47 protein-coding genes, 1 tRNA gene, 1 pseudogene and 1 CRISPR repeat array (1 of these 50 cut by a window edge) are annotated in these 57,671 nt (G+C 59.5%); of the genes and pseudogenes, 36 read left to right on the top strand and 13 right to left on the bottom strand.

Annotated elements, in window-relative coordinates:
• Positions 1–1,676, top strand: the 3' portion of a protein-coding gene (locus NW862_RS01825; RefSeq protein ID WP_414426860.1) for a M61 family metallopeptidase. The gene continues 187 nt to the left of window position 1, outside the view; only the last 1,676 of its 1,863 coding nucleotides appear in the window; its start codon lies beyond the left edge, outside the window; its stop codon occupies positions 1,674–1,676.
• A 49-nt stretch (positions 1,677–1,725) separates the two neighbouring features.
• Positions 1,726–3,030 carry a hypothetical protein gene (locus tag NW862_RS01820; protein ID WP_414333129.1) on the top strand — a complete coding sequence of 435 codons (1,305 nt, stop codon included), beginning with the start codon at positions 1,726–1,728 and terminating at the stop codon, positions 3,028–3,030.
• A 30-nt stretch (positions 3,031–3,060) separates the two neighbouring features.
• On the opposite strand, the gene NW862_RS01815 is transcribed toward NW862_RS01820, so the two are convergent.
• The gene (locus NW862_RS01815) at positions 3,061–3,948 is read right to left on the bottom strand and encodes a hypothetical protein (RefSeq protein WP_414333128.1); all 888 of its coding nucleotides are present in this window, start codon (positions 3,946–3,948) and stop codon (positions 3,061–3,063) included.
• Between the two features lie 306 nt (positions 3,949–4,254).
• Here NW862_RS01815 and psbV point away from each other — a divergent pair, with 306 nt between their 5' ends.
• From psbV to NW862_RS01775, 8 genes are all read left to right on the top strand, one after another.
• Positions 4,255–4,797, top strand: coding sequence for a photosystem II cytochrome c-550 (psbV, locus tag NW862_RS01810; protein ID WP_414333127.1), 543 nt, complete (start codon positions 4,255–4,257; stop codon positions 4,795–4,797).
• Positions 4,797–5,321, top strand: a complete 525-nt coding sequence (gene psbV2, locus NW862_RS01805) for a photosystem II cytochrome PsbV2 (RefSeq protein WP_414333126.1) — start codon at positions 4,797–4,799, stop codon at positions 5,319–5,321. Before psbV ends, psbV2 begins: the two co-directional genes overlap by 1 nt.
• A 145-nt stretch (positions 5,322–5,466) precedes the next feature.
• Entirely contained in the window at positions 5,467–6,594 is a 1,128-nt protein-coding gene (locus NW862_RS01800; RefSeq protein ID WP_414333124.1) for an HD-GYP domain-containing protein, read from the top strand.
• 43 nt (positions 6,595–6,637) lie between these two features.
• A complete protein-coding gene (locus NW862_RS01795; protein WP_414333122.1) occupies positions 6,638–6,955 on the top strand; it encodes a YlxR family protein in 318 nt (105 codons plus the stop codon).
• 384 nt (positions 6,956–7,339) lie between these two features.
• The gene (gene infB / locus NW862_RS01790) at positions 7,340–10,492 is read left to right on the top strand and encodes a translation initiation factor IF-2 (protein ID WP_414426859.1); all 3,153 of its coding nucleotides are present in this window, start codon (positions 7,340–7,342) and stop codon (positions 10,490–10,492) included.
• 108 nt (positions 10,493–10,600) lie between these two features.
• Positions 10,601–12,430 (top strand): proline--tRNA ligase, encoded by a 1,830-nt coding sequence (locus NW862_RS01785; protein WP_414333119.1) that lies wholly within the window; start codon positions 10,601–10,603, stop codon positions 12,428–12,430.
• A gap of 9 nt (positions 12,431–12,439) precedes the next feature.
• Positions 12,440–12,757 carry a hypothetical protein gene (locus NW862_RS01780; protein WP_414365483.1) on the top strand — a complete coding sequence of 106 codons (318 nt, stop codon included), beginning with the start codon at positions 12,440–12,442 and terminating at the stop codon, positions 12,755–12,757.
• Entirely contained in the window at positions 12,754–13,020 is a 267-nt protein-coding gene (locus NW862_RS01775; RefSeq protein WP_414333116.1) for a hypothetical protein, read from the top strand. Before NW862_RS01780 ends, NW862_RS01775 begins: the two co-directional genes overlap by 4 nt.
• Before the next feature lie 128 nt (positions 13,021–13,148).
• On the opposite strand, the gene NW862_RS01770 is transcribed toward NW862_RS01775, so the two are convergent.
• Both NW862_RS01770 and NW862_RS01765 read right to left on the bottom strand, forming a co-directional pair.
• Positions 13,149–14,195 (bottom strand): hypothetical protein, encoded by a 1,047-nt coding sequence (locus NW862_RS01770; protein WP_414365480.1) that lies wholly within the window; start codon positions 14,193–14,195, stop codon positions 13,149–13,151.
• Between the two features lie 258 nt (positions 14,196–14,453).
• On the bottom strand, positions 14,454–14,879 hold the full coding sequence (locus tag NW862_RS01765) for a hypothetical protein (protein ID WP_414333112.1): 426 nt from the start codon (positions 14,877–14,879) through the stop codon (positions 14,454–14,456).
• 237 nt (positions 14,880–15,116) lie between these two features.
• Here NW862_RS01765 and NW862_RS01760 point away from each other — a divergent pair, with 237 nt between their 5' ends.
• Positions 15,117–15,251 (top strand): hypothetical protein, encoded by a 135-nt coding sequence (locus NW862_RS01760; protein ID WP_414347122.1) that lies wholly within the window; start codon positions 15,117–15,119, stop codon positions 15,249–15,251.
• A gap of 289 nt (positions 15,252–15,540) precedes the next feature.
• Here the strand turns inward: NW862_RS01760 and tkt are convergent, their stop codons facing one another.
• Positions 15,541–17,541: a transketolase gene (tkt, locus tag NW862_RS01755; protein ID WP_414333110.1), complete on the bottom strand. Its 2,001-nt coding sequence runs from the start codon at positions 17,539–17,541 to the stop codon at positions 15,541–15,543.
• A gap of 174 nt (positions 17,542–17,715) precedes the next feature.
• Here tkt and lipA point away from each other — a divergent pair, with 174 nt between their 5' ends.
• A complete protein-coding gene (lipA, locus tag NW862_RS01750) occupies positions 17,716–18,606 on the top strand; it encodes a lipoyl synthase (protein ID WP_414333108.1) in 891 nt (296 codons plus the stop codon).
• A 77-nt stretch (positions 18,607–18,683) separates the two neighbouring features.
• A complete protein-coding gene (locus tag NW862_RS01745) occupies positions 18,684–19,796 on the top strand; it encodes a DUF389 domain-containing protein (protein ID WP_414333106.1) in 1,113 nt (370 codons plus the stop codon).
• Positions 19,797–19,826: 30 nt separating this feature from the next.
• Here the strand turns inward: NW862_RS01745 and NW862_RS01740 are convergent, their stop codons facing one another.
• Positions 19,827–21,095 (bottom strand): dihydrolipoamide acetyltransferase family protein, encoded by a 1,269-nt coding sequence (locus tag NW862_RS01740; protein ID WP_414347125.1) that lies wholly within the window; start codon positions 21,093–21,095, stop codon positions 19,827–19,829.
• A 63-nt stretch (positions 21,096–21,158) separates the two neighbouring features.
• Positions 21,159–23,624, bottom strand: a complete 2,466-nt coding sequence (gene ppsA / locus NW862_RS01735) for a phosphoenolpyruvate synthase (RefSeq protein WP_414426858.1) — start codon at positions 23,622–23,624, stop codon at positions 21,159–21,161.
• A 312-nt stretch (positions 23,625–23,936) separates the two neighbouring features.
• On the opposite strand from ppsA, the gene NW862_RS01730 reads away from it, so the two are divergent.
• The 15 genes and pseudogenes from NW862_RS01730 to NW862_RS01660 all read left to right on the top strand — a co-directional run bounded on the left by NW862_RS01730 (position 23,937) and on the right by NW862_RS01660 (position 39,972).
• On the top strand, positions 23,937–24,890 hold the full coding sequence (locus tag NW862_RS01730; RefSeq protein ID WP_414365864.1) for an RluA family pseudouridine synthase: 954 nt from the start codon (positions 23,937–23,939) through the stop codon (positions 24,888–24,890).
• Between the two features lie 164 nt (positions 24,891–25,054).
• Positions 25,055–26,041 (top strand): helix-turn-helix transcriptional regulator, encoded by a 987-nt coding sequence (locus NW862_RS01725; protein WP_414335455.1) that lies wholly within the window; start codon positions 25,055–25,057, stop codon positions 26,039–26,041.
• On the top strand, positions 26,038–28,713 hold the full coding sequence (gene cas3 / locus NW862_RS01720) for a CRISPR-associated helicase Cas3' (protein ID WP_414426857.1): 2,676 nt from the start codon (positions 26,038–26,040) through the stop codon (positions 28,711–28,713). The genes NW862_RS01725 and cas3 overlap by 4 nt, the downstream gene beginning before the upstream one ends.
• Before the next feature lie 16 nt (positions 28,714–28,729).
• Entirely contained in the window at positions 28,730–30,316 is a 1,587-nt protein-coding gene (gene casA, locus NW862_RS01715; RefSeq protein ID WP_414335461.1) for a type I-E CRISPR-associated protein Cse1/CasA, read from the top strand.
• Positions 30,317–30,327: 11 nt separating this feature from the next.
• Complete coding sequence (gene casB / locus NW862_RS01710; protein ID WP_414335462.1) at positions 30,328–30,927, top strand: type I-E CRISPR-associated protein Cse2/CasB; 600 nt, start codon at positions 30,328–30,330, stop codon at positions 30,925–30,927.
• Between the two features lie 72 nt (positions 30,928–30,999).
• Positions 31,000–32,145, top strand: a complete 1,146-nt coding sequence (gene cas7e, locus NW862_RS01705) for a type I-E CRISPR-associated protein Cas7/Cse4/CasC (protein ID WP_414335463.1) — start codon at positions 31,000–31,002, stop codon at positions 32,143–32,145.
• Between the two features lie 3 nt (positions 32,146–32,148).
• Positions 32,149–32,796, top strand: a complete 648-nt coding sequence (gene cas5e, locus NW862_RS01700) for a type I-E CRISPR-associated protein Cas5/CasD (RefSeq protein ID WP_414386206.1) — start codon at positions 32,149–32,151, stop codon at positions 32,794–32,796.
• Positions 32,778–33,410 carry a type I-E CRISPR-associated protein Cas6/Cse3/CasE gene (cas6e, locus tag NW862_RS01695; RefSeq protein ID WP_414335465.1) on the top strand — a complete coding sequence of 211 codons (633 nt, stop codon included), beginning with the start codon at positions 32,778–32,780 and terminating at the stop codon, positions 33,408–33,410. Before cas5e ends, cas6e begins: the two co-directional genes overlap by 19 nt.
• A 26-nt stretch (positions 33,411–33,436) precedes the next feature.
• Positions 33,437–34,384, top strand: coding sequence for a type I-E CRISPR-associated endonuclease Cas1e (gene cas1e / locus NW862_RS01690; RefSeq protein ID WP_414335466.1), 948 nt, complete (start codon positions 33,437–33,439; stop codon positions 34,382–34,384).
• The gene (gene cas2e / locus NW862_RS01685) at positions 34,384–34,656 is read left to right on the top strand and encodes a type I-E CRISPR-associated endoribonuclease Cas2e (RefSeq protein WP_414335467.1); all 273 of its coding nucleotides are present in this window, start codon (positions 34,384–34,386) and stop codon (positions 34,654–34,656) included. Before cas1e ends, cas2e begins: the two co-directional genes overlap by 1 nt.
• A 19-nt stretch (positions 34,657–34,675) precedes the next feature.
• Positions 34,676–35,776: direct repeats of the CRISPR family, unit length 29 nt; unit sequence GTTGTCCCCACACCCGTGGGGGTGAACCG.
• Between the two features lie 151 nt (positions 35,777–35,927).
• Positions 35,928–37,106, top strand: coding sequence for a transaldolase (locus NW862_RS01680; protein ID WP_414368812.1), 1,179 nt, complete (start codon positions 35,928–35,930; stop codon positions 37,104–37,106).
• Positions 37,107–37,133: 27 nt separating this feature from the next.
• Positions 37,134–38,618: pseudogene (locus tag NW862_RS01675) on the top strand (cobaltochelatase subunit CobN); the annotation flags it as partial.
• A 48-nt stretch (positions 38,619–38,666) separates the two neighbouring features.
• The gene (locus tag NW862_RS01670; RefSeq protein ID WP_414341527.1) at positions 38,667–38,987 is read left to right on the top strand and encodes a DUF2605 domain-containing protein; all 321 of its coding nucleotides are present in this window, start codon (positions 38,667–38,669) and stop codon (positions 38,985–38,987) included.
• Positions 38,987–39,250, top strand: a complete 264-nt coding sequence (locus NW862_RS01665; protein WP_414333816.1) for a DUF2973 domain-containing protein — start codon at positions 38,987–38,989, stop codon at positions 39,248–39,250. Before NW862_RS01670 ends, NW862_RS01665 begins: the two co-directional genes overlap by 1 nt.
• A 293-nt stretch (positions 39,251–39,543) precedes the next feature.
• The gene (locus NW862_RS01660; protein ID WP_414337951.1) at positions 39,544–39,972 is read left to right on the top strand and encodes a GerW family sporulation protein; all 429 of its coding nucleotides are present in this window, start codon (positions 39,544–39,546) and stop codon (positions 39,970–39,972) included.
• Here NW862_RS01660 and NW862_RS01655 read toward each other — a convergent pair.
• The 3 genes from NW862_RS01655 to NW862_RS01645 all read right to left on the bottom strand — a co-directional run bounded on the left by NW862_RS01655 (position 39,969) and on the right by NW862_RS01645 (position 45,922).
• The gene (locus tag NW862_RS01655) at positions 39,969–43,244 is read right to left on the bottom strand and encodes an AAA family ATPase (protein ID WP_414426856.1); all 3,276 of its coding nucleotides are present in this window, start codon (positions 43,242–43,244) and stop codon (positions 39,969–39,971) included. The genes NW862_RS01660 and NW862_RS01655 overlap by 4 nt on opposite strands.
• A 136-nt stretch (positions 43,245–43,380) precedes the next feature.
• The gene (gene recJ, locus NW862_RS01650; protein ID WP_414426855.1) at positions 43,381–45,621 is read right to left on the bottom strand and encodes a single-stranded-DNA-specific exonuclease RecJ; all 2,241 of its coding nucleotides are present in this window, start codon (positions 45,619–45,621) and stop codon (positions 43,381–43,383) included.
• 133 nt (positions 45,622–45,754) lie between these two features.
• Positions 45,755–45,922, bottom strand: coding sequence for a hypothetical protein (locus NW862_RS01645; protein WP_414337946.1), 168 nt, complete (start codon positions 45,920–45,922; stop codon positions 45,755–45,757).
• 259 nt (positions 45,923–46,181) lie between these two features.
• Between NW862_RS01645 and NW862_RS01640 the strand changes: the two genes are divergently transcribed.
• The 4 genes from NW862_RS01640 to NW862_RS01625 all read left to right on the top strand — a co-directional run bounded on the left by NW862_RS01640 (position 46,182) and on the right by NW862_RS01625 (position 48,465).
• Positions 46,182–47,111, top strand: coding sequence for a metallophosphoesterase family protein (locus NW862_RS01640; RefSeq protein ID WP_414333822.1), 930 nt, complete (start codon positions 46,182–46,184; stop codon positions 47,109–47,111).
• Positions 47,112–47,188: 77 nt separating this feature from the next.
• A complete protein-coding gene (locus NW862_RS01635) occupies positions 47,189–47,938 on the top strand; it encodes a phosphoadenylyl-sulfate reductase (RefSeq protein WP_414333824.1) in 750 nt (249 codons plus the stop codon).
• A 3-nt stretch (positions 47,939–47,941) separates the two neighbouring features.
• Positions 47,942–48,280, top strand: a complete 339-nt coding sequence (locus NW862_RS01630) for an antibiotic biosynthesis monooxygenase family protein (RefSeq protein WP_414333826.1) — start codon at positions 47,942–47,944, stop codon at positions 48,278–48,280.
• Positions 48,281–48,393: 113 nt separating this feature from the next.
• Positions 48,394–48,465: transfer RNA gene (locus tag NW862_RS01625), tRNA-Val, on the top strand.
• 255 nt (positions 48,466–48,720) lie between these two features.
• On the opposite strand, the gene NW862_RS01620 is transcribed toward NW862_RS01625, so the two are convergent.
• Positions 48,721–49,143, bottom strand: a complete 423-nt coding sequence (locus NW862_RS01620; protein WP_414347960.1) for a DUF1818 family protein — start codon at positions 49,141–49,143, stop codon at positions 48,721–48,723.
• A 77-nt stretch (positions 49,144–49,220) separates the two neighbouring features.
• Here NW862_RS01620 and NW862_RS01615 point away from each other — a divergent pair, with 77 nt between their 5' ends.
• From NW862_RS01615 to NW862_RS01605, 3 genes are all read left to right on the top strand, one after another.
• Complete coding sequence (locus NW862_RS01615) at positions 49,221–50,930, top strand: SpoIID/LytB domain-containing protein (protein WP_414333829.1); 1,710 nt, start codon at positions 49,221–49,223, stop codon at positions 50,928–50,930.
• 21 nt (positions 50,931–50,951) lie between these two features.
• Positions 50,952–51,962 (top strand): GTPase Era, encoded by a 1,011-nt coding sequence (gene era / locus NW862_RS01610; protein ID WP_414368677.1) that lies wholly within the window; start codon positions 50,952–50,954, stop codon positions 51,960–51,962.
• A 217-nt stretch (positions 51,963–52,179) separates the two neighbouring features.
• On the top strand, positions 52,180–52,782 hold the full coding sequence (locus NW862_RS01605; RefSeq protein ID WP_414426854.1) for a glutathione S-transferase family protein: 603 nt from the start codon (positions 52,180–52,182) through the stop codon (positions 52,780–52,782).
• Between the two features lie 212 nt (positions 52,783–52,994).
• On the opposite strand, the gene smpB is transcribed toward NW862_RS01605, so the two are convergent.
• Both smpB and der read right to left on the bottom strand, forming a co-directional pair.
• Complete coding sequence (smpB, locus tag NW862_RS01600; protein WP_414333835.1) at positions 52,995–53,459, bottom strand: SsrA-binding protein SmpB; 465 nt, start codon at positions 53,457–53,459, stop codon at positions 52,995–52,997.
• 35 nt (positions 53,460–53,494) lie between these two features.
• Positions 53,495–54,871, bottom strand: a complete 1,377-nt coding sequence (gene der / locus NW862_RS01595; RefSeq protein WP_414337928.1) for a ribosome biogenesis GTPase Der — start codon at positions 54,869–54,871, stop codon at positions 53,495–53,497.
• A gap of 163 nt (positions 54,872–55,034) precedes the next feature.
• Here der and NW862_RS01590 point away from each other — a divergent pair, with 163 nt between their 5' ends.
• Complete coding sequence (locus NW862_RS01590) at positions 55,035–56,231, top strand: aspartate aminotransferase (protein WP_414333839.1); 1,197 nt, start codon at positions 55,035–55,037, stop codon at positions 56,229–56,231.
• A 191-nt stretch (positions 56,232–56,422) separates the two neighbouring features.
• On the opposite strand, the gene NW862_RS01585 is transcribed toward NW862_RS01590, so the two are convergent.
• A complete protein-coding gene (locus NW862_RS01585; RefSeq protein WP_414333841.1) occupies positions 56,423–57,631 on the bottom strand; it encodes a Coenzyme F420 hydrogenase/dehydrogenase, beta subunit C-terminal domain in 1,209 nt (402 codons plus the stop codon).
• Positions 57,632–57,671: the final 40 nt, after the last annotated feature.

Raw genomic sequence — 57,671 nt, 5'->3', positions numbered from 1 at the left:
ATGCCCGCCATGTGCAAGAGTTTCAGGCGGCAACGGAGCAAGGGATCCCTTTGGCCTGGCGGAAGGTAGATAAGAACACTTGGGAGATCGAGCCGCCGGGCTGTTCGGCTGTGAAGGTTCGCTATCGGGTCTATGCCTATGAGCTGACGGTGCGCACCAACCATTTGGATCTCACCCACGCCTACTTCAACGGGGCGGCGCTCTTTTTCTATGTGCCCGGTCGCGAGCGGGAACCCTACACCTTGACGGTGATCCCTCCCAAGCCTGATTGGCGCATCGCCACCAGTTTGCGACCTTTGATTTCTTCTTCTGAGGATCCTGCTTCCGGCCAGTCTTTTGTGGCGGCAGACTACGACGAGCTGGTGGATAGTCCGGTGGAGGTGGGCCTGCACCAGTTGCGGTCGTTTGCAGTGGAAGGGATCCCGCATTACTTCGTGGTCTGGGGAGCAGGCACCCTGGATTTGGAGCAAGCGGTGGCCGATGCCGAGAAAATTGTCCGGGCCACTGCGGCGTTTTTTGGCGGGCTGCCCTACGACCGCTACTGGTTTATTGTGCATTTGTCGGCAGGGGGATTTGGCGGCCTAGAGCACAAGTACAGCACCACCCTCAACTATTCTGGCCTGGAGCTGCGTCGGCCCCAGTCCTATCGCCGCTTTTTGGCTCTGCTGGCCCACGAGCTTTTCCATGCTTGGAACGTCAAGCGGCTGCGCCCTCTGGCTTTGGAGAAAATTGACTACAACCAAGAAAATTACGTGGACTGCCTCTGGTTTTGCGAGGGGGCAACCAGCTACTACGAAAATGTCATCTTGCTGCGGGCAGGGATCCTCAGCGCCAAAGATTTTTTGCAGATCCTGGCCGAGCAAATTGGCCGGCTGCAGCGTACTCCGGGTCGGGCCGTGCAATCGCTGCGGGAATCCAGTTTCGACACCTGGATCAAACTCTACCGTCCCCACGAAAATAGCCTCAACAGCCAGGTTTCCTATTACCTCAAGGGCGCTTTGGTCTGCTGGCTGCTGGATCTGCACATTCGCCACCTTTCGGGGGGCCAGGGATCCCTGGACACGGCCATGCAGGATTTGTGGCAGCGCTTTGGCCGGTTTGAGAAAGGCTACACCCACCAAGACTTGCGGGAGGCCTTTGAGCGGGCAGCCGGCGCCGATCTTGGCCGCTTTTTCGCCGCCTATGTGGAAGGTACGGAAGAGCTGGACTACAACGCTCACCTACACCCTTTTGGCCTCACCCTCAAGGCCCACTTCAGCCGCCCTGACCCTTCCCCCTATCTGGGCCTGAACTTCAACGGCGAAGGCAACCGCATCAGCACAGTGGAGATGGGATCCCCGGCCCAAAAAGCAGGCATCTGGGCCGGCGACGAGCTGGTGGCCTTGGATGGCTTCCGGGTAAGCGCTGCCAACTTGCCAGAACGCTTGGCGGCCTACCAGCCCCACCAGGTCATCTGCCTGAGCGTCTTCCAAGGCGATCAGTTGAAACACTTCTGGATCCCCTTGGATCCACCCCGCCCGGATGTTTACACCCTCGAAGCGTTGCCGCAACTCACTCCCACCCAGAAAGCGCTCCAGCAGGGCTGGCTGGGATCCCTGCTCGGCTCTTCGGGACAAGATACGCCTCTTCTTGAAAATTCGCTCACCTCGCCTGAGAATCTTGAAACAAGCGAGTAACCTAGTTAACTTAAACGAGAAGTAACAACAGGGGTCAGGAGCGAATCTAATGGACTTCGTTTTGGTTTTATTAATTGGGGTGGCTGTTGGTTTCTCATTGGGTGTTTACGTTGCTCGCCATTACAAGGTCAGTCCTAGACCGGAAATCTGGAAACAAGAGATCATTAGAGAGATATCTTCACACTTAAGGCAACACAGCCAAGAACTCAACAACGCCAACAAAACCTTAACCAAACTGGTCGAAGGATTGGCAGACGAGATTTCTCGGAAGTTACAGGCTACTCAAGCCGATCTCAAAGGGCTTAGATCTCGTCTTGTAGATAGTCACCAAGATTTGCTGCAAAGTTGGAGTAGAGATCTTCTGCAGGCTATATCTGTAAAGTTTTCCGAACATAATGAGCAGCTAAACGATCAGCGAGCCATCCTGGAAAACTTAGTGAAAGAAACTAAAGATATTTATCAGCGACTACAGATTGCTATCCAAAGTTCTCCCAGATTAGAGATATCTCAAACTACAGATCAGAGCTCTCAGAATGAGCAGGTTGCCAGTCATGAAACACCAGAGCCTAGGCTAACAGACGATGTACCGAGAGATAAAGAGGAGATCGCTGCCGCCGGTATATTAGAGGTCGACGTATCAAAGATAGAATCATTCTTAAGCTCAAAAAACATAAAAATCAAAAGCATAGATGTGAAAGAAAAAGAGGAAAAATTAGATCAAATAGCTGCCTTTATGGGCAATCGATATTCTTTGATTAAAAGATTCTATGGAATGATTAAATCAAATATGAATAGCGGAAACTCTTTCTCAATAAACCTTAAAGACGAGCCTCAACAAGTAATCAGCTCAACTTGCCAGGTTGCCAAAGAGTTACATGGAATCGCATTTTTAGAAGAGTACAGATACTTTAAGGCACCCAGGTATCTGTTGGTAGCAAGACCCAGTAGGTCGTCCCAAGCACTAAATTTTCTCTCAGGAAAATGGCTAGAGAGATACGTTAGGGATAAGCTGATCTGCCTTGCCGCAAGTCAAGCTGAAAAGATTGATTTCTCTTACATAACAAATGCTCAAGTTACTTTGCCGAATGGAGCTGATTTTGAAATGGATCTTTTCTTTCATATTAACGATCAATTCTACTGGGTGGAATCAAAGACAGGCGAGTACCAAGACAAAGTACAGAAGTACTCCAAGATTGCTTCTGACCTCGGTCTCCAGAAAAACCAAGTTTTCATGGTTTTAACCGATGTTAGCCAAGATGTAAAAACCAGTCTATCTTCCCTCTATCATTTATCAGTCATCAGCGTTGATGAGGTTGAGGCTACCTTTGAGGGGATCCTAAAAAGTCATCTTTGAGAAATCTGAAAGGCACCCAAGCGCATTAGCTCAAGCCACAATTTTGACAGCCTGCTCCACACACCACCAGGGATCCTCGGCAAAAGCCGGCATGGGCGTGCTGCCCGCCTTGCCCAAAATGGCCAGCCGAACTTCCCGATCCAGCCGGGATCCGGCCCCATAGGGATCCTCAGAGGGGGGTTCCAGTCTTTGTCCTAGGGGGGGCATCGCCATGATGCCCGGCTGCATACTGGTACTGCTGACCCAGATTTTGAAGCGATCCACCGCCATATCTGCGCCTTCGGGCAGTTGCATCTGGAGCAGGTAGCGGGGCCCAGAGCCGATCAGCAGGCTCTCGCTGGGGCGCAAACGAGCGGGCAGATCCGGTTGATAGGGGTAAACCAAATCCACGCTGTAGCGCCGCTCGTCAAAGACCACCACATAGACGTGCACGGGGGTGGGGGCTCTGTTGCGCAGGGCGATGGCGAGGTTGCGGCCTGCCTGGATTTGCACCTGTCCCTGGGGATCCCGCGGCAGGGGGCTCACTTCGGCAGGGGCAGAGCTGCTTGCCGGCGTTTCCAGTTGGAGAAACTCCACCTCTAGGACGCTGCTCAAAGCATCGGTGGCAGGTTGCAGGTTGAGGAGGTTGCCAAAAGCAGCCACGTGCTCCAGCAGCCGCACCAGCTTGCGGGGCAGGGCCTGTGGCTTTTTTACCGGGATCCGAAAGGCGGCCAGAGCCACTTCTTCCCCCCGCCGATAGAAGTGGTAGATGGCATCGGGCAGCATCTCTACCCGCAAGTCCGCTGCTTCCGGGTCAGTGTAGGTCAGAAGCGGCGAGGCCGGCAACGCTGCCAGCAACTCGGCAACGGGCATTTGGACTTGGCTGGGATCCGCACAGGTGAAAGCCACCCGCAACGGCTGAAATCGGACAGAGGACATGGGGGCAATCCTGCGAAAACCTGGGACGGAGTCTGGCGAGATCTCCTGCTCTAAGCTGCCGGGCAAGCAAGCCAAGCTCTATATTACCCGCTCAGCTCCCCACCCCTCGACCAGGCTGCAACACAGTCAGCTCCAACAGGCCCTAGCTCCGCGATCAAGCTTAACAGCCAGGGCAAGCGGAACCGATGCGGATCCCGGATCTCGTCTGCAAATGATCTCTCAATGGTCTATTCTTGATCCTGTTGTCGGGTTTGTGGCTGGAGTGGAGCCGACCTCTCCTCTTGACTAGCTGATCTAAGGAGAACCATGTTTAGCAAAGCTTTTTCTTTTCAGAAGGTGCTGCTGCCAGGGCGTCATCGGTTGTTTGTCCTGTTCTTGGCTGCCTTGATGGCTGGGCTGAGCTGGGGACTGGCTCCAGCGTTCGCGGCCAAGGATATTCCTGCGGTGGCTCTGTCGCCCACTGAGTCCATTACCTTTACCGAAGCACAGTTAGCCCGAGGCAAGCAACTTTTTAACAAAGCCTGTGCCCAGTGCCATGTGGGGGGCCAGACCTATCCCAACCCAGATGTGAGCCTGAAGCTTTCGGATCTGGAGGGGGCAACTCCTCCACGGGATAATGTGCTGGCGATTGTGGATTACATCAAAAACCCGGTCACCTATGACGGGGCCGAATCCCTGGTTGAGTATCATCCCAACACTCAGCTTCTGAGCGAGTATCCTCGCCTGCGCAACCTCACCGATGAGGATCTGAAGTTGATTGCCGGCTATATTTTGGTGCAAGCCAAAACCTCCCCCGGCTGGGGCGGCACCAAAAGCGAAAGCCACAGCGACCTGTCGGCCTACCTCTGATGCTGCGTCTGGTTCGGAAGTTGCTTATGGGTTGTCGGATCCCGTCCCGCCTCTGGATCTGGGTCGGGATCCTGGCTGTGCTGGGGCTGGCCAGCCCGGTGGCGGCCCGCATTGACCCCTACGTGAACCAGTATTTGCGGGTGAGCGGCCCGGTGGAATTACCTCTAGACGCCACAGGGCGCACCCTCACCTTCACTCCAGAGCAGCTCACGGATGGCAAAAATCGTTTTCAGTCCGCCTGCTTGAACTGCCATGTGGGCGGCTCCACCCTGCCAGCTCCCAACATTTCCCTCTCCTTGAAGGACTTGCGCGGTGCCACCCCACCCCGAGATACGATTCAAGCTTTGGTGGAGTATCAGAGGGATCCCCGCAGCTACGATGGCTCGGATTTCAGCTATGGATGCCGCCCCGTGCCCCCTTCCTGGATGGACGACGAAGCCCTGAAAAATCTGGCTGCCTTTATTCTCAGAGCGGCTCAGGTTGCCCCCGGCTGGGGATCCCATGAGTTGATCGATGTCGGTTGAGGGTTGCCAACTGAGCTGATCCCGGCTCTTTTTCCCCAGACCACCATGCCCAGAGGACACGCGCGCCCTGGGCCGTTTGTACCCAGAAGCGGATTGCCGGGATATCTGGGTGGACCCTGTACGACGCCCCCAGAGCCTTGGATCGATGAGAGCTCAGTACAAAGACCGATGTTCTGCCTTTGGCAGTGGGATTAGCCTAGAGGTGTTGCAACTGCGATGTATGGTGAGCAGCTTTTCCCCTGCCCAATCGACCGAACTCAAGATGCCGGTAACGGTTGGCATCCCCGTTACACCTGCTGCGGATCAGGCTGAGGCTGGCCACCTACTGATCGTGGATGACCAGCCCTACAGTCGCCTGTTGCTGGGGGATCTGTTGGAGAGCATTGGCTATCGGGTCAGCGAGGCCGAAAGTGGCCATCAAGCCCTGCAGATGTTGCAAACCTTCCAGCCGGATCTGATCTTGCTGGATGTGATGATGCCGGGGTTGGATGGGTTCGAGGTCTGTCGCCGCATCAAAGCTGATGAGGAGACGCGCCTGATCCCGGTGGTGTTGATCACGGCGGCCAGCGACCGCACAAATCGCGTGCGCGGCATCGAGGCTGGAGCCGATGATTTCTTGAGCAAGCCCTTTGACGAGTCGGAATTGTTGGCGCGGGTGCGTTCCCTCGTTCGCCAAAAGCACCTCAATGAAGACTTGGATCATGCTGCCCAGGTTTTGTTCGCCATTGCCCGCAGCGTAGAAAGTCGGGATCCCACCACTGGGGATCACTGTGAGCGCCTGGCACAACTGGCCAAGAGCTTCGGCGAGTTTCTCCAGCTACCCCGTCCCCTGATCAAGGTGCTGACCTGGGGAGGCTACCTGCACGACATCGGCAAAGTGGGCATACCCGATGCCATCTTGGGTAAAACGGGCAAACATACGCCGGCAGAGTGGGAAGTGATGAAATCCCACGTCTTGATCGGAGAGGAAATCTGCCGCCCGCTGCGCACCATGAAGGATGTGCTGCCCCTCATCCGTCACCACCACGAGCGTTGGGACGGCAGCGGCTATCCCGACGGCCTCAAGGGAGAAGAGATTCCACTCGTGGCCCGCATCTTCCAGATTGCCGATATCTACGACGCCCTTACCTCGGAGCGACCCTACAAGCGAGCCTTCACCGTTCAAGAGGCCATGGGCATCCTGCGGGAAGAGACGGCAAGGGGATGGCGGGATCCCTACTTGGTGGAGCGTTTCTTTGAGTTTCTGCAATCGCGCCTGCCGGATCTGAAGTAGGCTGGAGAGGGTTATTTGTGTTGTGTTGGCAGGATAGAGCCTTTTGCTGGGTGCCGATCCGTTGCGTCGTTGCGTAGGCTGTCGCCAGTTGTTTCCTCGCTCGCAATTGTGGCGGCTGGTTCGACAATTTGACTCCCACCAAGTGCTTTTGGATCAGGGTATGGGGCGTTCTGCCTATGTCTGTCGCCGGCTAGAATGTTTGCAGGCAGCCCGACGCAAGCAACAGATGAGCAGAGCCCTCAAAGCACCTGTGCCCGATTCGGTGTTTCAACGGCTGGAGCAGCAACTGCTGCGCGATTCTGAGGCCCAAGGCCCCTGGGAAACATCACCTCCGGAGGCCAGTGCTTCAGACAAAACCTAGGCAGCTCCAGAATTGGCCAAGGTAAGATATTGAGACACCTTTTTAGGTTCATCCAGTTGTGAACTACACGGCAGCCCCTCTCAACTGTCAGAATGGGGGTTGGCTGGGTCAGCCGAGGCTGGTCTGTATGAGCCGCAGAAAGGTTATTCTAAAAGCGCTGTTGATGTTGGTTCCTTCCCCGGTTGTCTTAACTTTATGTCCTCTGCGGATGTTTCCAAAGCAGCTTCGGACTTAGATTCCCTCCAGTCTGCGTCCTTGAAGGATCGCCGAGACGCTGTCGATGTACCGGAGGAAGCGCCCACACACCCAACAGGTTCAGTCCTACTCACTAATTATTTGGATAGTAAAACTGACAAGTAGAAAGGAGCAGAGGCTAGCAGACGAATGACCGATAAAGTTCGACTTTATGACATTGCCCGGGAAATGGGGCGCGACAGTCGGGATGTGTTGGAGGTTTGTGAGCAACTGGGGATCCCTTTCAAAACCCACAGCAGCACCATTTCTCCGGAGCAAGCCGAGTTGGTGCGCAGCAAGCTGGGCGCCCCCCGCATTGTGAAACCTTCTCAGCCCCGGCCCAAACCCCAATGGGACAACCCGCCGCCGGAGCCTCCTGCTGAAGCCAAAGCCAGTGAGCGCCCTCCCCAGAAAGGGCCCGGCACCGCCAGCGCGATCGTCGGCATTCGCCGCCCTGCACCTGCTCAGCAGCAAGCCCCAGTTGGCGAGGCCAACCCCGCTGCCGCTCCGCCGGCTGCCAAACCTTCCCTGTCTCGACCTGAGCGAGTCTCCGCCGGTGGCGCTCAGCTCATCGGCCCGCCGCGGCGACAAGTCAGCTCCCCTGCCCCTTCATCTGAGGCCGCCCAAAAGCCGGATAGCCTGCCTCAACCGGCAGCTCCTCCCGTTCGCCCTGAGCCTACAACGGCCAAAGCCAGCAGCTCGGAACCCAGTCCTGTGCCCAAGCGCCCAACTGTGCTCACGCCCCCTCGACGAGCTGCCACCGAGACGGAACCACCGGCAGAGCGTCCTGGATCTCCGCAACAGGTTTCTGAGCTCCCTCGCCCCCCGGAAGCCCCATCCCTCAGCCGTGCCCCTCGGCCTGGAGAAGAGAAAGCGCCTTCTCATCAGCCTGCACAGCGCCCGCGTCCACAACTGGTGGGCGCACCCGTTCGTCCCAGCAGTCGCCCTGAGCCGCGCCCGCCGGCAGTCAAGAAGGAAGAGAGCTCCGGCAGCAGCAAAGCCGGTGAAGCTCCTCGTCCACAGCGGCGGATAGAACTGGTGGGGCCTCCTACCCGTCCTGTGGCCAAGCCAGCCCCCCTCGACCCGGATGCCGCCACTCCCTTGCCAGAAAGGATCCCTGAGGAACGCCCCACCCCGGTGTTGGCTGAAGCTCCCGTGCGGCCTGCTGCGCCCAAAATCAAGCGCAAGACGGTAGAAGAAGAGGACGAGGAACTGCAAGCCCTCGAACGACGGGCCAGCCGCACTCAGGCCAAGCGCAAACGCAGCCGCAGACGAGGGGAAGGAGACGGGGATGGCTTGGATTTGGATCCCATGGCCGTCATTTCGGCGGTCAAGCAGGCTGAGCTGAACGCCCTCAAGCCCTTGGCCCGCCCTACTGCCAAGCCTCCTTCCTATCGTCCACCTGCGGCAACGGCTGCTCCCACTACCCGTCCCCGTCCCGCTGCCCGCTCGCAGCAGCCATCTACCTCCGCCGAAGCCAACACTGCTGTTCGTGTCGGCGAGACGGAGTCCTTGCCGGCAGAGAAGGTGTTGCTCTTGGAGGGCAGCCTCACCGTTCAGGAATTGGCCCACCGCCTGCGTGTGGCCGAAACTGAGATCATCAAAACCCTCTTTTTCAAGGGGGTGATGGTGACCATCAATCAGGTTTTGGACGAGTCGCTGGCCGAGTCGGTAGCCACAGAGTTTGGGTACGAGGTTCGCCGGCCAAAGGCAGAATCCGAAGTCAAAAAAACCGAGATGCTGGACGTGGAGGACATCGACCATCTGGTCTTGCGTCCGCCAGTGGTGACCATCATGGGCCACGTAGACCACGGCAAAACCACCCTGCTCGATGCCATCCGCGACACCAAGGTGGCCCAGGGCGAGGCGGGCGGGATCACCCAGCGCATCGGCGCCTACCACGTGGATGTGGACTTTGAAGGCCAGAAGCGGCGCATAGTTTTCCTAGATACTCCCGGCCACCAGGCTTTTACCGCCATGCGCGCCCGCGGCGCCCGCGTCACCGACATTGCCGTTTTGGTGGTGGCTGCCGACGATGGGGTGCAGCCGCAGACGCTGGAGGCGATCAGCCATGCTCGGGCGGCCCAGGTGCCGATCATCGTGGCCATCAACAAGATCGACAAGCCCGGCAGCCAGCCGGAGCGCATCAAGCAGCAGTTGGCGGAACACGGGCTGTTGCCAGAGGAGTGGGGTGGGGATACACCCATGGTAGAGGTGAGCGCCCTCACCCGCCGCAACCTGGACGCCCTGCTGGAGATGATCCTGTTGGTGGCCGATGTGGCGGAGCTGCAGGCCAACCCCAACCGTCCTGCCCGCGGCACGGTGATCGAAGCCCACCTGGACAAGGCCCGCGGCCCGGTGGCCACTCTGTTGGTGCAGAACGGCACCCTGCGGGTGGGGGATACGCTGGTGGCCGGTGCCGTCTTGGGCCGGGTCAAGGCGATGATGGACGATCGCGGTCAGCGATTGCAAGAGGCCGGGCCATCTTCGGCGGTGCAACTGCTGGGTATGGATGAGGTTCCAGCAGCCGGTGACGAGTTTCAGGTTTACACCGACGAAAAAGAAGCCCGTCGCATTGCCCAAGAGCGGGCGGAGGCGCTGCGGCAAACCCGTTTGCAACAGGCGCTGCTGTCTCGTCGCGTCAGCTTGGGCAGCATTTCTGCCAAGGCCCAAGAAGGCCAGCTCAAGGAGTTGAACCTCATTATCAAGACGGATGTGCAGGGATCCGCCGAGGCCATCCAGACAGCGCTGCGGGATTTGCCCCAAGAGGAAGTGCAGTTGCGGGTGCTGCTGGCGGCCCCCGGGGAGATCACAGAGACCGACGTGGATTTGGCGGCGGCCAGCGACGCGATCATCCTGGGTTTCAACACCACCCTGGCTCCCGGCGCGCGGCAGGCTGCCGACGACAAGGGCGTGGATGTGCGCGAATACGACATCATCTACAACCTGCTGGACGATCTGCGAGCGGCCATGGAGGGCCTGCTGGAGCCGGAGGAGGTGGAAGAGCCCTTGGGCCAAGCGGAAGTGCGCATGGTGATCCCCATCAGCCGCGGTGCGGTTGCCGGCAGCTACGTGCTCTCCGGCAAGGTGCAGCGCAATGCTCTGGTGCGGGTTCGCCGCAAAGGGGAGGTGGTCTACCAGGGCCGTCTCGATTCTCTGAAGCGCTTCAAAGACGACGTGCGGGAGGTGGCCGCCGGTTTCGAGTGCGGGATCGGCATCGAGAAGTTCCACGCTTGGCAAGAGGGGGACATCATCGAGGTCTACCAGATGGTCACCAAGCGGCGGACGTTGGCTCCTGCCTAGTCGCAGCCGGTGGTAGAGTTTCAGGGATCCCAGCCCCAAGGGATCCCTGGGGAGAGTTTCCCCCCAAAGCAATGGAGAAAATCTTAAGTGGCCAGAGGGAGGAAATGGATGCAACAGAGCCAGAGACTGAGCCAGATGTTGTTTGTGACGCTGCGGGAGGATCCCGCCGAAGCAGAACTGCCCAGCCACAAGTTGCTGCTGCGGGGCTGCTTTATCCGGCGGCTCTCCCCGGGGATCTACACCTATTTGCCGCTCCTCTGGCGGGTGCTGCAGAAGATCTCGGACATTGTCCGGGAAGAGATGAACGCCATTGGCGCTCAGGAGTGTCTGCTGCCCCAGTTGCAGCCGGCGGAGATCTGGCGGGAATCGGGCCGCTGGGACGTGTACACCCAAGCCGAAGGGATCATGTTTGCCCTCAAAGATCGGCAGGGACGCGAGCAGGCCCTGGGCCCCACCCATGAAGAGGTGATCACCCTGCTGGCGCGGGATCTGATCCGCTCCTATCGCCAGTTGCCGCAGACCCTCTATCAAATCCAGACCAAGTTCCGCGACGAGATCCGGCCCCGCTTTGGCCTGATGCGTGGGCGGGAATTCATCATGAAAGACGCCTACTCCTTCCACGCCAACGAAGAGAGCCTGCGCCAGACCTACCAGGACATGTACCGGGCCTACAGCCGCATCCTGCGCCGCTGCGGGCTGGAGTTTCGCGTGGTGGATGCCGACGCCGGAGCCATTGGCGGGCCATCCGCGGCTTCTCAGGAGTTTATGGTGTTGGCCTCTGCCGGCGAAGACGAGATCCTCTACACCCCCGATGGCTCTTATGCCGCCAATGTGGAGAAGGCCGTCTCCCTTCCGCCACCGGCAGCAGACTCCCCCTACACCACCTTCCAGGTTCTGGACACGCCGGGAACCGAAACCATCGAGAAGCTGGCCGATTTCTTGAAGATCTCCCCCACTCTGATTGTCAAAAACGTCCTCTACCAAGCCCTTTACGACAACGGCCTGCGGGTGGTGGTGCTGCTGAGCATTCGCGGCGATCAAGAGGTGAATGAGGTAAAACTGGCCAACCACCTCAGCCGTCTGGCGGAGCGTTACCAGGCCCACAAATTGCTCACCCTCACCCTGGCGGACGCGGAGATCCAGAAAAGCTGGCAAGGGGATCCGATCCCGGTGGGCTACATCGCCCCCGACCTACCGGATAGCTGCCTGGGCCGGCAGAAACACTTTGCCCCTCAGATCTTGCGCCTAGTTGACCAGACGGCAGCCCTGCTGAAAAACTTTGTAACCGGCAGCAACCAGGTGGGGCGGCACGTGGTGGGGGCCAACTGGGGCGAGCAGTACCCTCTGCCGGAGGTGGTGGACGTGCGCAAAGCCCAGGCGGGGGATCGCTGTCTGCTCAACCCCGACCAGATTCTGGAAACCGCCCGTGGCATCGAGATTGGGCACATCTTCCAGTTGGGCCTCAAGTTTTCGCTGCCGATGCGGGCCACCTTTACCGACGAGCAGGGCGTCGAGCAGCCGCTGTGGATGGGCTGCTACGGCATTGGGGTATCGCGCCTGGCCCAGGCGGCGGTGGAACAATCCCACGATGCCCATGGGATCATCTGGCCGGTGGCCATTGCCCCCTATCACGTGGTGGTGGTGGTGCCTAACGTCTCCGACCCGGAGCAGATGCAGGTGGCGGAAAAGTTGGTGCAGGAACTGGCTGCTGCCGGCATCGAGACCCTCTGGGACGACCGGGACGAGCGGGCCGGCGTCAAGTTCAAAGATGCGGATCTCATCGGGATCCCTTACCGCCTTACCACCGGGCGCAGTCTTAAGCAGGGCAAGGTGGAATTGGCCGAGCGGGCCACCGGCCAAGCGGTAGAAATTCCCATTGAGGAAGTGGTGGCTACCCTGAAAGAGCGGATTGCTGCTGCCCTAGCCGTGCCAGATTGAGTAGGGCTTTTGTCGTCACCAATGCTGAAAGGCAGCCTCGATTATCTATTGCGCGGCAAGAACATCCTGCTGGTGGTGGAAGCCAAAAAGGACGATCTGACGCGGGCTTTTGTCCAAATGGCGGTGGAGATGATCGCCCTGGCCCAGGTGGAGCCGCAAACGCAGATCTACGGCGCCGTCACCATCGGATCTACCTGGCAATTCGGACAGATCCTTGGGGATCCACAGACAATCCGACAAGACTTGACCTTGTACCGAGTACCGGAAGATCTGGAGAGCGTTGCCGGCATCCTCACGGCCATGGTAGGGGATCCCAGCCAACCATGAAACCCAAAACCCTCTGGTTTGCCCTGCAATTGATGGTGGCCGCTGCGGTTATCAGCGCGGCGATCAAATACGGTGGCCCCTATCTGGCCTTGCCGGAGACCCTGCCGGTGATCCTCGCCATGATCGTCTCGCCCACCTTGGTCATGGCCGGGATCCTGTGGCGCTGGCAACAGCGGTCTTCTCTTTCCCCAACCCGCGTCCAAGAGGCCCTGCCAACTGCAAACTCTGAGAACCCAAAAGTCTCTCAGCCGCCTTCCGATTGACCCTCACCCCCAACCCCTCTCCCAGAGGTGAGCCCTCACCCCCAGCCCCTCTCCCAGAGGGAGAGGGGAGCTTGGCCGCCACTGCCAGACCGGCAGGCCGACAACCTCAGTCCAACTAAGTGGACAGCCTACTGCTGGGTGAGGCGCAAGGTCACCGTCGGGCTGGTTTGGTTGCCAGAGGTGGCCGTGAGATTGATCTGATACACGGTGCCGGAGGCCGGAATGGGCGGCCGCACCGTAACGGTGAAGCGGCCTTGGGCATCGGCTTGCACGGTTTGGTTGGTCACCGTCTGTTGGGCGCTGATGATGCCCCCCAGCGAGGTCGAAGCCGTTACATTCACCCGCACGGAAGCATTGGGAGCCGTGGTGCCCTGCAGCGTAAAGGAAGAGCCGGCAACCCGATCCCCATCGCGCAAGTTGGTGATCTGGGGCAGCAGGCTGGAGGGGCTGATCGTCGCGGAAACCTCTTGGGTGGTGAGCCGCTGGACGCCCCCAGTAGCCCCCTCGATCAGGCGGGCCGGCTGCTCTGCAGTCATAAAGCGCACCTGGCCGTTGTTTTCTAAGCGAGCGATGACGATCCCCTCACGGGTAGTATCCTTCGGCTCAATCAAGGCATTGACCACATAGGTGCCGCTGGAAACTTCCTGAGCTGGCAGAGTTTGCACCTGCCGTCCGTCCTGGACAAGGTAAACGGTAACTCGGCTGGAGGGAGTGCCCTTGACAGTTACCAGCAGGATCTCGCCCGCGGCCAAGGGGCGATTGCCGGCGTTGTGATCCACCAGGTCGATAGAGGCGCGGACGGGGCTACCCACGGTGAAGCTCCAGGTAACACGGCGGGTCACCCCCTGGGTGTTGGTGAACTCCAGCAGGACTTCCCGCCGTCCCGGCGGCAAGGGCTGGGCAGGACGGTAGGTGAAGAAATCCCGGGTAATCACCGACTCAGCAGTAACATCTTTGCCGTCCAGAAAAACCCGCACCGTCTCCGGGCGCACGCTGACCCCATCTTGGCTACGAAAAGAAGCCGAGATCGGCGAGGTGGGCTCCACATTAGTGGCCGCTTGAGCCGGGTTGGGATCCGTAATTTGCTGAGCCCTTGCCGGCGGGCCCGACAACCCCACAACAGCAGCGCCGATCAGCAAGGCACGGGGAAACCAAGAATACAAGTTATCGCTCATGAGACCGTCCAAAATAAGGTTAAGTTGGCCTATAGGTGAGTAGCCCAGAGGCAGAGCAAAGTCAACCTAGACCTCCTGTTTGCATCCTGTCACAGGGGTCGATTGCTGTCGATACGCCTACACCTCCGCCTGGCTCTCCCCTAGACCCAACCCCAGTGTCAGATTTAAGTAAGGTTAACTGCCATCTAACGCCTAGGGCAAGGATGAGAAAGCAGCCGCGAAAGCCCAGAGGCTACATTTTGCCCGCTCAAGCTGGCATCAATTCACGAAAATAGCGCCTGTCTCTTGTAAATCGAGACAATGGTCGCCGGACACATCGTTGACCAGGCGCACTTCTACGGTGATGACATTCAAGGGATCCACGCTCACCCGGTAGCCCACGGGGGACAACATCGGCGTGTTGATGGCCATACAATTGGGGATGGGCAGGTTGCTCAGGCGCAAGGTTTCTCCGGCAGCCAGTTCCGATACGTTCTGGCGCGGATCGGTAAAGCCGTATTCCAGAGGCAGGCCGGTGCGATTGCGGATCACCAGCTCGGCAGGCAGGTTGGGGTTGAAGCGGGCCACCGGGCGATCGAAAACCGATTGATCCACACCCACCGGCAGGCGCGGCAGCGGCACCGTCTGAAAGGCAGGCTGAGCGACAGCACGGTGTCCACCCACCCAGGCTGACAAAGCGGCCATGATCAAGCCAATTCTTTTGCTTCGTTTCGCGTACCTCATGCTTCTGCCTCAGAATACGCCTTGTACAGAATTGAGATGCCCTTCCTCGTCTGCTTGTATTGTTCCCAAAAAGGGCTGGCCGGGCCAGATGGCCGCTGTTTTTTCAAGGCTAGGCCCCAACAAGGGCCATCGCCGCGCCGCCCAGCTTAAAATCCCATGGGAGGAAGTTAAATTGGAGTTAACGCTGCAAAGGGAGGCATGGCTGTGCCAGAAGAACCGGAAAAACCAGAGAAAAGCTATTCCTGGAAGGGCAGTGCCAACGCGGGCCGGGTACTGACGATTTTGGCCGTCGTGGGGGGAGTGGTCATTCTACTGGCGGGCTTCCTGCAGTAGGCCGAGCTGTCAGACCCAAAGTTGGCGCAAGAACATCCGCCTATCGCTGGAAGCCAACGTTTTCCCTGCTATGAAACTATGAAACAACTTTCTCGCTCCCTTCTCCCACAAGGGGAAAAGGGTTGGGGGAGCAAGTGTCTCAACCTTGCTTGAAACAACCGCAATGTTTTGCAAGTCCTGCTAACAAGTTGTCAGCCTTCGCTAAGTCTTGTCAAGTTGTGCCACCATCGGGCAGCAAAAAAGACCCAGCAGGGATCCCTGCTGGGCTCAGGCCGGAGGAGCAAAAATCCTAGCCTAGGAGCTGACGAGCGGTATTGAGCACATTCTCCACCGTAAAGCCGAACTTCTCCATGCAGACAGGGCCGGGGGCGGAGGCGCCGAAGCGGTCGATGCCGATGGCCACCCCCTCAAAGCCCAGGTACTTGTGCCAGCCAAAGGTGGATCCCGCCTCGACGGAGATGCGCTTGGTAACATTGGGGGGCAAGACGGAGTCGCGGTAGCTCTGAGGCTGGGCCTCGAACAGCTCCATGCAGGGCATGGAAACCACCCGTACCGCTCGGCCTTCCTGCTGCAGTTGAGCAGCAGCCTTCACCGCCAGCTCCAGCTCTGAGCCAGTGGCAATCAAGATAAGCTCCGGGTTGGGAGCATCCACCACCACATAGGCCCCCTTGGCTACCCCCTCAATGGAGGTGCCTTCTACGGGGTTGACCGCCTGCCGGGTAAACACCAGCACCGACGGGGTGGACATGGCCTCGAGGGCCACCTGGTAGGCTCCCACCGTCTCGCGGGCGTCCGCCGGGCGGATGACGTAGAGGTTGGGGATGGCCCGCAGAGAGGCCAGCGTCTCAATGGGCTGGTGGGTGGGGCCGTCTTCTCCTAGGGCCACTGAGTCGTGGGTCATGACGTGCAACACCCGCGCCCGCGAGAGGGCCGACAGGCGGATGGCAGGCCGCATGTAGTCGGTGAAGATCAAGAAGGTGGCGTCGTAGGGAATGAGGCCGCCGTGCAGAGCCATGCCATTGGCGATGGCTCCCATGCCGTGTTCCCGTACCCCGAAGCGGAAGTTGCGCCCGTGGTAGGAGCCGGCCTGAAACTCCGGGATCCCCTTCAAGTAGGTCATGTTGGAATGGGCCAGATCGGCGGATCCCCCCAGCAGCTCTGGCACCGCCTTGGCCAGGGCGTTGAGACAAAACTTGGAGAGGTTGCGGGTGGATTCTTTGCCAGTTTCGGCAATGGGAGCCAACGCTTCTTTCCAGCCCGCAGGCAGCTCCCCGGCCATGATGCGCTTGAACTCGGCGGCCTCTTCCGGGTAGGCCTTCTCGTAGGCGGCAAAGCGCTCGTTCCACTCCGCCTCGGCTTTGGCCCCTTTATCGATGGCCTGGCGGAAGTGGGCCAGCACCTCGTCGGGGATGTAGAACTCCGGCTCCAGCGGCCAGCCGAGGTTTTGTTTGGTGAGCTTGACCTCTTCCGGCCCCAGGGGCGCCCCGTGGACGCTCTCGCTGCCGGCTTTGTTGGGGGATCCGTAGCCGATGGTGGTCTCGACGATGATCAAAGAAGGCTTGTCGGTGACCTCCTTGGCTTTTTGGATGGCTTCGGCGATCCCCTTCAGGTCGTGGTTGCCATCCTCCACTTTTTGCACGTGCCAGCCGTAGGCCTCGTAGCGCTTGCCCACATCTTCGGTGAAGGCAATTTCCGTGCTGCCGTCGATGGAGATGTGGTTGCTGTCGTAGAGCATGATCAGCTTGCCCAGTTTGAGGTGGCCGGCCAGCGAGGCCGCTTCCGAGGCCACCCCCTCCATGTTGCAGCCGTCACCCAAGATCACGTAGGTGTAGTGATCCACAATCGTGTGGCCGGGCTTGTTGAAGCGGGCCGCCAGGTGGGCCTCAGCAATCGCCAGCCCTACCGCATTGCCCACCCCCTGTCCCAGCGGGCCGGTGGTCACCTCCACGCCGGGGGTTTCAAAGTTTTCCGGGTGGCCGGGGGTTTTGGATCCCCACTGGCGAAACTGCTTGATGTCCTCCAGACTGACATCAAAGCCCGTCAGGTGCAGCAGGGCATATTGCAGCATGCAGCCGTGGCCCGCCGAGAGGACAAAGCGATCCCGATCCACCCATTTGGGGTTGCGGGGATTGAACTTCAAAAACTGCTGCCAAAGCACATAGGCCATGGGTGCTGCCCCCATCGGCAGGCCGGGGTGGCCGGAGTTGGCTTTCTGAACAGCATCCACCGCCAAAAAACGAATCGTGTTGATGGCAAGTTGTTCCAGGGAGGGAGGAGCAGCAACAACCATGTGGGATCCCTATCGCTCGACATTCGCTTTCCAGTATGCCGTGTTTTGGGTCTCGCTTCCGAACCAGTGGGGATCCATCGAGCTGGGAATTGGCCTGGGCCGGTCTCGGCTGGGCAAAATGACAGGCTAAGCTGAGAGATACGCTTGCCGCCATTTCTGGTTGGAGGGTTTTCATTGAGCGCTGTTTCTTCGCCTAGCGGTAAACCGCCCTGGCTGCGGGCCAAAGCCCCCCAACGGGCCGGGTCTGTCCAGCAACTGCTGCGGGACTTGGGCCTGAACACGGTTTGCGAAGAGGCTTCCTGTCCCAACTTAGGGGAATGCTTTGCCAACGGCACCGCCACCTTCTTGATCATGGGCCCGGCCTGTACCCGCGCCTGCCCCTACTGTGATATCGACTTCACCAAACGGCCTTTGCCCTTGGATCCCACTGAGCCGCTGCGGGTGGCAGAAGCGGTGGAACGCTTGGGGTTGCGCCACGCGGTCATCACCTCGGTGAATCGGGACGACCTGCCGGATGGCGGAGCCAGCCAGTTTGTTGCTTGCATCACGGAAATCCGCCGCCGCAGGCCCCAGACGACCATCGAGGTCTTGATCCCGGATCTGTGCGGCAACTGGCAGGCCTTGGAGCAAATTCTCGCCGCCCGCCCAACGGTGCTCAACCACAACACGGAAACCGTGCCCCGCCTCTACCGGCGGGTGCGCCCCCAGGGGAACTACGAGCGCTCCCTGCGGCTTTTGGAACTGGCGCGGCAATGGGATCCCGGCCTCTACACCAAGTCGGGGGTGATGCTGGGCTTGGGAGAAGCCGCCGCGGAGATTTTGCAGGTGATGCGGGATCTGCGCCGGGTGGGCTGCGACATCCTCACTCTTGGCCAATACCTGGCGCCCAGCCCCAAACACCTGCCGGTGGAGCGTTATGTCGCCCCCGAAGAGTTCGACCACTGGCGGCAAGTGGGGGAAGAGCTGGGCTTTTTGCAGGTGGTGTCTTCGCCTCTAACCCGCAGCTCCTACCATGCTGAAGCCGTGCAAGACCTGATGCGGCGCTTTCCCAAAGGAGGATCGTGAGCCCCGATTCTCTGCCAAGCTAGACTGCTGAAAGCCCAAGGCTGGTCTGTTCTTGACACCGCCAAGGGAACCCAATCATGGACATGAACAGGATCCGTCGTTTTACTGGCAGCAGCTCAGAAAATGGCTTGGTTCCTTCACCTCAGGGTTGGCTACAGCCCTTCCGCTGGCGGCTGCCCCTGGTCAGTGCAGAAGAGTATGCCGAGTTGGTGCTGGAGCTAATGCGGGAGTCTCGCCTCAGCCTCAACTACTTGATGTTGGTGCTTGGCTCCTGTGTCATTGCCACGTTGGGCTTGCTGGCCAATAGCCCGGCTGTGATCATTGGGGCGATGATCGTGGCTCCTTTGATGTTGCCGATTCGCGGCATGGCCATGGGGGCTTTGGACGGGAATGTAGTCTTGTTTCGGACAGGTATCCTATCTCTGACCGTGGGAACCGGAATTGGGTTGGGAGTATCTTTCCTGCTGGGGCGATGGGTAGGTCTTCCCAACTGGGGCAGCGAAATTTTGGCCCGCACTCAACCCAACCTATTGGATCTGGGAGTGGCGCTAGCGGCAGGGGGAATCGGCGCTTTTGCCAGGGTGCGCAAAGAGATCGCCGACAGTTTGGCAGGGGTGGCGATTGCTGTGGCGTTGATGCCGCCGGTGTGTGTGATTGGCTTAGGGTTGGCCCATGGAGACTGGGAGATCAGCCTGGGGGCGGCGCTCCTCTATTCCACGAACCTGTTGGGAATTGCCTTGGCCTGTATGCTCACCTTTTTGGTGATGGGCTACGCCCCTTTGCACAAGGCCCGTTCTGGATTGGCTTGGGTGTTTGGCCTGGTGATGCTGTTGCTGGTGCCGCTGGCAGCCAGTATGACCCAACTGCTGTATCAATCTCGGCTGGAATTGGCGCTACGAACCGCTCTGCTCAACAGAACCATTACATTCCAACGGGTAACCCTCTTGCGCAGCGAGTTTAACTGGGTAGCCGATCCGCCGGAGGTGGTGCTGTCGGTGCGAGCGGACGAGCCCGTCACACCGAGACAGGTGGCACTACTAGAAGAGTTTGTGGAAGCTGAGGTGGGTCGCCCTTTCACCCTGATTTTTCAGGTGGTACAAGACCAGGAGGTGCGCCGAGAAACGCTTGCCCCAGAGGAGCCTGAGGTGAACTCTCCAGAAACAACTTTCCCCCCCGATCAAAGGGAATAACTCTTGCCTACTAATTGGCGGATGGGCTGGTTACAGCGTCAGGGATCCCACCTTTTGTTCTAACAACTGGGCTAGATCTTGCAAGAAAGCTGCGGCGTGGGCACCGTAGATGACGCGGTGGTCGCAGGTGAGGTTAACCTGCATCTGGGAGCGGATGGCGATGGCTTTTTCCGGCGTGGCCACCACGGTGGGGCGAGCAGCACCAATGGCCAAGATGGATCCCTGGTTGGGAGGCAGGATGGCGTCGAAGCGATCCACCCCAAACATGCCCAGGTTGGAGAGGGTAAAGGTGCCGCTGGTGTACTCCTCCGGCTGCAGTTGCTTGCGCCGCGCCCGCTCCACCAGATCCTTCCAGCGGCGGGAGATCTCGTAGAGATCGATCCGGTTGGCCTGCCTGAGCACAGGGGTAATTAGGCCCCCATCTTCCATGGCCACCGCCACGGCGATGTTGATGTCGGCTTTGTAATGGATCCCGTTTTCGGTGTAGCTGGCGTTGAGGAGGGGGTGCTTTTCTAGAGTCACGGCCACAGCCTTGACCAAAAGGGCCGTCAAGGTTACCCCTTTGGGTTTTACCTGTTGGTAAAGCTGATCCAGGCTGTCAGTGGTGATGGTGTAGCCGACGTGGAACACCGGCACGCCCAAGCTGGCGTTCATGTTGCGCACCACCGCCGCCTGCAGGGTGCTCAGGGGAACCACTTCTCCCAGGGGCACAGAGACGGGGGGAGGAGTGACCGAGGAAGGAGCTGCCGCCGGGGCAGAGGCGGGCTGAGCTGCGGCCCGCTCCACATCTTCGGCTACGATGCGCCCACCAGGGCCGGAGCCGCGCACCGTGCGCAGGTCAACCCCCAGGCTTTCTGCCAATTTTTTCGCCCGTGGGGAAGCCAGGATGCGCTGGGATCCAGCTCCGTCGGAGCCACTTGGGGGCGTGGAGGGGGGGCTTGCTGCAGGCGCAGGGGTTGGCCGTTGAACGGTGGGGACAGAGGCCGCGCTAGGGGTAGCCGCCGGCGCAGCACCCTTAGAGAGGGCCTTGGCTCTCTCCTGGGCCTCGGCCAGCTCCGCTTCGGTTTCAGCAATGAGGGCGATGGGGGCGCCCACCGGCGCCGATTCCCCGGCTGGGATGAGGATGCTGGCCAGAATGCCGCTGTGGAAGGACTCCACATCCATGTCTGCTTTGTCCGACTCCACCACCAGGATGTTTTCCCCTTTCTCCACCCGGTCGCCGGGGTTCTTCAGCCAGGCAACGATCTTGCCCGTTTCCATGGTGGAGCTGAGGGCCGGCATGGAGAGTTCGTGGATCATGGCGGGGGTGGCAACACAGCAGAGAAGATTGTAACCCAGCAGACGGGATCCCGGCGCAGTCCCCTAGTGGGCGCCGGCAGCTTCCGCCTCGGCCACCACCAACAGGGTTTTCAGCAGGGAATCGGGGTTGAGGCTGATGGAGTCGATCCCCTGCTGCACCAGGAAGCGGGCAAAGTCAGGGTAGTCGCTGGGGGCTTGTCCACAGATGCCAATCTTGCGCCCGTGGCTTTTCACCGTCTGGATCACCTGGGCAATCATCCGCTTGACGGCCTCGTGGCGCTCGTCAAAAAGGTGGGCCACCAGGGCCGAGTCGCGGTCCAACCCCAGGGTGAGCTGGGTGAGGTCGTTGGAGCCGATGGAGAAGCCGTCGAAGATCTGGCAGAACTCGTCGGCCAGGATGACGTTGCTGGGCAGCTCGCACATGACGTACACCTGCAGGCTGTTTTCCCCCCGCACTAGGCCGTGGCGGGCCATCTCCTCCAGCACCTTGTGCCCCTCTTCCGGGGTGCGGCAGAAGGGGATCATCAAGATGACGTTGGTCAGGCCCATCTCGTCCCGCACCCGTTTCATGGCCCGGCACTCCAGCGCAAAGCCATCGCGGTAGCGGGGATCCGTGTAGCGGGAGGCCCCCCGCCAGCCGATCATCGGGTTTTCCTCGTGGGGCTCATAGCGGGATCCGCCCAGCAGGTGGGCGTATTCGTTGCTCTTGAAGTCCGACAGGCGCACAATCACCGGCTTGGGGTAGAAGGCAGCGGCGATGGTGGCCACCCCCTGGGCCAGCTTGTCTACAAAGTACTCCGGCTTGTCGGCATACTGGGCGGTGAGCTCCGCCAGGCTCGGCTCTTCCTTGACCGCCTCGTTGTAGTGGATCAAGGCCAGAGGGTGGATCTGGATGTGGTTGGCGATGATGAACTCCAGCCGCGCCAGACCCACGCCGTCGCAAGGGATCTCGCTCAGGCCAAAGGCTTTTTCCGGGTTGCCCACGTTCATCATCAGTTGGGTGCGGGGGCGGGGCAGCTCCTCTAGCGGGATCTCCGTCACCTCATAGGGCAATAGACCAGGATAGACGCGCCCTTCCTCCCCTTCGGCGCAGGAGACGGTGATGGGATCGCCGGAGCGGAGCACCTGCGTGGCGTTGCCGCAGCCAACAATGGCCGGGATCCCCAGCTCGCGGGCAATGATGGCCGCATGGCAGGTTCTGCCCCCCTGGTTGGTGACGATGGCGCTGGCCTTTTTCATAATCGGCTCCCAGTCGGGATCGGTTTTCTCCGTCACCAGCACCTCGCCAGCCTGGAACTGATCCGAGCGGCGCACATCCAAAATGACGCGGGCTGTGCCCTGGCCGATGGCCTCTCCCACCGCCCGTCCCCGCACCAGGGGGTCTGGGCGCGCCTCCGTCTGCGTAAAGCGGTAGGTCTTGAGGCGGTTGGTGGCCTTTTGGGATTGCACCGTCTCGGGGCGGGCCTGGACGATGAACAGCTCGCCCGTGATCCCGTCTTTGGCCCACTCGATGTCCATGGGGGTGAAGCGGCCCCGCAGCGCCGAGTAGTGCTCCTCGATGAGGCAGGCCCAGCGAGCCAGCTCTAGGATCTCGTCGTCCTGCAGGGCATATTGGCGGCGCAGGCTCTCGGGGACGGGTACGTTTTTGGTGGAACGGGATCCCTCCTCGTCGTAGACCAGCTTCAGGGCTTTGCTGCCCAGCTTGCGGGAGAGGATGGGGCGCAGCCCCTGCTTTAGGGTAGGTTTGAAGACCACGTATTCGTCGGGGTTGACGATGCCTTGCACCACGTTTTCCCCCAGCCCATAGGCAGCGGTGATCAACACCGCGTCTTTAAAGCCCGTTTCTGGGTCGATGGAGAACATCACCCCCGAACAGGCCAGGTCGGAGCGCACCATCTTCTGCACCCCCACCGAGAGGGCCACCTGGAAGTGGTCAAAGCCCTTGATCTGGCGGTAGGAGATGGCCCGGTCGGTAAACAGGCTGGCAAAGCAGCGGTGGCAGGCATTCAGCACTGCCTGGATCCCGTGCACGTTGAGGTAGGTCTCCTGCTGGCCGGCAAAGCTGGCATCCGGCAGGTCTTCTGCTGTGGCGCTGGAGCGCACCGCCACATCGGTATCGGGGCCGTAGCGCTCGCACAGCTTCTGGTAGGCTTCGCTGATGGCCTGCTCCAACTCTGGGGGGAAAGGCGTCTGCAGGATCAAGGTGCGGGCGGCTTTGCCCCGCTCGCGCAGGTTCCGCACATCCTCGATATCGAGGTCTTTGAGGATCTCCCGCAGCTTCTCCTCGAGGCCAGCAGCGGCGATGAACTGGCGATAGGCATGGGCGGTGGTGGCAAACCCCAGGGGCACGCGGATTCCTTTGGGGGTCAACTGCTGCAGCATTTCCCCTAGAGAGGCGTTTTTCCCACCCACCTGGGCCACGTCCCGCAGCCCCACCTCTATGAGGGGCACAACCAAGGGTGGCTCTGAGCCAAGCTGGCGGTGAGGGGATTGTTGAAGCTGGGATCCCAGCGTTGCTCCATCCGACATGCTTTGTCTCCTTATGCCCATCAGAGCAAGCGTGAATAAGTGTTGTGATAGTTGTGTGTAGCAAAAAACTTCCCCTGGCCAGGACCTGGCCTAGCTTTGAGGGTCTATACCCCCACTGTACTGAGGGTTTTCCTGGGGCTAGAATCCCGGCACAACGCCCCCAGAGACGGCTGAGATGGGGAGGAGACAAAGGCAATCTCGCCAGGATCCAGCTGAAAGAGCTGCCACAAATCTTCGCCCTTTTTTACCTAATGCAAAAGTAACCGCTCTGCCACAATGTTTTCAAAGCAGCAGTTTGCGGAAACAGGGCAAATGGAAGGCCCCAGGGATCCGGTGGCAGCAATTCGCCAGGTAAGAGTGACGGAAAAACAGCAGGGCTTGCGGCTGGATCGCGGGTTGGCGGAACAACTGCCGGAGCTGTCGCGCTCGCGCCTGCAGCAGCTCATTCGCCAGGGCCAGGTTTGGCTCAATGGGCGGCCCTGCCTGGATAAGGATCGCCCCCTGCAAGCCGGGGATGAGATTGAGGTGCGGATCCCGCCAGCCACCCCTACAACTTTGGAGCCGGAGCGGATCCTCTTAGACATTCTCTACGAAGATGAGGATCTGCTGGTCATCAACAAGCCGCGCGGTCTGGTGGTGCATCCTGCTCCTGGGCATGCCAGCGGCACGCTGGTGCATGCATTGCTGGCCCACTGTCCTCGCCTTTCCGGGATCAACGGCGAGCTGCGCCCAGGGATCGTCCATCGCCTCGACAAGGACACCACCGGCGCCCTGGTGATTGCCAAACACGATCAGGCCCACCAGCATCTGCAGGCCCAGATCCAGGCCAAGACGGCTCGGCGCATCTACCTAGGGGTGGTGTTTGGCCGGCCAGCCCAGAGCCAAGGCACGATCTCTGCCCCCATTGGCCGCCACCCGGTGGAGCGGCAGAAGATGGCGGTTTTGCCCTCTGGCCAAGGGCGAGCGGCGGTAACCCACTGGCAGGTGCTGGAGCGCCTGGGCAACTACACCCTGATGCAGTTTGAACTGGAGACCGGCCGCACCCATCAAATTCGGGTGCATGCCGCCCACCTGCGCCTGCCCATTGTCGGGGATCCCCTCTATACCCAGAGCAAAACCAGCCCCGTCAAACTCAGCGGCCAAGCTCTCCACGCCTGGAAGCTCTCCTTTGTCCACCCGCGCACCGGCCAGCCGCTGCAGTTTACTGCCCCTCTGCCGGAAGAGTTCGAGCGGCTGCTGCGGCAGTTGCGCAGCCAGGCCGGATAGGCAGCTTCTAGGGTCGCTCTCGGCCCTGTCTGGCCTGTCCAATCAGGGTTCATGCTGATCCCCGTGAGCAGGAAGTTTCAACCTTCAGCAAATCTTTAGAGAAGTCGGAAGTGTTTTTGCCGGGTGAGTTGTTTAGAATGCGCTCATCCTTGCTGAGGTATGCAATGCTACGCCAGTTAGAGCGGATCCTGAAGCTGGACGTGCTGCTGCGCTCTGAGCAGCGGCAGACAGCCGCTTCGCTGGCTGAGGCTTTGGAGGTGAGCGAACGGACTGTTCGAGCAGACATCAGCTTCTTGAAGGATCGCTTTCAAGCCCCCATCAAAGTCAGCCGCGAAAAGGGATATCACTACACCGATCGGGAATGGCGCCTGCCGACGATACCCCTCACCAAGGGGGAACTGTTTGCCCTGACTTTGGGAGCGAGAATGCTGGAAGCCTACGCAGGATCGGCCTATGCCCCGCAGTTGCGCTCGGCGATTGGGCGGTTGGCGCAACGGCTTCCGGAGCAGGAGTGGCTGGATCTCCAGCAGCTAGCCGATGAGCGTCTCATCTTTCGGGCGGGGGCGGAAACCCATCTGGACTGGGAGATTTGGCAACAGTTGGAGGACGCCTGTCGGGAAAAAAGACGAGTGTGGATGCGCTATCGCACCGCCAGTCGAGGCGATCAGGTGTCGGAACGGAAGTTGGATCCCTATCTCTTGCACATCTACCGCGGCACCAATCCCTACGTGATTGGCTGGTGTCACAAAAGACAAGAGGTGCGCTGGTTCCGAGTGGACAGGATTCTGGCTCTCAAAACCTTGGCGGACACTTTTGAGATAGATCCCAACTTCGATGCTAAAGCCTATCTGGCAATGATTTTTCAGCATGAGGCGGGCGGGATCCCTCGCCAGGTGGGGATTTGGTTTGATGCCCAAACGGCACCCTTCATTCGGGAGCGGCGCTGGCATCCAACCCAAGTCATCGAAGAAAACCCAGACGGATCCCTGGTTCTGCGCATAACCGTGCAGGGGATGAATGACGTCAAGCGCTGGGTGTTGGGCTATGGCAGAGGAGCCAGAGTGCTGGAGCCCCCGGAGTTGGTGGACATGATGCGGCAAGAGATCTGCGAAATGAGTCAGCGCTACACCGACAAGGAGCCGTCGCCATGAATAAGTTTTGGGCCAAGACCGGACAGGGACAGTTGCGAGAAGATGGCCGACCTCTATACCATCCCGTCCTCTGCCACCTAGCCGATACGGCAGCCGTGGCCATCGAGATCGTGCAAACCTACCTCAGCCCCCTTGCCCGTCAGCAGCTCTCGGCAGGGTTGGGGCTGGAAGGGGATCCCTTAGCTCGCTTTTGCGGGTTCATGGCAGGCTGCCACGACCTGGGCAAGGTCAGTCCTGCCTTTCAGTTTCAAGTTGGCGAAGTGGGAAAAGCCCTGGTGGGATCCCGTCTCTACGATCTGTGGCGCAGCTATCCCAACACCGGCCAACCAACTCCTCACGGAACAGTGACCGCCGCAACCCTGCCCAGCTTTCTGGAAGAGCTGGAACTGCCAAAGAAACTGGCCCAAAAATTGTCAGCTATTGTCGGCGGTCATCATGGCTTTTTCCCGGGACTTCAGGATATTCAAAGTCTCTCCCCCGACGATGTCGGTCGAGGGGAGTGGATCCCATTTCGTCGAGAGATTTTCCAGCAACTACAAAGTTTTGTTGGGCTGAAAAGAGAAGGGATCCCCACCCGCTGCAACAATGCCGCCGCCATGATCTTGGCCGGCCTGACAACCGTTGCGGACTGGATTGCCTCGAATGCGGAGAGTTTTCCCTACGCCAACGACGAGCCCTTTGAGACCTACGCTCAGGGGATACCTGAAAAAGCCCGGCAAGCCCTGAAGGTCCAAGGCTGGGTTGCGCCCCCCACAGGCAGCCCTCTTACTTTTGAGGCTCTCTTTGACTTCATCAGCGAACCGCGACCGCTGCAATCGGCAGCCATTGCCCTGAAGGACAGGCTGGCTCCACCCTGCTTGGTCATTGTCGAGGCCGCCATGGGGGAGGGCAAAACCGAGGCGGCGCTCTACCTGGCCGACCACCTGCAGCACCAAAGCGGAGCCGGCGGCTTCTACATCGGCTTGCCTACCCAGGCAACCAGCAACGCCATGTTCGAGCGCGTCAAGTCATTTTTGCAAAAGCGCTATCCCGATACCATCGTGAACCTAACCCTCAGCCATGGGGCAGCAGCTCTCAAAGAAGATTACCTAGAGACTGTCTGCCGCCTAGATCAGGTTTACGACCAGGAGGGCAAGGGGGTTTTTGCCAGCGAGTGGCACACTGCCCGCAAGCGAACGCTGCTCAGTCCCTACGGGGTGGGCACCCTTGATCAAGCCCTAATGGGTGCAGTACGGGCTCGCCACCAGTTTGTCCGGCTGTTTGGTCTGGCAGGCCGCACCATCATCCTGGACGAGATCCACGCCTACGACCTCTACACCAGCACTCTGCTAGAGCGGTTCCTGGAATGGGCAGCCGTTTTGGGATCCCCCGTGATCGCCCTCTCGGCCACCCTGCCCGCCGGTACCCGCCAGCGATTGCTGGCTGCCTATGCCAGGGGCTGTGGACAGCCCCCGCCCGAACTGCCTGCCGCCCCTTACCCTCGCATCACTGCTTTAGCTTCTGGAGCCGCCCTAGCTCAGCCTTTTGCTCCTTCCGAGCACGTGCGCCGTCAACTAGGGATCCGCTGGGTTCAGGATGACCAATGGCCCGCAGAACTCCGGCAAGTGCTTTCCAAAGGGGGTGGGTGCGTTGCTGTTATCTGCTCAACGGTTGATCGCGCCCAGCAAGTGTTTAAGCATCTCCAAAATGATTTTCCGCCGGAAGAATTGGGTTTATTTCACGGGCGCTTTTTGTTCAAAGATCGAGAGCAGATTGAGAAAGAATGCTTAGAGAAATTTGGCAAAAAAGGACATCGACGTCCCTCTCACTTTGTTTTGATAGCAACTCAGGTCATTGAGCAAAGCCTAGATGTTGACTTTGACTTAATGATTAGCGACCTAGCTCCCATTGATCTTCTTCTACAACGCTCTGGGCGACTCCACCGCCATCGGCGGGATAAGCGACCACCTGAGCTGTCTGCTCCCTACTTGTGGATAGTGAAACCAGAGCTGGACGCTGAGGGCAGAGCTAATTTTCGGGAGAGTAGCTCTATCTACGATCAGCACATTCTCCTACGCAGTTGGTTGACTCTGAGACAGCGCCAAAACGTGCAACTACCTGAAGAAATTGACGACTTAATTGAATCAGTATATGACCTGGAGAGACCTACCCCCGAAAACTTAGAGCCAGTTCATTCCAAAGATTGGAACGACTCTTTGGAAAAGTACAAAGTTGAAGAAGAGGATGCTAAAAGATCTCGAGCTAATGAAGTAAAGATCCCACCGCCACATGCCGATGTGAGGCCCGAACAGTTTACCTACCTAAAAAAAGAGGATGACGAAAGCACTATCGCTGCCGTTACCAGACTTGGGCAGCCTTCAGTAGTAACAATTTTCTTGCAACAAGGGAAGAGCAGTTTAGTCTTTCCCGGCTCTCACGATCCAGTGGATCTAGAAACTGAGCCCAGCTTGCCGATGATTCGTAAGTTACTGGCCCACAGTGTTCGCATTGCTTCCCGCCAGGAGCTTGTAAAGGAGCTGCTGAGGCGGGAGAACCCCAAAACTTGGACATCTGCTCTGCTGCGTAACTGTCGCTACGTTGTCTTGAACGCCGAAGGGTGGGCCCAGATTGGCAACTGGCGGCTACGGTTGGATCCTAACTTAGGGATCGTGATCGAGAAGGTTGACAGCTAACGTTGGGGAGGAGCTCATGGAGAGCCAATCCTTTAATCTCACCAGAGAAAAGTGGATCCCTGTACTCGATCCCGATTTTCGGATCCAAGAGTTGTCTTTAGTTGAGTTGTTTAGAGAGTGGGAAAGCCTAAAAGAGATTCGAGGAGATAATCCGCCTACCACTTTAGCCCTCTACCGTTTTCTACTGGCAATTATGCACCGAGCCTATCTTGGGCCGACAGATACAGATCACTGGAAGGAAATCTTTCAAGACAATGGAAAGAGAGTTGTTGAGTACTTGCAGGGTAGTCAAAATTGTTTTGACCTATTCCATCCCACTCACCCCTTCATGCAGGATCCAGCTTTACCTATAGAAAGAGCCGTGCCTGTCTACGCCATCCATACCATGAGCACCTCTGAAGTATTCTCTCATGAACACGAATGGAGCGGCTACAGCATCTCCTTGCCGGAAGCTGCTCGACTATTGGTGCGTCTACAGGGAGTCGATATCACTAGCCTAAGGGCATTTTATGTCGGGCAAGACAGTGGCAATCGCTCTGCTGTAAACACTCCGACTATGAATGTTGCCAATGTCCTTTTAAAAGGAAGAACCTTAAAAGAGACGCTGATGCTGAACTTGATGCAGTATAGCCCAGAGAATGAGATACCGAGTGTGGTAGCTGGAGAAGATGTACCCACCTGGGAAACCGAAGTTGGCTACACTGGCCAACCGAAAAAAGAAATCCCTGCGGGATACATCCACTACTTAACCTTTCCCTGGCGGCGGCTGCGGCTGTTTTCAGAAGCTGGGCGAGTGCAGCAATTGGCTATCACTATGGGCAACTCCCTACCCGAGGGTGTAGAGGCCCGGCAGTGGGAATGTAGCGTTGCCTATAAAGAAGGTAAACCAGTGCGTCTATCTTTACACAGACAGTTGTGGCGGGATGCGGACAGTTTTCTCTTGACGGCTGGCAAGCAAACCCGTCCTCGGATTGTGGACTGGCTAGCTGAGCTCAAGTCAGAAGAATTGGTCAATAATTTGGTTGTATTTGAAGTGTTGGGTATGAGCGCTGACCAGGCTAAACCTTTAGGATGGAGTTCGGCTCGATTTTCAGTTCCAATACAGTTTGTTACAGATTTGGAGTTGGCGCAGAGCTTAAAAAGCGCTATTGGAATTGCCGAGAACCATCAACAAATCTTTCGATCTTTTAAAGGCAGCCCCTACTTTTCTCTGGCAGAGGTTCTCAAAAACGAAGAGACTGAGAATCTATCCAAGAAGCTATCCAAAGCTTTAGATGGAGAGTCTCGCTACTGGACAATTCTAGACCAAGCTTTCTCAAGGCTACTTCATGATTTACCCCAAGATAACCAAACTGGAGCTGATGGCATTACCCGCTATGGACTTACCACTCTACCTGCCTGGATTAAGACTGTACAAGATGCCGCTCGGAGAGCCTTCACCGAATCCATTGAGTCTATTCGCAATCATCAGGCCAGAGCAGCTGCCTTGCGCACACTGGAGTGGAAACTAGCAGAGCTTCGCGCCGACCCAAGGGAAAAGAAAGCTCAAAAACAAAAAACAGCTAAGAAAAAGCAGAAGAAGGAGCAAGCCGTTGTCCAATAGGAGTCTAAGTTATGGCTACAACTCAAATCTCTTCTCATAATCGACTAGAACGAGCAAAAAAGTTCTTACAGGAAATTAAGGATCGCCTTAAAAACGACACCGGCGCCAAAGTTGCCTTCAAGCGGGCACTTTCCGGCAAGCACCACCACTTACGAAAAATTTACCCCTTTGTACTGCCCTATTTGCAAGGGATCCCCGAACAAGAACAGGATATCTGGATCTTTGTGGCGTGTCTCTCTGTTTACCATGATCAAGATGCAGAACCGGATGCCGGTAACTTTGCGAAAAGCTGTCGGGAACTGCAAGACAGCACTGAATCTAAAGGCCCAGAACGAAGGTTTAGAGCTCTTCTGGAGACCGATCTTGACTATATCGAATATCCAATCACAGCTCTAGTGCGACAGATGAAGAGCAAAAAGGAGAGGAGGATTTCTGTTTACTACCCACGTTTGATCGTTGACCTTTGCTTATGGAACCACCCCGATCAAGTTGTTCAAGATAAATGGGCTAGAACTTTTTGGCAATCACCTTCTTCTGGATCTGCAAGGTCAGAAGAAACTGATAATGTAAGTTTCGAGGTCTCCGATGACTTCAAAGAGGATGTAGGCTGAGAGGCACTTGCCTCTGTTTAAGCTAGCAGACTTGTTCCGACACCATACCTTAGAGGAGAAATAGCCATGCGAATGGAAATTCATTTGATTCAAAGTTTCCCTCCTGCCAACCTAAACCGCGATGAAAATGGCATGCCCAAATCTACGATATTCGGCGGTCGTCCGCGAGCGCGAATCTCTAGCCAGTGCCAGAAGCGGGCAGCGCGAAAATACTATTACCAATATGCCAAGCTAGACCCGGCTCACTTTGCCGATCGCTCTCGTAACTGGATCCCTGAGTTGAAATCTAAGCTTGTGAAGGCAGGGATCCCTGATGAGCAAGCTGAGCTGGTTGCTCGGCTGGCCTTAGAGGAAGGGCTTAAGCTCAAGTTTAATGATAAGAACGAAGCCACCACTATTATATTTTTGGGTAAGACAGAACTTGATGCAATTGCCGAAATCCTAATCAAAAACTGGTCTGCCATCGAATCCAGCTTACGAGAGGAAAAGCCTAAGCTTCCCCAAAAGGATCCCAACATAGCCAAGGCGATCGAGAAAGCTTTGGTTGATACAGGAAAACCGGGTGATGTGGCTTTGTTCGGTCGGATGATGGCCTCGCTACCCACAGTCAATGTCGATGCTGCCGTTCAAGTGGCCCATGCAACTAGTATTAATGTCCTGCAACAAGAATTCGACTTCTTCACAGCCGTAGACGACCTGGGCAGTAGTGAGGACACCGGAGCCGACCACATGGGCGAGACGGGGTACAACAGCTCTACCTACTACCGCTTTGCTGTTCTCGATAAGGAGCAGTTGGTTGAAAATCTAGGTGGAACTGAACATCTAGGATCCATTATCAAGGCTTTTGCTACGGCTTTCATTCATGCTGTGCCCAGCGGACATCAAAACGGATTTGCCGCCCACACTCGGCCAGCATTGGTGATGGTGGTAGTTCGAGAAGGGCAGCCTATTTCCTTGGTGGATGCCTTTGAAAACCCGGTTGCTCCTAGTGGAGGATTTAGCCTACTGGAAAATGCCGTTAAAGCTTTAGATGAGTATTGGGGATCACTTATCAAGATGTATGGAGAAGCTGATGTGCAGTATAAGGGCGTTGTTGCCCTTGATAGGCTAGCCGAGAGACTTAACGTACTCAAATCTAGCAAGAAAGATTCTGTAGAAGAGCTCTTAAATAGTGCTCTCAAAGCTCTTGGCGTGGCCAACAACGGCAAAGGAGCTTAGATCATGACTACGCTTCTCATGCGATTGCGGGCCCCGATGATGAGCTGGGGCGACCACAGCCAGTTTGATTATCGCGATAGCCGTCGTGAGCCTACAAAGTCGGCTGTCATCGGGATCCTCTGCGCGGCACTGGGTCGCCCTCGTTGGGAACCTGTTGATGATCTAGCTGCCCTCAGAATGGGGGTGCGAGTGAATAAGGAAGGGATCCTTCGCAAAGACTTCCACACAGTGCAAAACAATATGCACGATAGGCGTAAAGCGGAAACGACGCTTAGTGAGCGCTACTACGTAGCGGATGGGGATTACCTGGTGGGATTGGAAGGGGATTTTAATTTGCTGAGAACCTTGGATCAAGCTTTGCAAAAACCTCACTGGCAAGTGTTTCTAGGACGGAAGAGTTTTATTCCCAGCCGCCCTTTGCGATTGGGGCTTGTGGAGCAGCCCTTGCTGGAAGCTTTGCGTCAGCACCCTTACGAGTGTTCTAGACGCGAGCAGTGTCCCTCTCAACTTCGCTTTGTTTTGGAGGTTCCTGAGAGCTTAGATGTGCGCCAAGATGTGCCTTTGAGCTGGCAGCCACGGCGTTTCGGTTGCCGGGCTGTGAAGACAGAATACTATAAACTCCCGGAGGTGATATGTATCTTTCCCGGCTGATCCTCAACGAGCGACAGATTTTGGTGCAGCGAGAGCTCAGTAATGCTCACGCTTTGCACCAGCGAATTATGCATGGTTTTCCCGATCAACCCACCAAAACCCCTCGCTCCGATTGGCATATTCTTTACCGTCAAGAACCCGATGGCTGCACTCTCCTGGTACAATCAGCCATTCAACCAGATTGGTCTCGCTTGCCCCAGGGTTATGTCCAAAGGGATCCGGAAGTCAAAATCTTTGACCTAAAGCCAGAAGTTCTAAGTAAGGGAAGATGCTTTCAGTTTCGACTTCGAGCAAATCCCAGCAAGCGAGATAGGAAGACCCACAAGATTATTGGCTTTTTTCGCTCTGAGGATCAACTGGAATGGCTCCGCCGCCAGGGCCAGCAGCATGGGTTTGAGGTGTTGGCTGCAGAAGGGATCCCATCGCCGCAAATATTTGGGATCAAAAAGGGGCTCTCCGGGCCAGTTCGTATCCACACCGTTTTGTTCCAGGGCATATTGCGGGTAACTGATGCTGAAGCTTTGGTCAAAGCAGTGCAACAAGGAATTGGGCGAGGGCGCTCCTACGGCTGCGGACTCCTATCACTTAGCAAGATCAGCTACTTTCCCTATTAGTTTTGCCTTCTAAAGGAGAGTATCTTATGAGCACAAAGACAACTGCGAAAAGTTTACGTTCTATCCCAAAGGTTCGAGATAGCATAAGCTTCGTCTATGTGGAACGGTGCCGAATTGAGCAAGATGCTAAAGCTGTTGCCGTTTTGCAAGAAGATGGCAGATATATAATCCCTTGTGCCAGCTTGACAACTTTAATGCTAGGCCCCGGAACGGCAATTACTCACGCTGCTATTAAGAACTTGGCCGATGGCCTCTGCTCAGTCCAGTGGGTTGGCGAAGATGGGCTACGCTTCTATGCCAGCGGATCCCATCCTTCTAGCAGCGTGGAAAGGCTTTATCACCAGGCCAAACTCTGGGCAGATCCCGTCCAGCATATGGAAGTGGTTCGGCGTATGTATTCCTTTCGCTTTCCCGAACCTTTAAAAGAAGGGCTAACCCTTGAGCAGATTCGTGGCCTAGAGGGAGTGCGAGTGCGAACTGTTTACAATCGCCTGAGCAAGGAAACAGGGGTAAAGTGGAAAGGACGCTCCTATAAGCTCAAGGAATGGGAATGTGCTGATCCCGTTAATCGAGCTCTTTCTGTTGCCAATACTTGCCTCTACTCTGTTTGCCAGGCAGCGCTCAATGCCGTAGGCTATTCAACTGCGCTGGGATTTATTCACATAGGCAAGCCCTTATCTTTTGTTTATGATGTTGCCGATCTCTACAAAACAGAGATCACTATTCCTGCTGCCTTCAAGGCTGCCGCTGAATTGATGCCAAACTTTGAGTCGAGAACCAGGCAACTGTGTCGAGAAAAGTTTGTAGAGCATCGGTTGATGCAGAGAATCATAGACGATGTTGACGCCATCCTCGGCTTCAGAGCTACTCAGGACGAGTCTAGCCCTTTGGGTGCTCTTTGGGATAACGAGAAGGGAGCTGTTGAGGGGGGAGTGAGCTACGGAGAAGATCTAGATGAGGCAACGCCGGACTAATGGTGGTTTTCATCTTGGAGAATGTCCCAGCAAGTTTGAGGGGAGACCTAAGCCGCTGGCTGTTTGAGATCAAGGCGGGGGTCTTTGTCGGTCGCGTCTCGGCTCTGGTTCGAGAAGAACTGTGGGCGCGGGTGACCAGCAAAATCGGCGACGGCTCTGCACTGATGGTCTATTCCATCAACTCAGAGCAGGGATTCTGGGCCAGAAGCATCGGGGATCCCTCGCGGCAGCTAGTAGACATAGAAGGGGTGCTGCTGGTCAAAACCTACTAAAATCGGCAAAAATCGAAGTGTTGTCCCCACACCCGTGGGGGTGAACCGAGCGCGACGGTTCACGTGGTCAGACCGATTGGCAGTTGTCCCCACACCCGTGGGGGTGAACCAATCCCCCCACCTTGACCGCCCCTGGATAGGCAAGTTGTCCCCACACCCGTGGGGGTGAACCAAGGTTTCCGGGTGGTGTTCCCTGCATCTCTCTCTCCGTTGTCCCCACACCCGTGGGGGTGAACCGTAAGGTAGACACCAACCACCAGGCCCCCGCCCCGTTGTCCCCACACCCGTGGGGGTGAACCGGACGTAGAGCTACTCCTGCGGGGGTGGCTCTGCAAGTTGTCCCCACACCCGTGGGGGTGAACCGTTGGCAAACGTCACCTGGGCCGGCGACACCATCCGTTGTCCCCACACCCGTGGGGGTGAACCGCGCCCGTTGCGACGCAAAACACAGCGCTGGGCAGTTGTCCCCACACCCGTGGGGGTGAACCGCTAGGCAGGGAGAGGGAGAGGACAGAGGGAAGACAGTTGTCCCCACACCCGTGGGGGTGAACCGTTACCCTGCGCCGGGCCCAGGCCGATACCGACGCCGTTGTCCCCACACCCGTGGGGGTGAACCGATTCTGTGGCCAGTGCCTCACTGTCCATCAACCCGTTGTCCCCACACCCGTGGGGGTGAACCGTAAGGTTGCATGGCGCACCTCAATCACTACATCCGTTGTCCCCACACCCGTGGGGGTGAACCGACTGTGCCACCACGCCCCGACACACCCAAACCCGTTGTCCCCACACCCGTGGGGGTGAACCGAGCGGGGGCCAGCCCCTGAGCCCGCGCCAGTCCGTTGTCCCCACACCCGTGGGGGTGAACCAGAAGAGAGCCTTGGCTAGCCTGACTAGCCAAAAGGTTGTCCCCACACCCGTGGGGGTGAACCGAAGACTGGGCTGCCGGACGGTAACCCCACACACACCGTTGTCCCCACACCCGTGGGGGTGAACCGCCCTAGTTGCGTGCCGTAGCGGGCCTGTTCCTGGTTGTCCCCACACCCGTGGGGGTGAACCGACCTCTGGGCCCACTGGTCTGCGGACCAATAACCGTTGTCCCCACACCCGTGGGGGTGAACCGAACCGGCGCCACCAGTCCAGGAGCGGGCGCCGCGTTGTCCCCACACCGGTGGGGCAGACAATTAAGACAATCTCACATCTACCGGGATCCCTTGCCTGGGTGGGCGACACTAGGACTGGGTCGCAGAAGCGCGATAGCTAAGGAGGGGAGTATGAGCAAGAGCCTGCTGGAGCAGTTGCGAGAGATGACCGTCGTGGTGGCCGACACGGGGGATATCAACGCCATTGAGACCTTTAAGCCGCAGGATGCCACCACCAATCCCTCTTTGATCACAGCAGCCGCCCAAATGCCCCAGTACCAGGGCATTGTCGATGAGACCTTGCTCAAGGCCCGCAAAGAACTGGGATCTAAAGCCGACACCAAAACCGTAGTGGCCCACGCCATCGATGAATTGGCGGTAGCCTTTGGCGTGCGCATTCTCTCCATCATCCCCGGTCGGGTTTCGACCGAGGTAGATGCCCGCCTCTCCTACGACACCGAGGCTACCGTAGCCAAGGCCCGCTACCTCATCGAGCTCTACAAGGCGGCAGGGGCGGATCCCAAGCGGGTGTTGATTAAAATTGCTTCGACCTGGGAAGGGATCCGCGCCGCCGAGATCTTAGAAAAAGAAGGGATCCACTGCAACCTGACTCTGATGTTTGGCCTGCACCAGGCCATTGCCTGTGCGGAAGCAGGGGTAACCCTCATCTCGCCCTTTGTGGGCCGCATCTTGGATTGGTACAAAAAACACACAGGCCGGGAGAGCTATCCCCCTGCTGAAGATCCGGGCGTGCAGTCGGTAACCCAGATCTACAACTATCTGCGCAAATACGATTACCCGACGGAAGTGATGGGCGCCAGCTTCCGCAACATTGGGGAAATCATCGAGCTGGCCGGCTGCGATCTGCTTACCATCTCGCCAGTTCTCTTGGCGGAGCTGCAAAACACCGAAGGCCACCTGGAGCGCAAACTGGATCCGGAAAAAGCTAAGAAAATGGACATCCCGCGTCTGGTGATGGATCGAGCCACCTTCGACCAGATGCACCGGGAAAACCGCATGGCTTCAGAAAAGCTGGAAGAAGGGATCCAGGGCTTCTCCAAGGCGCTGGAGGTGCTGGAAAGGCTGCTCACCGAGCGGCTACAGAAGCTGGAGGGCGCCAAGGAAACGATTACCCACGCCGCCCAGGATGTCTTCCGCATCTACGACCTGGATGGGGATGGCTTCATTACCCGCGAGGAGTGGATGGGGGCGGATCGCGTCTTCGATGCCCTCGACACCAACCAAGATGGCAAAATTACCCCCGAAGAAATGCTGGTCGGCCTAGGGGCAGCCGTCTACTTGAGGAATTAGCCAGCCAGCTCTATGGGCGAGAACTTTCGCCGCATCGGGGATGGGGTAGCTGCCCTAGAGGCCCAGGCCCGCCTCTGGATTGCCCAGCGGCTACAGGGGATCCCTTACGATCCGCCCCCGGGGCCGGCGGCCAGCCAGGTGCTGCGCTGGATCGAGACGGACTTGCTCCCCCGCCTGCAGCAAACGCCCCAGGAGCTGGAAAATCTCCTGCGCGGGCTCAATGGCGGCTATGTGCCCAGCGGCCCTTCCGGCGCCCCCACGCGGGGCCGGGTGGAGGTGTTGCCCACCGGGCGCAACTTCTACTCGGTGGATATCCGCGCCATTCCTACCCCCACTGCCTGGCAAGTTGGCTCGCTGGCCGCCGAGCGGGTGGTGGAGCGCTACGTGCAAGAGCAGGGGGAATATCCCCGCCACCTGGGCCTATCCGTTTGGGGAACTGCCACCCTGAGAACCGGCGGCGAGGACTGGGCGGAGGCGCTGGCGCTCTTGGGGGTTAGGCCCCGCTGGGAGGGGGGACGGGTGGTGGATATCGAGATTCTGCCTGTAGCGGCTTTGGGCCGTCCCCGCGTGGACGTAACCCTGCGCATCTCCGGCTTCTTTCGCGATGCTTTTCCCAACCTCATTGCCCTCTTCGACCGGGCTGTGCAGGCCGTGGCCGCCCTGGAAGAACCGGAAGCCGACAACCCCCTGCGGGCCCAGGTGCTGGCCGATACCCAGTACTGGCAGGAGCAAGGGATCCCGCCTTCAGAAGCGGCAGAGCGGGCGCGGCTGCGCATCTTTGGCTCCAAACCAGGGGCCTACGGAGCCGGGCTGCAGGGGCTGATCGAGGCGCAAAACTGGGAAACCGAGGCGGATCTGGCGCGCGCCTACCTCACCTGGAGCGGCTACGCCTACCGGGCCGAGGGCGAGGGAGAGCCGGCCCCCGCAGCTCTGCGGCGGCAACTGGCCCGCTTGCAAATTGTCCTGCACAACCAGGATAACCGCGAGCACGATCTCCTCGACTCCGATGACTACTACCAGTTCCAGGGGGGCATGGTGGCAGCCGTGCGCACCCTCCAGGGCCGCAACCCCCAAATCTACTTCGGGGATCACGCCCGTCCCCACAACCCCAAGATCCGCACCCTGGCCGAAGAGATCGACCGCGTCTATCGCGCCCGCGTCGTCAACCCCAAGTGGATTGCCGGCGTAATGCGCCACGGCTACAAAGGCGCCTTTGAGATGGCCGCCACCCTCGACTACCTTTTTGCCTACGACGTCACCACCCACGCCGTGCCCGATTTCATGTACGCCGGGGTGGCCCGCGCCTACCTGTTGGATCCCCGGGTGCAGCAGTTTCTGCGGGATCACAACCCCTGGGCACTGCGGGATATGAGCGAGCGGCTGCTGGAAGCCCACCAGCGGGGCTACTGGCAAGAGCAGGCCCTAGAGCTGGTGCCCCAGCTGGAAGCCCTGCTGCTGGAGACGGAAGCCCGCCTGGAGGCCACCCAGGGATCCCTGGCGGGAGAAGGTTAAGTTCAGCTAAGATGCTCTCAGCAAACCAGGCGCGGAGGGATCCCAATGATGAGCAAAGCCAAGTTACTGCGAGAGATTCTGGGGCCCCTACTGGAAGATTACCGCTACTGGTTTGAGCGCTCCCGCCGCTTTTTGCAAGAAGAAACCCTAGAATTTATTAGCCCAGAGGCGCAGCAGGCCCTTCTGGAGCGGGTTTTGGCTGCCCAAGCAGAATTGCAAGCCGCAGAAGCCCTCTATCAGTTGTCGGAGAATGAAGTTGGCGTTGACCCAGCGCTGATGGCAAAATGGCATCACCTGCTGATGGAGTGCGCCGAGCTGGGCCGTCGCTTCCGCCAAATTCACCCTTCCTCTGACTCATCTGACCCGTGATGCTGCAGATCCTCTACCTTATCGCTTTCGTGGCCATCGCCTTTGTGGCCCTGCGTAACCTGGTGGCCAATATCATCACGTTGGGCAAAGAAGAGCGCAAGGCCTCGCCCCGTCGGGCTCGCCGACAGGCGCCCCACCCAGAGCTCTTGGATGAAGAAGGCAACCTGACGGAAGAGCCCTTGTTGGTGATTCGTTCGACCAGCCTGGAAGAAGCCCGCAGCCGCCTGGAAGATCTCTACTCTGGCTCTCCTGACGAGGATTAAAAGCGGCGCAGGAGCTTCCCCTTTCTCGGTGTCGGCCCGAGTCAGTTGTGGGGGTAAGTAGCCTTTCTTGGATGAAGTTACGATAAAGCACCTGGCGCCGAGCACTATTCCTAACTCCCCTCTCCCTGAGGGAGAGGGGTTGGGGGTGAGGGTCGTCCCTGAGGGAGAGGGGCCGGGGGTGAGGGTAGCGGCGCGGAGCACTTGGGTAGGCGGCAAGGTATCTTAACCTTGTTTGAGGCAACTACAGTCAATCTGGTTCTTCACCTGGTGGCCTCTGGAGCTGGCCTGCAGCATTGACGCAAACGTCACAAATGGGATCCGATTCCAATTCCGATTTCGAGGTGGAAGCCGTCCTGGAGGCGGTGCTGAGCAAGCTGACGGTTTTGGCGGAGACGGGACAGACCTTTGGCCAGCCGATTACCATTGGCGACACAACGATTGTCCCCTACGTGTCGCTCTATTTTGGCGTTGGCGGAGGAGGGGGCCATTTTGGCTTTCGCAGCAACGGACGGGATCCGGCCAGCCTGTTTGGCGGAGCGGGGGGCGGGGTGCGCATCGAGCCGGTGGGCTTTTTGGTGATCCGAGGGGAGCGGGTGGAGCTGCTGACCACGGCCCAAAAGCCCGGCCAGTGGAGCCAGCTTGGCGAGACTATAATTCCCCTGCTGCAGCAGTGGCTCCAGAGCCGGGCCGGCAACTCCTCAAATGACCAGCCAAATGACTAGCCGCGAATGGAGAGGCGGGATCCCTGGGGGGAGGGCTGCACCTCGATGCGGTGGGGAAAGGCCTCTTGCAGACTGGGGATGTGGGTGATCACCAGGATGCAGGCAAAGTCAGAGGCCACAGCGTTGATGGCCGCCAGCAACTGGGCCCGCCCGGTGGCGTCCTGGGAGCCAAACCCCTCGTCGATGATCAATGTTTGCAGGTCGGAGCCGGAGCGCTGGGTAAGCAGGCGGGAGAGGGCCAGGCGAATGGCGAAGTTGATGCGGAAGGCCTCACCGCCGGAGTAGGTCTCGTAGGGGCGGGTGCCGCGGGGATCGGCGATGAGGATGTCGAGGGTTTCAATTAGCTTGTCCGAGCGTCGCCCCGAGCGCTGGGTTACAAAGCGCAGATGGAGGCGGTGTTGGGTGAGGCGGCCCAGGATCTGGTTGGCCTGGGCCTCTAGCTCTGGCAGAACGTTTTCGATGATCAGGGCGGGAATGCCGTTGCGGCCGTAGGCGTTGGCCAGCTCCTGGTACACCTGCTGCTGGCGGCGGGCCTGCTGCAGTTGTCGCTCTAGCTCTGCCCGCTCCGACTGTTGTTCAAGGGCCTGCTGCAGCCGCTGTTGGGCCGCCCCGATTTGAGAAAGCACCTGATCCAGCCCTTGCCGGTGCTCCTGCAGAGCTTGGCGGATCCCTTCCAGGTGGGCGGGCAAGACCTCAGGCTGCTCCGCCAGTTGTTGCTGCAGCGCTTCCAGCTCTTGGGTGGCCTGGGCAAAGTGCTGCCGGCTTTCCTGCAGGCGTTGGGACAAGATCTGGCTGCGGGCTGTGGCTTCCGGCAGCTCCTGGCGGGCTATTTGGAGGGCCTGCAGGCGGGCCGGCCACAGTTGCGCCTGGGCCAGTTCTGCTTTTACCTGCTGGTGCAGGGATCCGTCGTAGCCAAGGTGGTGCAGCGCCTGCTCGATTTGGGCCAGGCGTTCTGCCAGCGGCGAGTCAGGGGATCCCGCCTGTTGCAGGGCTTCCAGTTGCGCTTGTAGGGAGGCGATCTGTTCACACAACTGGGCTCGGCGCTCCTGGGCTTTGCGCAGCTCGTGGGAGCGGCCCAGGGCCCAGCGCCAGCGCTCCACCTCTCCCCGTTGCAGGGCGTGTTCGCGCTCGTCGTAGCCCAGGTGTTGCAGGGCCTGCTGGATCTGGGCAAGCTGCTGCCGCGCCTCTGGGGCATAAGCTTCTTGGTTGAGGATTTGCTCCAGTTCTGCCGCTTCTGCCCGCCAAGCCTCCAGTTGCCGCTGCCGCTCCTGCCCGGCCTCCCACTGCTGCTGCAGCCGCCCCTGGAGGTGCAGACGCTCATCCCAAGCGGCCAATTCTTGCTCAAGACGCCGAGCTTCCTCTTGCAGCAGCCCGATCTCCCGGTCGGCCACCGCCAGTTGCTCGCGAATCACAAAGAGCTCGCCGGCAATCTCTTCTTGGCGCTGGCGGTGCTTTTGCAGCACCACATCCCTCAGGTGCGGGCTGAGCGGACGGGCGCAGAGGGGGCAAACCCAAAGGTGGGATTCCGGGACAGCCAACGCCTGGGTGGACGGTGCCGGCGCAGGCGCGGCAGGCTGCTCTGAGAAGGCTGCTTCCGGGGTGGCTTCGGATTCTGGGTGTTCTTCCTCCCCACCTTCTGCCATCGACTTCACCCCCGCCAAGGCAGGGGCGGAGTGGTGCCTTTCTTGCTCTGGATTGTAAGGATCTGGGCGATCCGGATCCCCGAGATCCAGCCGCTCGGGGTGAAAGGACTCCGTCCTGCTATCGCCAACGGGAAAGGCCTCCCAAGGAGCCTCTAATAGGCGGCAGCGCTCTTCCTCCTGTTGCCATTGGTGCTGGAGAACCCGCTGCCGCTCCTGCAGCTTCTGCACAAAGAGGCGGCGCTCTTGAATTTTTTCCAGCACCTGCTGTTGGTAGAGACGCCGTTGCTCCAGCTCGGCCAGGGCTGCGACGCCGGCGGCAATTTTCTGGGCCAGTTGCTGCTGCTGTTGGGCCAGGGTTTCCTGGTTTTGCAGTTGCTGCTTGAGGAGCTGGAGGCGGGCTTGCAGGCGTTCTCGCTCGCGGCGGATCTGCTCTTGCCAGTGCCGTTGTTGCTCTAGGAGGGCGGCGGCTTGGGCCTGGGCATCGTTCAAGATCTGCAGGCGCTCCTGGGCTTGCCGGTAGTGGTGGAGGGCGTTTTCGATGCGCTCCCCTTCTGCCAGCACCTGGGCATCGGCCTGGGCTTGGGCCTGGCAGGCGGCCAATTCCTGTTGCAGCCGCTGCATTCTGCGCAGTTGCTGCTGTTGGTACTCAGCTTGTTGGGCCTGCAGCTTTTGGCGCTCTTGGAGCAGGTGTTGCTGTTGCTCGAAGAGGCGGTGAAGATGGCGATCTTGGGCCATCAGGGACTGATAGCGTTCGTAGCCCGCCAGGATCTCCTCGCTTTGGGCGATCAGCTCTTCCAACTGCAGCAGGTGCTGTCGTTGGGCTCGCCACTGCTGTTCGGTGTGGTGCAGGTTGGCGCTGAGCTTGTGCAGGTGTTGGGTGAGTTGCCGGTGGCGCTCCTCTAGGGTGTGGCGATGTTCATAGGCCCGCTCTAGAGACTGTAATTCCTGCTGCTGTTGGGCCAGGAGCTGTTGCAGATGGGTTTGCTGTTGTTGGAGCTGCTCCAGTTCGGCTTGGATCTGCTCGATAGAGGCCTGCTGTTGCTCCAGCTTGGGCAGGCGCTCTTGGAGTAGATCCGCTTTCAGCTTGGCACTGCGAGCCTGTTCGCGGCAGCGCTCGGCCAGCAGGTCGTACTGGCCCAGCTTGAGCATATCGGCCAAGATCTGCTTGCGCTCGCCGGGGCGCTTCAGGGTAAAGGCATCGGCTCGTCCCTGCCGCAGGTAGGCCGAGTGAATGAAGGTATCGTAGTCGAGGCCAAGCTGACTTTGGATGGCCTGTTGGGTAGCGCGCATGCCGCGGCGGGTTAGGCTGCGCCAGGCGGTTTCTCCAGCTTGAATTTGCCACTCCAGGGATCCCTCCCCCGACAGGTGGCGGCTGCGCAGGATGCGGTAGGTTTGCCCCCGCGAGCGGTAAATCACTTCCACCCAGGTTTCACTGGCACCTTTGCGGATGAGATCGCTGTCGTTGCTGGCCCGGCTTTGTCCCCAGAGGCCCCAGGTAAGGGCGTCGAGCAAAGCTGACTTGCCCGCCCCGTTGGGGCCACAAATGCAGGCGGTGTGGATCCCGCGCAGATCCAAAACGGCGTGAGAGTAGCAGAGAAAATGGTGTAAGGTCAGGCGAACCGGGATCACGGAAGACTGGGCTCTGGGTGCGGCAAAACGCTAGAGCTAAGCCGTTTGATCTAGAGTATCGCGTCGGCCTTGAAAGGGTTGGCCAGATCCCAAGCCTTGCCAACTTTTTTGCGGGAATTGAAGGGATCCCTCACCTCTACTTCGGAGACAAAGCCGCCGGCGCGGGATCCGGTTGCAGCAGCCGTTGACAGAGCTGGGCGATTTGGTCGGAGCTGGCCTCGTCCAGCCAGCGGTGGAAAGCTTGGGATTCGCGGATGCGGCCCAGCAGCAAGGTGGGAATTTCCTCTGGGCTGTGCAATTCCGCTAGCCACTGTCGAGGCAGGCCAGTCGCTGCCGCCAGAGCGTCGGGATCCCGTTGGCCCGCTTGCCAGAGTGCCTGCAGTTGGGCGATCTGCTCCCAGCGGTGGCCAGAAGCAGCCAGGATCAGGGTTTGCGGCTGTAGCTGTTGCAGCAGTTGGGCCAGATCCGTCGGCAGCCAGGGCCAGCGGGCCAGCACCAGAGCTGTTTTTGCCGACGGGAGGAAGTCTTGATCGAGGGGCAGAGCCTGCCCCCTGTAGCAGACGGCTTCTCTGAGAGAATCCGGCAGGGGGCGTTGCCGGTAATCCTGGATCTGGAGACGGGTGGCGGAAACGGTGGGCGCCTGCCAGTCGCCAGAGGAGCGCAGCGCCAGTACTTTGCCTTGCCAGGGTTGTCTGCCCTGGTCATCCGCTTCCAACTGCAGGGCGATGTCCATAGCCTGGCATTCTTGCCACTGCTCCAGCTCTTCGCCGGCTTGCCAAAACCAGAGGGTACGGGATCCCAGCCTGCCTTGCAGATCAAACCTTAAGTGGCGGCCATTCTGGGAAGCCCCCAGCTTGACGCTGCCGCGACAAACGTTCATCAGGGCTACGACGGGGTTGGGATTGCCGTGGCCAAAGGGCTGCAGAAGCTGCAACTGCCGATACACCTCGTCCAGCTCTGCCACCCTATCCCGGCCCTGAGAGGCCAACAGTTCCCAATCGATGACGATCTCCACCGCCAGGGCGCGAGCTTGGCGATCCGGGCTGACCCTCGCGGCCAGCTCCCGCCGCAAAGCCAGTTGTACGGCGGCCAGGCAAGACAGATCTACTTGGATCCCGGCAGCCATAGGGTGTCCGCCTCCCCCCAGCAAGAGGGGGCGCACGGCCTCGATGGCCTCCACCAGGTTCACCCCTGGAATCGAGCGGCCCGACCCATAGCCCCGTCCCGCCCTCTCGTCTTTGGCGATCAACACCGTCGGGCAAGCGTATTGCTCCGCCAAGCGCGCCGCGGCGATCCCCAAAACCCCTGGGTTCCAGCCGCTTCCGGCCAGGACAATCGCCCCCTCCCGCCCCAGATCTAGGCTTTCCACCTGTTGGCCGGCCTCTTGAATCACTTGCTGGGTAAGGCGCTTACGCTCCTCATTGAGGGCAACAAAATGCTCCACCAGCGTCTGGGCCCGCTGCGGATCGGAGGTGGTCAACAGCTCCACCGCCAGGCTGGCATCGTCCAAACGGCCAATGGCGTTCAGCTTGGGAGCAAGGCGAAAGGCGATATCCTGGGCTGTTGGTGTTCCTGAGGATTGGCCGTTGCCCATCTGATCCAAAAGAGCTCGCAGCCCCGGGCGCTGCGTCTTGGCCAGCACGGGCAGGCCCCGCTGCACCAGGTAGCGGCACTCCCGCTGCAACACCGCCACATCGGCCACGATCCCCACCGCCACCAGATCCAGGTGCTCTTCTACGCCTGGGATCCCCAGCGCTTGGTAGAGGGCCTCCGCCAGCTTGTAGGCCACCCCCACCCCCGGCAGAAAGCGCAGCGGATGTTCCTCTGGCAGGCGCAGTGGGTTGACCACCGCATGGGCAGGGGGCAAGGGATCCGGCAGCGTGTGGTGATCCGTCACGATCACGTCCACCCCTTCGGCTTGGGCGGCGGCAATCTCGGCGGCATTGCCCATACCGCAATCCACCGTCAGGAGCACTTGGCAGCCCTGGGCCAGCACCTGCTGTAGCCGCTGGGGGTTCAAGCCATGCCCTTCGCTGCTGCGCAGCGGTAGGGTGAACTGGACTCGGAAGCCCAAGGGCTGTAACGCCGAGAGCAAGAGGCTGGTGGCGGTAACGCCATCGCAGTCGAAATCTCCCCAAATGCAAAGGGTTTCTCCTCTTTTTCTTGCCTGCAACAGGCGTGCTACTGCCCGCTCCAGATCCGGCAGGGATCCCGCTGGCGTGGGAGAATACTGATCAGGATCGACGAAGGCCCGCGCTTGTTCCCGGCTGTGCAGCCCACGCAAGGCCAGCACCTTGGCTGCATACTTGCCGTATTCTCGGCTCAGCTCCGGATCAAACTGGGGTGGAGTGGGCAGCAGATCCCAGCGGTATTCCATGCCAACGGGTTGGGCCGGCCCCCGGGCCGACGGGGATAGAGCTCCTTAGGAGCGTATCAAAAACTGCCCAGGGAGAGAAGCAACACAGGATCCCGGAAAGCAACAGCCGGGGTGAGCGATCCCTGCCAACCTGCTATTGACAGCAGTGAGAGGCCACGCAGCAAGGCGAAGGGTGGGCGTGGTCATGGGTGGCACAGGCTTCGCTGCAGTAGAGTTGGCCTTCGTAGCGATAGCCTTGGCTGCTTTCGAAGCTGCAGTTGCAGTGTTCACAGGCGCAACGAACAAGGGTGGTAGCAGACATGATGTTTTCTCCTTGCTTGAACTGAGGGATCCTCTTGTCGAAGATCTGTGTCCCTATACCCTAGCGGTTGCTCGGCAGCGGCGCCGGAACAAGAATCAGACTCATTTGTGGCGATTCCAAATCACAGCAACCACAACTCCCCCTCTGGGAGAGGGGCTGGGGGTGAGGTCATCGCGGCAGAGGTTAAGAGAAGCCCATAGCCCTCCAGCTAGTTATTGACTTATGATGCGGGCGTGGGGTGTGAATAAGTACCTAGACAATGGCAACCCAACGCATTTGCTTTGCTCAAGTTTCAGATGTCCACCTGATGCCCGAGACGGGCTGCCGCTGCTGGTGGATGTCCGATTCCCCTCGCCGCCAGTTGCAAGCTGCCGTTGCCCATCTCAACCAAGTACCCGATCTGCGCTTTGTCCTGTTTACCGGCGATCTGGTGGATCAAGCCGATCCGGAGAGCTTTGAGTTGTTCCGGGAGATTCTCGCCCAACTGCGGGTGCCCTACTACCTCAGCCTGGGCAACCACGATGTCGATACCTTGAGGAGAAAAGGGCGCTTCAACCGGGATCAGTTCATCCGTTGGTGCCAAAGCCAATTCCCCCTGTCCCCAGCTCCTACCGGTTATGTCGATTACAGCCTTTCCCCTCTGCCCGGGATCCGCCTGGTTGCCCTCGACGCTAGTTTAGGACACTTCCCCTTGCCTCAGGGTGTGCTGCGTCCCTCGCAACTGCACTGGCTAAGCGAACATCTACAAGCGGTGCCCGAGGAATGGCTGATTCTGCTCATCCATCAGCCTCCTTTTATCTCCCCCACCCAGATGGATGCGGTCTTGTTCCGCAAGTACCGGCTCCGCAGCGAGCAAGCCTCGGCACTACACACCCTCCTGGCCAATCACGGGCGGGTGGTGGCGGTGTTGAGCGGGCATCTGCATGTGCCGAAGGTGTATGTGCGAGATGGGATCCCTTACCTGACGGCACCTCCGCTGGTGGGGCCGGTTTCGGCTCTGCGGGTGTTTGAGCTGGATATCAACCCACGGCGAGGGGTGTTGCGCTACCACTGGGTTCACCTGCCGGAGCCGGATCCCAGCCCCCTCTGGCACGGCTTGGTTATGGGGATCCGACGGGATCGCTGGGGACAAATCCCCCTCCGTGCCAGGGGATCCCGATCCCTACCTCTGCCCGCCGCTGCCTCGTAGCCCAAAAATCCCAAAGCTTGACCGAATTAGTGTAGATTAATAAAGACGAGGATCGTTGCATTCGGTGTCTTCCCCCTATGACGGCAAGCCTTTCTTCTTCTTCTAGCCGCTGGGAGCTGGCGGCCCAGGCCGTGCGAGAACAGTATCAGCCCCAGGTAGCCTCTCTGAGCGAGCACTTTGAGCCCTTGTCGGCCAGTGACTTGCTGGCCTGGGGGGTAGAGGAGTTTGGAGATGGGCTGGTGCTGGCCTGTAGCTTGGGCCCGGAAGACCTGGTGTTGATCGATCTGCTCACGGCCATTCGCCCGCAGGTGCGCGCCTTTTTCCTGGATACCGACTTTCACTTCCCGGAAACCCTGCAACTGCAGCAACAGGTGTTGGCCCGCTACCCTCACTTGCAACTGGAGATCTTCAAACCTCTGCTCACCCCCGAAGAGCAGGCGGCGCAATATGGGCCAGAGCTGTACCGCACCAACCCCGACCTCTGCTGCAACATTCGCAAGGTAGAGCCCCTGAATCGCGCCCTGGCCAACTGCACCACCTGGATTACCGGGATGCGCCGCGAGCAATCCCCCACCCGCGCCGATATTGGCAAGGTGCAGTGGGATGCCAAGCGCAACCGCCTCAAGCTCAACCCCCTTGCCGACTGGACAAACGGCCAAGTCTGGAAATACATCCTCGCCCACGGGATCCCTTACAATCCCCTGCACGATCGCAACTATCCCAGCATCGGCTGCCTCCACTGCACGGCGCCGGTAGAGCCGGGGGCGGATCCCCGCTCCGGCCGCTGGAAGGGCACAGCCAAAACCGAGTGTGGTCTGCACACATAGCCTATGAACACGGCTCCTGTCCTGGAGGTGGCCCGGTTTGAAATTACCCCCGGCTCGGAAGCTGCTTTTGAAGCTGCCATCGGCCAGGCTTTCGTTTATCTGCAACAAACCGATGGCTATCGGCAACACCAACTGCAGCGCTGTTTGGAGCACCCCCAGCAATACCTGCTGCTGGTGCAGTGGGGATCCCTAGAGGCCCATCTGGTCAACTTCCGCCAATCGGAAAACTTTGTCCGCTGGCGTGCCCTCATCGGGCCCTACTTTGCTCGCCCGCCGCAGGTGTTGCACTACCAGTTGTTGGCCGGATCCGAACATCCCTTCGATTTAAATTTGCAAAAATAGGATGCCGGTTCAGCACCCACTCTCGAGTCAAGCTGATTCTCAATCGCACGGGTTGAATGTGATATTATCAATTTCCGACCTTCCGCCCAGGTGTGCGTCGGCATCGCTCAGAGGGGCTGTTAACTCAGTGGTAGAGTACCACCTTGACACGGTGGGAGCCGCTGGTTCAATTCCAGCACAGCCCATGTCCTTCAGAATCCGCTTTGGGGGCAAGCTACAGGGCTAGGTTGAGCTGCTCCTGGGTATTTTGTGGGAGCGGGACTTCATCGAGGTCGATGAGGCGTACAGTTCACAGGCAAGTTTCTTGGATAATGCGGATGCCAATGCCGCTGCCAACCTGCGGGGGAAAGTAGTGGATGTCACGGATTCTCTCGGGTGTTGACGGGAGTAATGGTTGGCTAAGGGCCAGGCCTGTCGGGAGAGTTGCCCTGCAGGCTTGCTCAAGAGGCTGGGTCAAAAAATTGAGCAACGGCCCGACAGAGTTCGGGGACGACGTCAGCAGGCCAAAAACCTTCGCCGCGCCGGCCCTGGTGCAACTGCAGGTAGAGGCCCCAGGCGGTGGCGCTGCCGCTGGCTATCAAAGTCAAGACAGGGAAAGTCTGCTCCAGTGTAATGCTTTCCTCCGCCATCAGTTGGGAGGCGATGGCCTCCAGATCCTGCTGCAGGCGCTGCACCCCTTCCGCAAACGCTTGCCACTCCTCTTGGGTGAGCTCCAGCGCCCAAGTCTCTCCCCCCACCAGGGCCACAAAGGGGGAGCGGGAGGGATCCCAGCCCAGCCGCCAGCCGGATCCCTTGCGCAAAGCAGAGCGGGCCACGTCAGGGCTCCGTCCGATGGGGAACTCCTTGTCGGGAACAGCATCCATAGGGCTTTGCACCGCTGCCGGTAGGCCAGAAAAGATGCGGGTACAATCGACAGGGTGTGTTTTAGGATAAAGCGGCCATGGCCAGTTGTCAGTCTCCTACTGCCCAACCTCGCCGGTTTTTAAGGACTCCGCTCCGCTGGCGCAAACAAAGCACCTTCATTTCCGGCTTGGGCCTGTTGCTGACAGCCTTGGTGCTCCGTGCCGCTGACGCGACCGGGGTGCGCAAAGAGGCCGAGAACCCTGTTTCGCCGGCGCGATTGTCCGCGGCGGCCACCCCCGAAAACCCGATCCTACACGTGGGCATTGTGCAACGCTTTGGCCTTTCTGAGCAAGATCAGGTGGAATTGGCAGCGCCGCTGGGGTCTTTCCTCACCCTGGAATTTGCTCAAGCAGACGGCAGCACCCAGACGCAGCGCCTCCCACAAGTTACTGTTGGGATCGTCAACCGCGCCCTGGCCAGCCCGGAAACCGTGTACCGCCTCATCCTCAGCAGCCACAAAAGCTTCGAGAGCGCCGAGGCCAGCGCCAACTACTGGGAATCTCTGGGCATCCACACCGAGATCGCCCAACCGCAGGAATGGCAGGTGTGGGCCAACCGCGCCTACACCCCCCAACAACTGATCCAGATTCAGCAATATGCCCAGAAAGAAGGGATCCCTCAGGTGCGGCTGGAGGTGCAGGAGCGACGCGAACGGGCAGAGCTGAGCTGGGTGCATGAGCATTTTCGCTACCACCGCACCCGCCTCCGGGTGACCTCCGATGCCGGCTATTTGCGGGTGAACGACCGCTACTATGCCGGATCCATTACCCTTCAGCCCAATGCCTACGGCAGCTATACGGTGGTCAACGCTGTGCCCTTGGAAACCTATTTGCGGGGGGTGGTGCCCCATGAGGTGGGGCCAGGGGCTCCCTTTGCCGCCATGGCTGCCCAGGCGATTTTGGCGCGCACCTACGCCCTCAAGAACCTACACCGCTTTCGGATCGACGATTACCAGCTCTGTGCCAACACCCACTGCCAGGTTTACAAGGGGCTGAGCGGCACCCACCCACGGGCCGACGAAGCCATTCGCCAGACCAGCGGCCTGGTGCTCACCTACAACGGCGAGCTGGTGGATGCCGTTTATTCTTCCACCAACGGCGGCGTATCGGCGGCGTTTGAAGAGGTTTGGGACGGGGAGCCGCGCCCCTATCTGCGTCCGCAGGTGGATATCGCCCACCCGCCCGATAAGCCCTTCGATTTGCGGCAGGAGAACGACTTGCAAGCCTTCCTGGCCCGGCGGGAGGGTTTTAATGAATCGGGGGTGTCGCGCCTCTTCCGCTGGGAGTTCTCCCAATCGCTGGAGGAGCTGAATGCCCAGTTGCGAGCCGGCCAAGACTATCTGGGGATCCCAATGCCCATTTGGAGCAGCATTGCGGGGATGGAGATTCTGGAGCGCTCTGTCAGTGGCCGGGTGCAGGCGCTGCAGTTGGACTTGCAGACGGCGGAAGGGCTCCACTCGATTCTTTTGCGCAAGGATCAGGTGCGCTTGGCTTTTCCCCGCCTCTACAGCACCCTATTTCGGATAGAGCCTCTAAAACAAGGGGAGCGACTGGTAGGCTATCGCTTTATCGGCGGCGGCTTTGGCCATGGGGTGGGCCTGAGCCAGTACGGCTCCTATACCTTGGCGCGGCGGGGGTTGAACGCGGCGCAAATCCTCGCTTTTTATTACCCCGGCACCACCTTGGCCCCGCTGGGATCCCTATCCCTGCAGTTACCTGCCGCCGCAGGGGCCTACTCTGTCCGCTAGAAACAAAGGCTGGGGAAGGCCATGGCTGAAGAAGAGCTACGAGCGCAGAGCCAAGAAACCCCTGCTGGCCCTCAGGGAAAAGCGCCCGCTGAACCGCAGCCCTCTCGCGTCGCCGATGCGCTTCCAGTTGCCCCGCCGGGCTTTAAGTCGGGGTTTGTGGCGCTGATCGGGCGGCCCAATGTGGGCAAGTCCACCCTGCTGAACGCTTTGGTGGGCCAGAAGATCGCCATCACTTCTCCCGTGGCCCAGACCACCCGCAACCGGCTGCAAGGGATCCTCACCTTGCCGCAAGCCCAGATCATCTGGGTGGATACCCCCGGCATCCACAAGCCCCATCATCGCCTGGGGGAGATCTTGGTGCACAACGCCCAGGCTGCCATTGCCGCAGTGGACGTGATCCTCTTCGTGGTGGATGGCTCGGTGCCGGCGGGACGTGGGGACACTTTCATCGCCGAGCGGATCCCTGCTGCTACCCCCTGCATCCTCGTCTGCAACAAAGTGGATCTACTGCCCAAAGAGTCTGCCGCGCGCCAGGCCCACCAAGAGAGCTACCAAGCCCTGCGCCCCGGTGCCCCTGTCATCTGGGTGTCGGCGCTGGATCCCGGCAGTTTGGCGCCCCTCATCCAGGCCACCATCGATCTGCTGCCCACCGGCCCCTACTACTACCCGCCGGATTTGGTGACGGATCAGCCGGAGCGGTTCATTATGGCAGAGCTGATCCGCGAACAGGTGCTGCTGCATACCCGCGAGGAAGTGCCCCATTCGGTGGCCGTGACCATCGACCAGGTGGAAGAAACCCCCACCGTCACCCGCATCTTGGCCACCCTCTACGTGGAGCGGGACTCGCAAAAAGGGATCCTCATCGGCAAAGGCGGGGAAAGGCTCAAGCAGATCGGCCAGGCCGCCCGTCTACAGATTCAAAAGCTGATCCTGGGCAAGGTCTACCTGGAGCTGTTCGTCAAGGTGCGGCCCCACTGGCGGCGCTCCGAGCACCTCCTGCGCGACTTGGGCTATAGGGCTATGCCCCCCTAGCGCCGAAATGTAGACTCTCCTCTGGGAGCAGCGCCGGCGGCAGGGAGCGTCTCGATGGGGCTGGTTTATAGACCACGATGCTGGATTCTGGCCGGAATTCTTGCGTCAGCCTGGATAGCAAAGCCCCTGCAGCTCAACGGAGTCTCTATACGGAGTTTTTATACGGAGTTTTTATATTGAGCGTTATATTGGGCGTTTTGGGGTGAGGTTAACGACAATGTTGCGACTGTACGGGATCCCAACTTCTGGGAACTGCTACAAAGTAGAGCTGCTGCTCAAGCAGTTGCAGATCCCCTACGAGACGGTTGAAGTCAATTCTAGGGTCGGAGAAAATCGCCGCCCCGAGTACCTGGCCAAGAACCCTCTGGGCCAGATCCCGGCTTTGGAGCTGGAAGACGGGACCGTCCTGGCCGAGTCTGCCGCGATCTTGGTTTACCTGGCAGAAGACACCCCCCTCTACGGCCAAAACAAGTTGGAACGGGCCGAGATCTTGAAGTGGCTATTTTTTGAACAAACCCGCATTGCCCGCTACATTGCCACCACCCGCTTCCTGGTGCGGGCTGGACAAGCCGAGGCCCACGCCGAGCTGATTGCCCAGAACCTCAAATCCGGCACAGAGGCCTTGGAGATCATGGAGGGCCATTTGCAGGGGAAAGCGTTTTTCGTGGGCAACCGCTACACGATTGCAGATCTGGCCCTTTTTACCTACACCCACGTGGCGGAGCAAGGTGGGTTCGACCTCAAACCCTTCCCCAACATCCGCGCCTGGTGTGAGCGGGTGAAAACCACCGACCGCTTCTTCCCCCTCCCTGGTGCCTAGAACTTGCTGGCGGCGGCTCCTTCCCTCCCCCTGCAGCCGACCGAGTTGGATTTTGCTTCCAAGCCTATCGGAGGATTCCTCACCCCCAGCCTCTCTGCCCAAGGGAGGGGAAAACTGGAAATCGCTGCAACGAAGGGCTCCAGCGGCATTTGGGATCGCCTAGGCTGCCCCGCTGGCCACCCCATTGGAAGCTGCCGGAAGCTTGGCGGGCCTTAGCGCCCCTTGAGCTCTCGCTGGATCTCTCGCTGGGTTTGCCGCTCTTTAATGGCCTGCCGCTTGTCGTGGAGCTTTTTGCCGCGGGCCACGCCCAGATGGGCTTTGATCCAGCCGCGGTTGAGCACCAGCTTGAGGGGAACCACGGTCAGGCCCTTTTGCTCCACCAGGCCCCGCAGCCGGTCGATCTCGCGGCGGTGCAGCAGCAGCTTGCGGCGGCGGGTGGGATCGTGGTTGAACACCTTGCTGGCGGTGCCATGGGGGGAGATGTGCAGGTTGTGCAGCCAGGCCTCGCCATCGCGAAAGAGGGCAAAAGCGTCTTGTAAGTTGGCTTTGCCCGCCCGTATCGATTTCACCTCTGTGCCGGTCAGTTGCAGCCCGGCTTCGTAGGTCTCCAAGATTTCGTACTCGAAGCGGGCGCGACGATTCTCCACCAGGGTTTTGACGTTGGGATCCACAGCCATAGGCTTTCAGAATAGAGCTCCGTCCTCCAGAGGGCCTAACGAGAGGCCAGGGATCCCTCTAATTTTTGCACTGCCCGTCCCACGAGGCGCTCGGCTTTGCCGCGCCAACGAAAGCGAATGGGGGTGCCTGTGAAGTCGAGGTTTTGCCGGAAGTGCTTTTCCAAGTAGCGGCGGTAGTTGTCTTTGAAGAGATCGGGATCGTTGACAAACAGGAGAAAGGTGGGAGGTTGCTCCGCCACTTGGGTGCCGTAGTAGATTTTGCCCTGCTTGCCCTGGCGGTTGGCGGGGGGCGATTGCCAGGCGAGGGCATCCTGGAGCACCTCGTTGACCACGGCGGTGGCGATGCGCTTGCGATGGGCGGCCACCACCGTATTCACCTGGGCAAAGATCTTGTGGGTGCGCTGCCCGGTGAGGGCGCTGATGAACAGCAGCGGCGCCCAGTCGATAAAGTAAAGCTTGTCGCGAATCTCGCGGGTGAACTCGTTGAGGGTGTAGGTATCTTTGTTTTCGACGGCATCCCACTTGTTGACGACGACGATACAGGCGCGGCCTTCTTCTTCGATGCGGCCGGCCAACCGCTGATCCTGCTCGGTCACTCCCTCGAGGGCGTCAATGACCAGCAGCACCACGTCCGAGCGCTGGATGGCTTTGAAGGCGCGGTTGATGCTGAAAAACTCCACTCCATATTCCACCCGGTTTTTTTTGCGGATCCCGGCGGTGTCGATGAGACGGTAGGGCTGCCCTTCCCAGGTAACGACGGTATCGATGGCATCGCGGGTGGTGCCGGCAATGGGGCTGACGATGGCCCGCTGGGATCCCACCAGGCGGTTGAGCAGGCTGGACTTGCCCACGTTGGGCCGGCCGACAATGGCCACGGCGATGGGATCCGCTGCTGCTGCAGCTTCGTCTACCTCAGGCAAATGGGGCAGCACCGCCTCCAACAGCTCGGCCACCCCGTTGCCGTGGATGGCGGAACAGGGGATCGGCTCCCCCAGCCCCAACTCCCAAAAAGCCGCCGCCTGGGCCAGGCCCAGTTGCCCCGACTCGCACTTGTTGACGGCCACCACCACCGGCAGGGGTTGTTTGCGCAGCCAATCGGCCACTTCCCGATCGGCGGGGGTCAGTCCCTCACGGCCATCTACCACAAAGATCACAGCGTGCGCCTCCGCCATCGCCGCCATGGCCTGCTGGCGGATGTGGGGCAAGAACTCGCTGTCGTCGCCAAAGACCAGGCCGCCGGTATCCACCACCTGCAGGCGGCGCCCGTTCCACTCCACCTCTTGGTAGAGGCGATCCCGCGTGATGCCCGGCTCATCGTGGACAATGGCGGAACGCACCCCCGCCAGGCGGTTGACGAGGGTGGATTTGCCCACGTTGGGGCGACCCACAACGGCCACAAGGGGTAAAGCCACTGCTCTGCCTTGCCACAAAACCGAACTTAGATTTCTATCCTAGCCTTTGGGATCCCGGATACCCAAGCTCGGCCCTGCTTCGCATTGCTTCAGGTGCGGGTCTGGCGGTAAGCTGTGCAGTTAACCCCAAGTGAGCCAGGTGTCGGCTTGCCTTTCTATTTGTATGAACCGCGCTCTCGTCCCCGCCCAACGCTTGAACAAGCTGCCTGCCTACGTCTTCGCCCGCTTGGATGAGCTGAAGGCCCGCGCCCGCCAGCAGGGGCTAGATTTGATCGATCTGGGCATGGGCAACCCCGATGGGCCCACCCCCCAGCCGGTGGTGGAGGCGGCCCAGGCGGCCATCGCCGATCCCGTCCACCACGGCTACCCTCCCTTCGAGGGCACGGCCAGCTTCCGCCAGGCGATCACCGATTGGTACCGGTGCCGCTACGGGGTGGAGCTGGATCCCAATGGGGAGGTGCTGCCTCTTTTGGGATCCAAAGAGGGCCTGACCCACCTGGCCTTGGCCTACGTGGATCCGGGGGATCTGGTGCTGGTGCCCAGCCCCGCCTACCCGGCCCATTTTCGCGGGCCCATGATTGCCGGCGGGCAGATCTACCCGCTGCTGCTACGCCCCGAGAAGGAGTGGCTAATTGACCTGCAGGAGATCCCGCCGGAGGTGGCCAAGCAGGCGCGGGTGCTCTACTTCAACTACCCCAACAACCCAACGGCGGCGGTGGCGCCCCGCTCTTTTTTTGAAGAAGTGGTGGCCTTTGCCCACCGCTATGAGCTGATTCTGGTGCACGACCTGTGCTACGCGGAGCTGGCCTTTGACGGCTATCGGCCCACCAGCCTGCTGCAGATCCCCGGCGCCAAGGACTTGGCCGTGGAGTTCCACACCCTCTCCAAAACCTACAACATGGCCGGCTGGCGGGTGGGCTTTGTGGTGGGCAACCGCCAGATCATCCAGAGCCTGCGCACCCTGAAAACCAACCTCGACTACGGCATTTTTGGCGCACTGCAAAAGGCGGCCGAGACGGCTTTGGCCCTGCCAGAGAGCTACCTACAGCAGGTGCAGGAGCGCTACCGCCGCCGGCGCGACTATCTCATTAGCCGCCTGGCGGAGCTGGGCTGGCAGATTGAGCCGCCGCGGGCAACAATGTACCTCTGGATCCCGACCCCCCGCACTGCCGATGGCACTCCTGAGGGATCGACGGAGTTTGCCCTGCGGGTGCTGGAATCTACGGGCGTGGTCGTAACCCCCGGCAACGCCTTTGGGGAAGGGGGGGAAGGCTATGTGCGAATTAGCCTGATTGCCGATTGCGAGCGCTTGGGCCAGGCCATCGACCGCTGGGCGGAAGCCGGGATCCGCTATTGCTGACCCCCGACCCCTCTCCCCAAGGGAGTTGCCCAAGCGCTCCGCGCCGCTAACGCGACCACCCCCAGCCTCTCTCCCCAAGGGAGTTGCCCAAGCGCTCCGCGCCGCTAACGCGACCACCCCCAACCCCTCTCCCTTAGGGAGTTGCCCAAGCGCTCCGCGCCGCTAACGCGACCACCCCCAACCCCTCTCCCTTAGGGAGAGGGGAGTTGGTACTGCTCTACGATGCGCCGGGCAAAGGGAGGGACATGCTGCTCCAACTTGTGGGGGTAGTGGCGGCGCAGGTAGAGATAGTTGCGGACAAAGTGGGAATCAATGGAAAAGCGGGCATATTCCAGGCCACGCGGCCCAAAGCGCTGGATTGCCGCCCCCAGGATCCGAGCCAGCCACATGGGCAGGCTCAGAGCCTGCTCGTAGGCTTGGATCCCCTGTTGTACTGCCGCCCGCCGGGATCCCTGCGAGATCACCGCTTGGGTTTCCAGCTCTTCCCAAACCAGATCCAAGAGCTCCCGCCCGCGCCAGTTGCGCACCAGCAGCCACTGCCAGCCAAAGGGGGATCCCATGTAGCCCACCACCAGATCTGCCAGGCCGTTGACGTAGTCGAAACAGGTAAGGCAAGAGGGGGCAAATACGTCCTTGAGTTCTTTGGTCTTGAGGCCAAAAAAAGGCACCTTTTCCACCGAGCCGTCTTCGTGTTTGAAGTGGATGTGGAAGTCCTGCATGAATTCGTAGTGCACCACCGTCTGCGGGGAGCGGCTGGTGGTTTCCAAAAACTTCTGCAGGCCGGCGCGGCTGACATTGTCCACACAGGGCGTGCCCAGCACGTAAAGCCTCTCTAGGCCCAACTTTTTCTCCACCGCCCGCAAAGCCTGGATCTGACAGCCCACCCCGATAACCAAGAGGCGCTTGAGGCCACTTTGCTCCACCTGCTCCAGCACGGAGAGATTGGGGGATAGGGTTGGCTTGTTAACCCGCGCCGCCAAAACCGCCTCCGGAGTACGCGCCAAGACAGTCCGTGGCTGAAAGCGATCCTGGGGATCCGCCTGCACGCACACCACCCCTTCTACTAGGCCGCTGCTGAGGGCCTTCATGCCGATGCTGCTGACGATGCCCGTCCACTGGGCACCCGGGATCGGATCCCGCCTGCGGGCCGTGTACATTGCCTCGTAGACGCCGAAGTAGTCGCTGTCGCTGACGGCAGCCGACTCTGAGCGCAGCGACTCTCGGGATCGCCCGTGGGTTTGCTCTTCCAGGTGGGTAAACTGCTGGTTTAAGAAGGCACAGGCTTCTTTGACGTAGGCGACATAGCGGGTATCGCAGAGGCCGCACTGGCTGCACAGCTCTTTGGCCGGGTAGTGGCCGGAGCGGATGGGCCGAGCCGGACGCGGTAAACGGGATCCCATGGGTTCTAGACCGTAGTGGACAGAGGCACCCTGACCGGTT

It is taken from the genome of Synechococcus sp. H55.8, from assembly GCF_047462375.1.
Classification (GTDB): Bacteria; Cyanobacteriota; Cyanobacteriia; order Thermostichales; family Thermostichaceae; genus Thermostichus.
The sequence above is the reverse complement of the archived record's forward strand: the minus strand, read 5'-3'. Positions and strand labels throughout refer to the sequence as shown.

Bases quoted from the DNA above. Each gene is read 5' to 3' on its own strand.
- NW862_RS01820 (WP_414333129.1), top strand. From the start codon at position 1,726: ATGGACTTCGTTTTGGTTTTATTAATTGGGGTGGCTGTTGGTTTCTCA.
- NW862_RS01815 (WP_414333128.1), bottom strand. From the start codon at position 3,948: ATGTCCTCTGTCCGATTTCAGCCGTTGCGGGTGGCTTTCACCTGTGCG.
- psbV (WP_414333127.1), top strand. From the start codon at position 4,255: ATGTTTAGCAAAGCTTTTTCTTTTCAGAAGGTGCTGCTGCCAGGGCGT.
- psbV2 (WP_414333126.1), top strand. From the start codon at position 4,797: ATGCTGCGTCTGGTTCGGAAGTTGCTTATGGGTTGTCGGATCCCGTCC.
- NW862_RS01800 (WP_414333124.1), top strand. From the start codon at position 5,467: ATGAGAGCTCAGTACAAAGACCGATGTTCTGCCTTTGGCAGTGGGATT.
- infB (WP_414426859.1), top strand. From the start codon at position 7,340: ATGACCGATAAAGTTCGACTTTATGACATTGCCCGGGAAATGGGGCGC.
- NW862_RS01785 (WP_414333119.1), top strand. From the start codon at position 10,601: ATGCAACAGAGCCAGAGACTGAGCCAGATGTTGTTTGTGACGCTGCGG.
- NW862_RS01775 (WP_414333116.1), top strand. From the start codon at position 12,754: ATGAAACCCAAAACCCTCTGGTTTGCCCTGCAATTGATGGTGGCCGCT.
- NW862_RS01770 (WP_414365480.1), bottom strand. From the start codon at position 14,195: ATGAGCGATAACTTGTATTCTTGGTTTCCCCGTGCCTTGCTGATCGGC.
- NW862_RS01765 (WP_414333112.1), bottom strand. From the start codon at position 14,879: ATGGCCGCTTTGTCAGCCTGGGTGGGTGGACACCGTGCTGTCGCTCAG.
- NW862_RS01760 (WP_414347122.1), top strand. From the start codon at position 15,117: ATGGCTGTGCCAGAAGAACCGGAAAAACCAGAGAAAAGCTATTCCTGG.
- tkt (WP_414333110.1), bottom strand. From the start codon at position 17,541: ATGGTTGTTGCTGCTCCTCCCTCCCTGGAACAACTTGCCATCAACACG.
- NW862_RS01745 (WP_414333106.1), top strand. From the start codon at position 18,684: ATGGACATGAACAGGATCCGTCGTTTTACTGGCAGCAGCTCAGAAAAT.
- NW862_RS01740 (WP_414347125.1), bottom strand. From the start codon at position 21,095: ATGATCCACGAACTCTCCATGCCGGCCCTCAGCTCCACCATGGAAACG.
- ppsA (WP_414426858.1), bottom strand. From the start codon at position 23,624: ATGTCGGATGGAGCAACGCTGGGATCCCAGCTTCAACAATCCCCTCAC.
- NW862_RS01730 (WP_414365864.1), top strand. From the start codon at position 23,937: ATGGAAGGCCCCAGGGATCCGGTGGCAGCAATTCGCCAGGTAAGAGTG.
- NW862_RS01725 (WP_414335455.1), top strand. From the start codon at position 25,055: ATGCTACGCCAGTTAGAGCGGATCCTGAAGCTGGACGTGCTGCTGCGC.
- cas3 (WP_414426857.1), top strand. From the start codon at position 26,038: ATGAATAAGTTTTGGGCCAAGACCGGACAGGGACAGTTGCGAGAAGAT.
- casA (WP_414335461.1), top strand. From the start codon at position 28,730: ATGGAGAGCCAATCCTTTAATCTCACCAGAGAAAAGTGGATCCCTGTA.
- casB (WP_414335462.1), top strand. From the start codon at position 30,328: ATGGCTACAACTCAAATCTCTTCTCATAATCGACTAGAACGAGCAAAA.
- cas7e (WP_414335463.1), top strand. From the start codon at position 31,000: ATGGAAATTCATTTGATTCAAAGTTTCCCTCCTGCCAACCTAAACCGC.
- cas5e (WP_414386206.1), top strand. From the start codon at position 32,149: ATGACTACGCTTCTCATGCGATTGCGGGCCCCGATGATGAGCTGGGGC.
- cas6e (WP_414335465.1), top strand. From the start codon at position 32,778: ATGTATCTTTCCCGGCTGATCCTCAACGAGCGACAGATTTTGGTGCAG.
- cas1e (WP_414335466.1), top strand. From the start codon at position 33,437: ATGAGCACAAAGACAACTGCGAAAAGTTTACGTTCTATCCCAAAGGTT.
- cas2e (WP_414335467.1), top strand. From the start codon at position 34,384: ATGGTGGTTTTCATCTTGGAGAATGTCCCAGCAAGTTTGAGGGGAGAC.
- NW862_RS01680 (WP_414368812.1), top strand. From the start codon at position 35,928: ATGAGCAAGAGCCTGCTGGAGCAGTTGCGAGAGATGACCGTCGTGGTG.
- NW862_RS01670 (WP_414341527.1), top strand. From the start codon at position 38,667: ATGAGCAAAGCCAAGTTACTGCGAGAGATTCTGGGGCCCCTACTGGAA.
- NW862_RS01665 (WP_414333816.1), top strand. From the start codon at position 38,987: ATGCTGCAGATCCTCTACCTTATCGCTTTCGTGGCCATCGCCTTTGTG.
- recJ (WP_414426855.1), bottom strand. From the start codon at position 45,621: ATGGAATACCGCTGGGATCTGCTGCCCACTCCACCCCAGTTTGATCCG.
- NW862_RS01645 (WP_414337946.1), bottom strand. From the start codon at position 45,922: ATGTCTGCTACCACCCTTGTTCGTTGCGCCTGTGAACACTGCAACTGC.
- NW862_RS01640 (WP_414333822.1), top strand. From the start codon at position 46,182: ATGGCAACCCAACGCATTTGCTTTGCTCAAGTTTCAGATGTCCACCTG.
- NW862_RS01635 (WP_414333824.1), top strand. From the start codon at position 47,189: ATGACGGCAAGCCTTTCTTCTTCTTCTAGCCGCTGGGAGCTGGCGGCC.
- NW862_RS01630 (WP_414333826.1), top strand. From the start codon at position 47,942: ATGAACACGGCTCCTGTCCTGGAGGTGGCCCGGTTTGAAATTACCCCC.
- NW862_RS01620 (WP_414347960.1), bottom strand. From the start codon at position 49,143: ATGGATGCTGTTCCCGACAAGGAGTTCCCCATCGGACGGAGCCCTGAC.
- NW862_RS01615 (WP_414333829.1), top strand. From the start codon at position 49,221: ATGGCCAGTTGTCAGTCTCCTACTGCCCAACCTCGCCGGTTTTTAAGG.
- era (WP_414368677.1), top strand. From the start codon at position 50,952: ATGGCTGAAGAAGAGCTACGAGCGCAGAGCCAAGAAACCCCTGCTGGC.
- NW862_RS01605 (WP_414426854.1), top strand. From the start codon at position 52,180: ATGTTGCGACTGTACGGGATCCCAACTTCTGGGAACTGCTACAAAGTA.
- smpB (WP_414333835.1), bottom strand. From the start codon at position 53,459: ATGGCTGTGGATCCCAACGTCAAAACCCTGGTGGAGAATCGTCGCGCC.
- NW862_RS01590 (WP_414333839.1), top strand. From the start codon at position 55,035: ATGAACCGCGCTCTCGTCCCCGCCCAACGCTTGAACAAGCTGCCTGCC.
- NW862_RS01585 (WP_414333841.1), bottom strand. From the start codon at position 57,631: ATGGGATCCCGTTTACCGCGTCCGGCTCGGCCCATCCGCTCCGGCCAC.